50 protein-coding genes, 1 tRNA gene, 1 other RNA gene and 1 pseudogene are annotated in these 53,799 nt (G+C 71.4%); 23 read left to right on the forward strand and 30 right to left on the reverse strand.

The window, feature by feature from the left end:
- From C2L59_RS04250 to C2L59_RS04260, 3 genes and pseudogenes are all read left to right on the forward strand, one after another.
- Positions 1-717 (forward strand): annotated as a pseudogene (locus C2L59_RS04250) (hypothetical protein); the annotation flags it as partial.
- A gap of 133 nt (positions 718-850) precedes the next feature.
- Positions 851-2,902 carry a type IIA DNA topoisomerase subunit B gene (locus C2L59_RS04255; RefSeq protein ID WP_103348198.1) on the forward strand — a complete coding sequence of 684 codons (2,052 nt, stop codon included), beginning with the start codon at positions 851-853 and terminating at the stop codon, positions 2,900-2,902.
- Positions 2,903-2,931: 29 nt separating this feature from the next.
- Entirely contained in the window at positions 2,932-6,720 is a 3,789-nt protein-coding gene (locus C2L59_RS04260) for a DNA topoisomerase (ATP-hydrolyzing) (RefSeq protein WP_103348199.1), read from the forward strand.
- Positions 6,721-6,771: 51 nt separating this feature from the next.
- Here C2L59_RS04260 and C2L59_RS04265 read toward each other — a convergent pair whose 3' ends face one another.
- Together C2L59_RS04265 and C2L59_RS04270 are read right to left on the reverse strand one after the other, a co-directional pair.
- Positions 6,772-8,040, reverse strand: coding sequence for a ThuA domain-containing protein (locus C2L59_RS04265; protein WP_103348200.1), 1,269 nt, complete (start codon positions 8,038-8,040; stop codon positions 6,772-6,774).
- Between the two features lie 28 nt (positions 8,041-8,068).
- Entirely contained in the window at positions 8,069-9,895 is a 1,827-nt protein-coding gene (locus C2L59_RS04270; protein ID WP_103348201.1) for a glycoside hydrolase family 3 protein, read from the reverse strand.
- A gap of 206 nt (positions 9,896-10,101) precedes the next feature.
- On the opposite strand from C2L59_RS04270, the gene C2L59_RS04275 reads away from it, so the two are divergent.
- Positions 10,102-10,539 (forward strand): DUF664 domain-containing protein, encoded by a 438-nt coding sequence (locus C2L59_RS04275; protein ID WP_233223269.1) that lies wholly within the window; start codon positions 10,102-10,104, stop codon positions 10,537-10,539.
- Positions 10,540-10,542: 3 nt separating this feature from the next.
- Here the strand turns inward: C2L59_RS04275 and C2L59_RS04280 are convergent, their stop codons facing one another.
- Positions 10,543-11,100: an ABATE domain-containing protein gene (locus C2L59_RS04280; protein WP_103348202.1), complete on the reverse strand. Its 558-nt coding sequence runs from the start codon at positions 11,098-11,100 to the stop codon at positions 10,543-10,545.
- Positions 11,101-11,183: 83 nt separating this feature from the next.
- On the opposite strand from C2L59_RS04280, the gene C2L59_RS04285 reads away from it, so the two are divergent.
- Positions 11,184-12,320: an epoxide hydrolase family protein gene (locus tag C2L59_RS04285; protein ID WP_103348203.1), complete on the forward strand. Its 1,137-nt coding sequence runs from the start codon at positions 11,184-11,186 to the stop codon at positions 12,318-12,320.
- 1 nt (position 12,321) lies between these two features.
- On the opposite strand, the gene C2L59_RS04290 is transcribed toward C2L59_RS04285, so the two are convergent.
- The 6 genes from C2L59_RS04290 to C2L59_RS04315 all read right to left on the reverse strand — a co-directional run bounded on the left by C2L59_RS04290 (position 12,322) and on the right by C2L59_RS04315 (position 16,075).
- The gene (locus C2L59_RS04290; protein WP_103348249.1) at positions 12,322-12,813 is read right to left on the reverse strand and encodes a YbaB/EbfC family nucleoid-associated protein; all 492 of its coding nucleotides are present in this window, start codon (positions 12,811-12,813) and stop codon (positions 12,322-12,324) included.
- A 5-nt stretch (positions 12,814-12,818) separates the two neighbouring features.
- The gene (locus tag C2L59_RS04295; RefSeq protein WP_103348204.1) at positions 12,819-13,193 is read right to left on the reverse strand and encodes a hypothetical protein; all 375 of its coding nucleotides are present in this window, start codon (positions 13,191-13,193) and stop codon (positions 12,819-12,821) included.
- Between the two features lie 3 nt (positions 13,194-13,196).
- A complete protein-coding gene (locus tag C2L59_RS04300; RefSeq protein ID WP_103348205.1) occupies positions 13,197-14,318 on the reverse strand; it encodes a C40 family peptidase in 1,122 nt (373 codons plus the stop codon).
- Positions 14,315-14,644 carry a hypothetical protein gene (locus tag C2L59_RS04305; protein WP_103348206.1) on the reverse strand — a complete coding sequence of 110 codons (330 nt, stop codon included), beginning with the start codon at positions 14,642-14,644 and terminating at the stop codon, positions 14,315-14,317. Before C2L59_RS04305 ends, C2L59_RS04300 begins: the two co-directional genes overlap by 4 nt.
- Positions 14,645-14,755: 111 nt before the next feature.
- Positions 14,756-15,502 carry a thioredoxin domain-containing protein gene (locus C2L59_RS04310; RefSeq protein ID WP_103348207.1) on the reverse strand — a complete coding sequence of 249 codons (747 nt, stop codon included), beginning with the start codon at positions 15,500-15,502 and terminating at the stop codon, positions 14,756-14,758.
- Between the two features lie 66 nt (positions 15,503-15,568).
- Positions 15,569-16,075 carry a MauE/DoxX family redox-associated membrane protein gene (locus C2L59_RS04315; protein WP_103348208.1) on the reverse strand — a complete coding sequence of 169 codons (507 nt, stop codon included), beginning with the start codon at positions 16,073-16,075 and terminating at the stop codon, positions 15,569-15,571.
- A gap of 76 nt (positions 16,076-16,151) precedes the next feature.
- Between C2L59_RS04315 and C2L59_RS04320 the strand changes: the two genes are divergently transcribed.
- The 4 genes from C2L59_RS04320 to C2L59_RS04335 all read left to right on the forward strand — a co-directional run bounded on the left by C2L59_RS04320 (position 16,152) and on the right by C2L59_RS04335 (position 21,199).
- Complete coding sequence (locus C2L59_RS04320) at positions 16,152-16,982, forward strand: glutamate ABC transporter substrate-binding protein (RefSeq protein ID WP_103348209.1); 831 nt, start codon at positions 16,152-16,154, stop codon at positions 16,980-16,982.
- A complete protein-coding gene (gene hrpB, locus C2L59_RS04325) occupies positions 16,979-19,441 on the forward strand; it encodes an ATP-dependent helicase HrpB (protein WP_103348210.1) in 2,463 nt (820 codons plus the stop codon). The genes C2L59_RS04320 and hrpB overlap by 4 nt, the downstream gene beginning before the upstream one ends.
- A gap of 70 nt (positions 19,442-19,511) precedes the next feature.
- Positions 19,512-20,426, forward strand: a complete 915-nt coding sequence (locus tag C2L59_RS04330; protein ID WP_103348211.1) for an ATP-binding cassette domain-containing protein — start codon at positions 19,512-19,514, stop codon at positions 20,424-20,426.
- Positions 20,423-21,199 carry an ABC transporter permease gene (locus tag C2L59_RS04335; protein ID WP_103348212.1) on the forward strand — a complete coding sequence of 259 codons (777 nt, stop codon included), beginning with the start codon at positions 20,423-20,425 and terminating at the stop codon, positions 21,197-21,199. Before C2L59_RS04330 ends, C2L59_RS04335 begins: the two co-directional genes overlap by 4 nt.
- Before the next feature lie 25 nt (positions 21,200-21,224).
- Here C2L59_RS04335 and C2L59_RS04340 read toward each other — a convergent pair whose 3' ends face one another.
- Positions 21,225-21,875, reverse strand: coding sequence for a TetR/AcrR family transcriptional regulator (locus tag C2L59_RS04340; RefSeq protein ID WP_103348213.1), 651 nt, complete (start codon positions 21,873-21,875; stop codon positions 21,225-21,227).
- Here C2L59_RS04340 and C2L59_RS04345 point away from each other — a divergent pair.
- Positions 21,816-22,925: an FAD-dependent monooxygenase gene (locus C2L59_RS04345; RefSeq protein WP_199198909.1), complete on the forward strand. Its 1,110-nt coding sequence runs from the start codon at positions 21,816-21,818 to the stop codon at positions 22,923-22,925. The two genes, C2L59_RS04340 and C2L59_RS04345, sit on opposite strands and share 60 nt — an antisense overlap.
- Here C2L59_RS04345 and C2L59_RS04350 read toward each other — a convergent pair.
- The gene (locus C2L59_RS04350; RefSeq protein ID WP_103348215.1) at positions 22,885-23,544 is read right to left on the reverse strand and encodes a response regulator; all 660 of its coding nucleotides are present in this window, start codon (positions 23,542-23,544) and stop codon (positions 22,885-22,887) included. The genes C2L59_RS04345 and C2L59_RS04350 overlap by 41 nt on opposite strands.
- The gene (locus tag C2L59_RS04355) at positions 23,541-25,109 is read right to left on the reverse strand and encodes a sensor histidine kinase (RefSeq protein WP_103348216.1); all 1,569 of its coding nucleotides are present in this window, start codon (positions 25,107-25,109) and stop codon (positions 23,541-23,543) included. The genes C2L59_RS04350 and C2L59_RS04355 overlap by 4 nt, the downstream gene beginning before the upstream one ends.
- A gap of 218 nt (positions 25,110-25,327) precedes the next feature.
- On the opposite strand from C2L59_RS04355, the gene C2L59_RS04360 reads away from it, so the two are divergent.
- On the forward strand, positions 25,328-25,537 hold the full coding sequence (locus tag C2L59_RS04360) for a hypothetical protein (protein ID WP_003082038.1): 210 nt from the start codon (positions 25,328-25,330) through the stop codon (positions 25,535-25,537).
- Entirely contained in the window at positions 25,534-26,283 is a 750-nt protein-coding gene (locus C2L59_RS04365) for a hypothetical protein (RefSeq protein ID WP_103348217.1), read from the forward strand. Before C2L59_RS04360 ends, C2L59_RS04365 begins: the two co-directional genes overlap by 4 nt.
- On the opposite strand, the gene C2L59_RS04370 is transcribed toward C2L59_RS04365, so the two are convergent.
- Both C2L59_RS04370 and C2L59_RS04375 read right to left on the reverse strand, forming a co-directional pair.
- Positions 26,265-26,486 carry a hypothetical protein gene (locus tag C2L59_RS04370; RefSeq protein ID WP_103348218.1) on the reverse strand — a complete coding sequence of 74 codons (222 nt, stop codon included), beginning with the start codon at positions 26,484-26,486 and terminating at the stop codon, positions 26,265-26,267. The genes C2L59_RS04365 and C2L59_RS04370 overlap by 19 nt on opposite strands.
- Positions 26,487-26,494: 8 nt before the next feature.
- Positions 26,495-27,622, reverse strand: a complete 1,128-nt coding sequence (locus tag C2L59_RS04375; RefSeq protein ID WP_103348219.1) for an inorganic phosphate transporter — start codon at positions 27,620-27,622, stop codon at positions 26,495-26,497.
- 196 nt (positions 27,623-27,818) lie between these two features.
- On the opposite strand from C2L59_RS04375, the gene C2L59_RS04380 reads away from it, so the two are divergent.
- Positions 27,819-29,225: an acyltransferase gene (locus tag C2L59_RS04380; RefSeq protein WP_103348220.1), complete on the forward strand. Its 1,407-nt coding sequence runs from the start codon at positions 27,819-27,821 to the stop codon at positions 29,223-29,225.
- An 81-nt stretch (positions 29,226-29,306) separates the two neighbouring features.
- Positions 29,307-30,173, forward strand: a complete 867-nt coding sequence (locus C2L59_RS04385; protein WP_103348221.1) for an alpha/beta fold hydrolase — start codon at positions 29,307-29,309, stop codon at positions 30,171-30,173.
- Here C2L59_RS04385 and C2L59_RS04390 read toward each other — a convergent pair.
- The 6 genes from C2L59_RS04390 to hutH all read right to left on the reverse strand — a co-directional run bounded on the left by C2L59_RS04390 (position 30,157) and on the right by hutH (position 37,507).
- Positions 30,157-30,660 (reverse strand): 2'-5' RNA ligase family protein, encoded by a 504-nt coding sequence (locus C2L59_RS04390; protein ID WP_103348222.1) that lies wholly within the window; start codon positions 30,658-30,660, stop codon positions 30,157-30,159. The genes C2L59_RS04385 and C2L59_RS04390 overlap by 17 nt on opposite strands.
- Before the next feature lie 5 nt (positions 30,661-30,665).
- Positions 30,666-31,811, reverse strand: coding sequence for an imidazolonepropionase (gene hutI / locus C2L59_RS04395; protein WP_103348223.1), 1,146 nt, complete (start codon positions 31,809-31,811; stop codon positions 30,666-30,668).
- Positions 31,799-33,031, reverse strand: a complete 1,233-nt coding sequence (locus C2L59_RS04400; protein WP_233223270.1) for a formimidoylglutamate deiminase — start codon at positions 33,029-33,031, stop codon at positions 31,799-31,801. The genes hutI and C2L59_RS04400 overlap by 13 nt, the downstream gene beginning before the upstream one ends.
- Positions 33,032-33,132: 101 nt before the next feature.
- Complete coding sequence (locus C2L59_RS04405; protein WP_103348225.1) at positions 33,133-34,329, reverse strand: allantoate amidohydrolase; 1,197 nt, start codon at positions 34,327-34,329, stop codon at positions 33,133-33,135.
- A complete protein-coding gene (hutU, locus tag C2L59_RS04410; protein ID WP_103348226.1) occupies positions 34,326-35,978 on the reverse strand; it encodes a urocanate hydratase in 1,653 nt (550 codons plus the stop codon). The genes C2L59_RS04405 and hutU overlap by 4 nt, the downstream gene beginning before the upstream one ends.
- 2 nt (positions 35,979-35,980) lie before the next feature.
- Positions 35,981-37,507, reverse strand: coding sequence for a histidine ammonia-lyase (gene hutH, locus C2L59_RS04415; protein WP_103348227.1), 1,527 nt, complete (start codon positions 37,505-37,507; stop codon positions 35,981-35,983).
- A gap of 83 nt (positions 37,508-37,590) precedes the next feature.
- Between hutH and C2L59_RS04420 the strand changes: the two genes are divergently transcribed.
- The 3 genes from C2L59_RS04420 (at position 37,591) to C2L59_RS04430 (ending at position 41,066) form a co-directional block, all read left to right on the forward strand.
- Positions 37,591-38,373: an IclR family transcriptional regulator gene (locus C2L59_RS04420; protein ID WP_103348228.1), complete on the forward strand. Its 783-nt coding sequence runs from the start codon at positions 37,591-37,593 to the stop codon at positions 38,371-38,373.
- Positions 38,374-38,470: 97 nt separating this feature from the next.
- Positions 38,471-39,688 (forward strand): MFS transporter, encoded by a 1,218-nt coding sequence (locus tag C2L59_RS04425; RefSeq protein ID WP_199198910.1) that lies wholly within the window; start codon positions 38,471-38,473, stop codon positions 39,686-39,688.
- A 139-nt stretch (positions 39,689-39,827) separates the two neighbouring features.
- Entirely contained in the window at positions 39,828-41,066 is a 1,239-nt protein-coding gene (locus C2L59_RS04430) for a diguanylate cyclase (protein WP_103348230.1), read from the forward strand.
- A gap of 1 nt (position 41,067) precedes the next feature.
- On the opposite strand, the gene C2L59_RS46930 is transcribed toward C2L59_RS04430, so the two are convergent.
- Both C2L59_RS46930 and ssrA read right to left on the reverse strand, forming a co-directional pair.
- Positions 41,068-41,277: a hypothetical protein gene (locus C2L59_RS46930; RefSeq protein WP_146060267.1), complete on the reverse strand. Its 210-nt coding sequence runs from the start codon at positions 41,275-41,277 to the stop codon at positions 41,068-41,070.
- 378 nt (positions 41,278-41,655) lie between these two features.
- Positions 41,656-42,023: a transfer-messenger RNA gene (gene ssrA, locus C2L59_RS04435) on the reverse strand.
- Positions 42,024-42,171: 148 nt separating this feature from the next.
- On the opposite strand from ssrA, the gene C2L59_RS04440 reads away from it, so the two are divergent.
- From C2L59_RS04440 to C2L59_RS04460, 5 genes are all read left to right on the forward strand, one after another.
- Positions 42,172-42,846, forward strand: a complete 675-nt coding sequence (locus C2L59_RS04440) for a sensor domain-containing protein (protein WP_103348231.1) — start codon at positions 42,172-42,174, stop codon at positions 42,844-42,846.
- Entirely contained in the window at positions 42,843-43,973 is a 1,131-nt protein-coding gene (locus C2L59_RS04445; protein WP_103348232.1) for a sensor histidine kinase, read from the forward strand. The genes C2L59_RS04440 and C2L59_RS04445 overlap by 4 nt, the downstream gene beginning before the upstream one ends.
- Before the next feature lie 39 nt (positions 43,974-44,012).
- The gene (locus C2L59_RS04450; RefSeq protein ID WP_003082082.1) at positions 44,013-44,654 is read left to right on the forward strand and encodes a response regulator transcription factor; all 642 of its coding nucleotides are present in this window, start codon (positions 44,013-44,015) and stop codon (positions 44,652-44,654) included.
- Positions 44,655-44,772: 118 nt separating this feature from the next.
- Positions 44,773-44,997, forward strand: a complete 225-nt coding sequence (locus C2L59_RS04455) for a hypothetical protein (protein ID WP_103348233.1) — start codon at positions 44,773-44,775, stop codon at positions 44,995-44,997.
- Between the two features lie 124 nt (positions 44,998-45,121).
- Positions 45,122-46,438 carry an acyltransferase gene (locus C2L59_RS04460; RefSeq protein WP_103348234.1) on the forward strand — a complete coding sequence of 439 codons (1,317 nt, stop codon included), beginning with the start codon at positions 45,122-45,124 and terminating at the stop codon, positions 46,436-46,438.
- Positions 46,439-46,459: 21 nt separating this feature from the next.
- Here the strand turns inward: C2L59_RS04460 and C2L59_RS04465 are convergent, their stop codons facing one another.
- The 8 genes from C2L59_RS04465 to C2L59_RS04500 all read right to left on the reverse strand — a co-directional run bounded on the left by C2L59_RS04465 (position 46,460) and on the right by C2L59_RS04500 (position 52,424).
- Entirely contained in the window at positions 46,460-47,359 is a 900-nt protein-coding gene (locus tag C2L59_RS04465) for an amidohydrolase family protein (protein ID WP_103348235.1), read from the reverse strand.
- Positions 47,356-47,838 (reverse strand): SsrA-binding protein SmpB, encoded by a 483-nt coding sequence (gene smpB, locus C2L59_RS04470; RefSeq protein ID WP_103348236.1) that lies wholly within the window; start codon positions 47,836-47,838, stop codon positions 47,356-47,358. The genes C2L59_RS04465 and smpB overlap by 4 nt, the downstream gene beginning before the upstream one ends.
- A gap of 61 nt (positions 47,839-47,899) precedes the next feature.
- Positions 47,900-48,793, reverse strand: a complete 894-nt coding sequence (gene ftsX / locus C2L59_RS04475) for a permease-like cell division protein FtsX (RefSeq protein ID WP_103348237.1) — start codon at positions 48,791-48,793, stop codon at positions 47,900-47,902.
- 48 nt (positions 48,794-48,841) lie between these two features.
- Positions 48,842-49,531, reverse strand: coding sequence for a cell division ATP-binding protein FtsE (gene ftsE, locus C2L59_RS04480; RefSeq protein WP_003082104.1), 690 nt, complete (start codon positions 49,529-49,531; stop codon positions 48,842-48,844).
- 112 nt (positions 49,532-49,643) lie between these two features.
- Positions 49,644-50,741: a peptide chain release factor 2 gene (gene prfB / locus C2L59_RS04485; RefSeq protein WP_103348238.1), complete on the reverse strand. Its 1,098-nt coding sequence runs from the start codon at positions 50,739-50,741 to the stop codon at positions 49,644-49,646.
- 63 nt (positions 50,742-50,804) lie between these two features.
- Positions 50,805-51,305: a PadR family transcriptional regulator gene (locus C2L59_RS04490; protein WP_103348239.1), complete on the reverse strand. Its 501-nt coding sequence runs from the start codon at positions 51,303-51,305 to the stop codon at positions 50,805-50,807.
- 380 nt (positions 51,306-51,685) lie between these two features.
- Positions 51,686-51,762: transfer RNA gene (locus C2L59_RS04495), tRNA-Met, on the reverse strand.
- A gap of 77 nt (positions 51,763-51,839) precedes the next feature.
- Positions 51,840-52,424 carry a TetR/AcrR family transcriptional regulator C-terminal domain-containing protein gene (locus C2L59_RS04500; RefSeq protein WP_103348240.1) on the reverse strand — a complete coding sequence of 195 codons (585 nt, stop codon included), beginning with the start codon at positions 52,422-52,424 and terminating at the stop codon, positions 51,840-51,842.
- Between the two features lie 94 nt (positions 52,425-52,518).
- On the opposite strand from C2L59_RS04500, the gene C2L59_RS04505 reads away from it, so the two are divergent.
- The coding region (locus tag C2L59_RS04505) for an FAD-dependent monooxygenase (protein ID WP_233223271.1) at positions 52,519-53,799 on the forward strand (1,281 nt) is incomplete at its 3' end.

A 53,799-nucleotide genomic window follows, 5' to 3' on the forward strand; every position in this document is an offset into this window, starting at 1 on the left:
CCGGTCCGCCCGGCGCCCACGCCGCCGCCGTCCCCCGTCCGCCCGGCCGTCCCGGCCGCGGACGTTCCGGCGGAACCTGCTCCGGAGCAGCCCGCCACCCCGGAGCGGCCCGAAGCCACGGAGACGACCACCACGGAAACCGCCGCCACCACGGAACCGGTTGCGGCCGAGCCGGAAGCCACGGAGACCCCCGAGGCCCCCGAAGCCACCGACGTGCCCCGGCCGTCCTGGCCCCGCCCGGCCGAGCTGTACCTGGTCAGCCTCGTCGAAGGCGGCGAACCGAACGCCGAGGCCGCGTACCGGCTCGAAGAGCTGCAGCGCGAGTACACCCACCCCGGCGAGAACGGCGAATCGCCGTTCCGCGTCGAGCTGCTCTGGGCCGACGACGGCCAGGGCCAGGACCCGCCGCGCACGCTGCGCACGGGCGTGCACGTGATCCCCGTCTACAGCCAGAAACAGGGCCGGCCCCTCGTCGGTTCGCGGATCGAGGCCCCCGGGCTCGTGCTGCAGGCGTACATCGACGAGTTCGCGTACCCCCGTCGTACGTACTGCTACGTGCTGACCCGGCAGTCGGCCGCCAAACCGGCCTTCGGCGACCTCCGCAAGGCCCTCGCCGCGATCGGCGAGAAGCCGAACTTCCGGAACAGCTTCCAGGTCCCGCGGAAGATCGAAGCCCTGCTGGGCCTGTGGCCCGACCTGGGCTACGACCCCCGCTAGCGGGCGGCGCACGCACTCCGGGGACGGGAGCGCGCGAAAACTGTCGGGGCGGGCGGATATCCTGCAGTACGGTGCAGGCCAGTCCGCACCGCCACCAGCACTTTCGCGAGCCACGATCCGGGAGAACGACCCTGTGACTGCCGAGACCTTGTACGGGGCCGACGACCTGACGCATCTCGAGGGTCTCGAAGCCGTCCGCAAACGCCCCGGGATGTACATCGGTTCCACCGACAGCCGGGGCATCAACCACCTCTTCTCCGAAGTGGTGGACAACTCCACGGACGAGGGTGTCGCGGGCTACGCGACGAAGATCGTCGTCACGCTGCACGCCGACGGCAGCGTCCAGGTGGACGACGACGGCCGCGGCATCCCGACCGGCACCCACGCCAAGTCCGGTTTGTCCGGCGTCGAGCTGGTGCTGACCCGCCTGCACGCCGGCGGCAAGTTCGGCGGCTCCGGCTACAAGACCTCCGGCGGCCTGCACGGCGTCGGCGCTTCTGCGGTCAACGCGCTGTCGCACCGCTTCGACGTCACGGTGAAGCAAGAGGGCAAAGTCCACCAGATGTCGTTCAAGCACGGCATCCCCGGCACCTTCGACGCGCCAGGGCCGAAAGCGAAGTTCACCCGCCGGTCCGGGCTGAACGTCACCGGCAAGATGAAGCGCGGCGAGCGCAGCGGCACGTCGATCCGCTACTGGTACGACGCGCGCTACTTCGAGTCCGGCGCGGCGCTCGACGTCGAAGGCGTGCGGGCGAAGCTGCGCAACACCGCGTTCCTCGTCCCGGGCGTCACGTACGTGCTGCGCACGGCGATCGAAGACACGATCAACGAAGAGACGTTCCACTTCCCGCACGGCCTGGCCGACATGGTCGACTTCCTGACGCCGTCGGGCGACAAGCCGGTCTGCGGCACGCTGCTGATCACCGGCGAAGGCACGTACAAGGAGAACGCGGCCGACGCCGCCGGGGTCATGCAGTCCAATGTGGAGCGCCACGCCGAGGTCGAGGTGGCGCTGCGCTGGGGCACCGGCTACGAGCGCACGGTCGAATGCTTCACCAACACGATCCGCAACGTCCACGGCGGCACCCACCGCCGCGGGTTCGACCGCGCGGTGACGAAGGCGTTGCAGGAGGCCATCTCCAAGACCCGCGGGCTGCTCAAGCCCAAGGAGGACATGCCGACGATCGAGGACGTGCTCGAGGGCATGACGGCTGTGGTGCACGTCCGGCTGCCGGAGCCGCAGTTCACCTCGCAGACCAAGGACGAGCTGTCCACCGCCGGGATCACCCGCGTGCTGCAGGGCATCGTCGACAAGCACGTCAAGGCGTGGACCGAGGACCGCAAGACCAAGTCCGAGGCCAAGGTCGTGCTGCAGAAGGTGGTCGACGCCTCCCGCGTCCGGCTCACCCAGAAGCAGCAGAAGGACGCGGCCCGGCGCAAGACCGCGCTGGAGGGCGCGGCGATGCCGCCGAAGCTGGTCGACTGCCGCACCACCGGCGTCGCCCGCAGCGAGCTGTTCCTGGTCGAGGGCGACAGCGCGCTGGGATCGGCGCGGATGGCGCGCGTGTCGGAGTACCAGGCGCTGCTACCGCTGCGCGGCAAGATCCTGAACGTCCAGAAGGCGTCACTGGGCGACACGCTGAAGAACGCCGAAATCGCGTCGATCGTGCAGGTCCTGGGCGCGGGCACCGGCCGCACGTTCGACCTGACGACCATGCGCTACGGCCGGGTGATCCTGATGGCCGACGCGGACGTCGACGGCTCGCACATCCGCACGCTCCTGATCACGCTGTTCGCGAAGTACATGCGCCCGGTGATCGAGGACGGCCGGCTGTACGCGGCGATGCCGCCGCTGCACAAGCTCGTCACGAAGGGCCGCAACCCGGAGACGCACTTCACGTACACGCAGCAGGAGATGGAGACGAAGTTCGCCGAGCTGGAGCGGGCCGGCAAGAGCATCGTCACCCCGGTACCGCGGTTCAAGGGTCTCGGCGAGATGGATGCCGACGAGCTGTGGGAGACCACGATGAACCCGGCCACCCGCTCGGTCCGCCGCATCACCATGGACGACGTCGAAGCCGCCGAAGGCGCGCTGGAACTGCTGATGGGCGAGAAGGTCGAGCCCCGGCGGAACTGGCTGGTCGCCTCTTCGGACCGGATCGACCGCGAAGCCATCGACGCCTGAGTTTTTCGTAGCTACCAAGGAGTTCTACCGTGGCACGCCGCAAGGGCCCCACCACCAAGGTCGATCCCAGCGCGTTCGACTCCCCCGGTGCGCACGTCTTCGACAACTCGCTGAAGACCGAGATCGAAGACAGCTACCTGGAGTACGCGTACTCGGTCATCCACTCACGCGCCCTCCCGGACGCACGTGACGGGCTGAAGCCGGTGCACCGCCGGATTCTCTTCTCCATGCACGAGCAGGGTTACCGGCCCACGCACGCGTATGTGAAGTCGTCCCGCGTGGTCGGGGACTGCTTCGTGCGCGGCGCGCTGGTGTCGACCCCGGCCGGCTTGCGGCCGATCGAAGAGATCGAGATCGGCGACCGGGTCCTTGACGGTCGAGGGCAATCCGTTCCCGTCACCGAGGTCTACGAGAACCCGGCCTCCGACCTGGTGCGTGTCACCTGGTCGAACGGGCACACAATGCTCGTCACCCCGGGGCAGCGGTTCCGGACCGTGGCCGAAGACTCGAGCCTGACGTGGACGGACGCCCGCGATCTCACCGGACGGCGCACCGTGGCCTACGGGCGGGCTCGCGCCGAGAACCGGCCTGTGGGTGGCGATCGCTACGCCTACCTCCTCGGCCTGATCACGGCCGAGGGATTCGCGGTCGACCGCAACCGTGCCGCGGACGGCCGCGTCCGGATCCACCTGTGCGACGTCGAGCCGCTCGACGCCGTGTACGAATGGGCAACGACCCACGGACTCGGTGTCTCGCGGGGAATCCGCGCCGCGGCCGAGCCGGAATGGCGCGACCAGCACATCCTCACCTTCGCCCGCCACGATGGCCTCCTCGCGGCGGGAAGCCCGCTCAGCGACGCGAAAACTGTCCCGGCGGACGTTCTCGCGGACCGTTCGAGCTGGGCGCCGTTCCTCGCGGGTCTCTTCGACGGCGACGGTTACATCCGCAAGAACCACCGCGAGCTGGTCTACGTCAGCACGAGCGAGACCCTCGTCCGGCAGGTCTACGCGATGCTCGCGGACCTGGGGATCCACGGTCACCACTGGACCAGTCCGAAGCCCGAAGGTCACAAGACGTTGCTGGGCCTTTCGGTCAGCGGATCCGACGCCGCGGCACTCGCCGGTTTCCTGGCGCCGTGGCTCACGATCGGCTACAAGCAGCAAGACCTGGAAAAGCTCACGGAGATCACCTACGGCTACGGCGGCAAGCAGGGCAACGACCGGCTGCCCGCCAAGGGCGTCATGGCCGAGTTCTCGGCCGCCCACATCGGCGGCGGCTGGTTCCGCGACACCGAGGGAGCCGCCTTCCGGGCTTCGTTGTCCGCGGTGAGCGGGGCCAAGGCCCGCTACGGCAAGGACAGGCCCGGCACCGCGCTCGCCGACCGCTCGTTCCCCCTCGCGCGGGCGCACCAGGACGGCTGGATCACCAAGCTCCGCCGCATCGGCTCTCCGCTCGCCGAGCGGCTGGACGCGCTCAAGGGGTTCTCGTTCCTCGAAGTGGTGTCGGTCGAGCCCGTCGAGCCGGACGTCACCTACGACATCCAGGTGGGTACCGAAGCACACGAATTCGTGGTCGAGGGATTCGCCGTCCACAACTGCATGGGCAAGTACCACCCGCACGGCGATACCGCGATCTACGACGCGATGGTGCGCCTCGCTCAGGACTTTTCCCTGAACGCGCCGCTGATCGACGGCCACGGCAACTTCGGCAGTCCGGACGACGGCCCGGCTGCTTCGCGGTACACCGAAGCCCGCATGTCCCCCGAAGCCATGCAGCTGGTCGGCGAGCTCGGCGAGGACACCGTCGACTTCCGCTTCAACTACGACGGCTCGCTCGAAGAGCCCTCCGTGCTCCCCGCGGCCTTCCCGAACCTGCTGGTCAACGGCACATCCGGGATCGCGGTCGGGATGGCGACCAACATGATCCCGCACAACCTCGGCGAGGTCATCGCCGCCGCGCGGTGGCTGATCACGCATCCGTCCGCGACGCTCGACAAGCTGATGGAGTTCGTGCCCGGCCCCGACCTGCCGACCGGTGGCAGCCTGCTCGGCCTGGACGAGGTCCGCCGCGCGTACGAGACCGGCCGCGGCGTGGTCCGGATGCGCGCGAACTGCGAGACCGGGCCCCTCGAAGGCAGCCGCGGGCGGCAGGCGATCACCGTCACCGAACTGCCCTACGGCGTCGGGCCGGAGAAGGTGATCGAGAAGATCACCGACGAGGTCAACAAGTCCAAGCGGCTCACCGGCATCGCCGACGTCAAGGACCTCACCGACCGCGAGAACGGCACGCGGCTGGTCGTCGAGTGCAAGGTCGGCGTCAACCCGCAGGCCCTGCTGGCCGACCTCTACCGGCTGACGCCGCTGGAGCAGTCGTTCGGCATCAACAACCTGGTCCTCGTCGACGGCCAGCCGCAGACCCTGGGCCTCAAGGAACTCCTCGAGGTCTTCCTCCGCCACCGCTACGACGTCGTCACGCGGCGCACGAAGTACCGGCGCCGCAAGCGCGAAGAGCGCCTGCACCTGGTCGACGGCCTGCTGATCGCGCTGCTGAACATCGACAAGGTGATCAAGCTCATCCGCGAGAGCGAAAACGCGCAGGCCGCGAAGGACGGCTTGATGACGCGCTTCAAGCTCTCGGAGATCCAAGCGACCTACATCCTGGACACGCCCCTACGCCGCCTGACCAAGTACGACCGCCTCGAGCTGGAGGCGGAGCAGGAGCGGCTGCGCGAGGAGATCGCCGAGCTGTCCAAGATCCTCGACGACGAGTCGGTGCTGAAGAAGCTCGTCTCGGCGGAGCTGGCGAAGATCGCGAAGGACTTCCCGACCGAGCGCCGCACCGCGCTGATCGACGGCGACCTGAAGGAGGTCCTGGCCGCGTCGAAGCCTTCGGGTCCGCTCGAAGTCGCGGACGACCCGTGCCAGGTGATCCTCTCGGCGACCGGGCTGGTGGCCCGCACCGCGGCCGAGTCCGAAGAAGCGACCGAGACGCGTCGCCGCAACGGCCGCGTGAAGCACGACGCGGTGGCGGCCCTGGTCCACACGACCGCCCGCGGCCAGGTGCTGCTGGTGACCAGCCGGGGCCGGGCGTTCAAGACGGACGTGTTGCCGCTGCCGGTGCTGCCCGAGCAGGCCGGCACGGTCTCGCTGCGCGGCGGCATGGCGGCGAAGGAACTGGTGCCGCTGGAGAAGGGCGAGACGGTCGTCGGGATCGCGCCGCTGGGCGAGCAGGCAGCCGGCTCACCGGGTCTGGCCCTGGGCACGAAGGCCGGCGTGGTGAAGATCTGTTCGCCGGAGTGGCCGGTCCGCTCGGACGAGTTCGAGGTGATTTCCCTCAAGGACGGCGACGAGGTCGTCGGCGCGTCCTGGCTGACGGACGGTTCGGAGACGCTGGCGTTCGTGTCGTCCGAGGCGTCCCTGCTGAAGTACGCGGCCTCCCTGGTCCGCCCGCAGGGCCTCAAGGGCGGCGGCATGGCGGGCATCAACGTGGGCTCGGGCTCGGTGGTGTTCTTCGGGGCGATCCGCACGGACGACGACGAGCACGGCGAGCCGATGGTGATCACCGCGACGGGCCAGAGCGTGAAGGTGACGCCGTTCAGCGAGTACCCGGCGAAGGGCCGCGCCACGGGCGGCGTCCGCGCCCAGCGGTTCCTCAAGGGCGAGACGGAGCTGCGGGTGGCGTGGATCGGCCCGCGTCCGGCGGGTGCGGCGCGCAACGGCGACCCGGTGGAACTGCCGGAGATCGACGTCCGCCGCGACGGTTCGGGCCACGCCCACCCGGGCCCGGACGTGGTGGGCCACCTCATCGAACGCGGCTGACGGTCGTGGGTGTTCAGGCGGGTCAGCACCCGCCTGAACACCCACGACCCGCTAGGCGACCTTGAACGACTGAGCGGCGCTGCCGCTGCAGGCCGCCTGGACCAGCTGGACGCTGTCCGCCGTCGACGAGCCCGGCACGGTCAGGCACTTGCCGCTGTGGCGGGCGACGAAGTGGTAGTACCCGCCGCCCTCGGACACCGGCTGCCACTGCTGGTTGCCGCCGCCGCTGTAGGACCACAGCTGCAGGCCCGCGTTGTCCGCCGTCGACACGTCCGTGACGTCGATGACTTCCGCCGCGTTCGTGCGGTTGTTGATCCGGTCGTAGCCGCCGCTGGTCGGGGCGAACTGGTACTGCTGGGCCGTGGTGCCGTTGCACGTGTACTGCTGGATTACCGTGCCGTTGGCGCTGCCCGCCGCGCGGGCGTCGATGCACTTGCCGGACGCCTTGTTCGTCACGGCGTACCAGGCCGCCGGGTCGATCGTGCCCGGGTCGGTCGGGCCGGTCGAGCCGCCGCCGAGCCACTTCAAGCCGTCGAGCACGAACCGGTTCTGGTCGGCGCTTTCGAACGTCGACGACAGCGCCGTGTTCGTGTCGTAGTTCATCGCGTTGTGGCCGAAGTTGGCGTACAGCATCTTGTAGTTCTTGTTCGTCCACGCGATCGGGTAGTAACCGCTGTTCCAGGTCTGGTTCGGGTCGGTGCCGATCGGGAAGGTGGAGGAGTCCATCGAGGCCAGGATGGTGATGTTGCCGTTCTGCCGCAGGTCGTTCTGCCACGCGTACCACTCGGACGTCGACGACCGGATCGTCGCCGGCAGGTTCACCGTCGAGGGGTGGGTGCGGTTCTCGATCTTCAGCGTCTCCGGCGTCGGGCCCCACGTGTTCGACGTGAACCGGCCGGTGCCGAGGAAGTCGTTGTGGAACCAGTTCGCGTACGACGGCGTCGAGCTGTCGTTGTACGCCGTGACGTGGAAGCCGAAGAACCCGCCCCCGTTCTGCATGTAGGTCTGGAAGCCCTGGAACTGCGCGGCCGACTGCGGCTGGTCGTCGAGGAACAGCACGACGTCAGCGGTGGCCTTGGTCAGGCTGGTAAGCCGGTTCCAGTCGGTCGTCGCGGTGTAGGTGAAGCCGTTGGCCGCCGCCTGCTGCGGGAACCAGACGTTGGCTTCCTTCTCGAAACTGATGTGCGCAGCGTCGTAGCTGCCGCTGTAGAAGGCCAGCACCTTGAACGGCGTGGCGGCCTGGACCGCCGGCGCACCCAGCGAAAGGCCTAGGCAGGCGGCGAAGAAGGCCAGGATTCTGAGCAGGGGACGGCGTGGCATGCGATGTTCCTTCCGGTGGGGACGGGGATCACCAGTGGCGCGGGTAGTGCAGGCCGTAGCCGAAGGGGAAGAGCGCGGGCTTGCCGTCGCCGACGTTGATCGGCTGCTGGTCGGCGCTGCGCATCCAGGTCACCGGCAGCTTGCCGGTCGGGTTGTAGTCGCCGAAGAGGACGTCGGCCACGCCCTGTCCTTCGCTGCCCGGCAGCCAGGATTCGACGAGCCCGGCCCAGTCCGGCAGCTGCCCCGCGATGTCCAGGGGGCGCCCGGACACCAGCACGACGACGGTCGGCACGCCGGAGTCCTTCAGCTTCTGCAGCGTGGCGAGATCGGTGGCGTCCAGCCCCATCCCCTGCGGCCGGTCGCCCTTGCCCTCGGCGTACGGCGTCTCCCCCACAACCGCGACGGCGACGTCGTAGCTCTTGTCGATCCCGGTGGCGTCCTTGGCGTAGGTCACCGCGGCGGCCTTCTGCTCGATGCCCTGCAGGATGGTGGTGCCCGGGATGACCGGGCCGCTGGTGCCCTGCCAGCCGACCGTCCAGCCGCCGGACTGGTTGCCGAGGTCGTCGGCGTTCTTGCCGGCCACGAAGATCTTGCCGCGCTTCGGAAGCGGCAGGACGTGGTGGTCGTTCTTCAGCAGCACCTGCGATTCCCGCACGGCCTGGCGCGCGAGGTCGCGGTGCGGCTTGCTGCCGATGGTGTTCAGGAACCGCCGGTCGGTCAACGGGTGCTCGAACAGGCCGAGCTCGAACTTCTTGGTCAGGATGCGGCGGTTGGCGTCGTCGATCCGGGACATCGGCACGCGGCCCTGCTCCACCAGCGTCCGCAGCGTGTCGATGAACTTCTGCCACTCGTAGGGCACCATCACCATGTCGATGCCGGCGTTGATGGCGGCCTCGACCTCTTCGGGGGTGAACCCGCTCTTGCCGTCGATCTTGTCGACGCCGTTGTAGTCCGAAACGACGATCCCGGTGAAGCCGAGTTCCTTCTTGAGGACGTCGTTGATCAGGTACGAGCCGGCGTGCATCTTGACGCCGTTCCAGCTGCTGTAGGAGATCATCACCGAGCCGACCCCGCGCTGGACGGCGGCCTTGAACGGCGGCAGGTGGATCGCGCGCAGTTCCTGCTCACTGATTTCGGTGTTGCCTTCGTTGACCCCGCCGGTGGTGCCGCCGTCGCCGACGTAGTGTTTGGCGGTGGCCATGACCGAACCCGGCTGGTTCAGCCGGCGCCCCTGCAGGCCGGTGATGATCGACGTCATCTCGGTGGCCAGCTGCGGGACCTCGCCGAAGGACTCGTAGGTGCGGCCCCAGCGGTCGTTGCGGGCGACGCACAGGCAGGGCGCGAAGTCCCAGTCGATTCCGGTGCCGGAGACCTCCTCCGCGGTGGCGCGGCCGATCTTCTCGACCAGCCGCGGGTCGCGCGTCGCGCCGAGGCCGATGTTGTGCGGGAAGACCGTGGCGCCGTAGAGGCCGTTGTGGCCGTGCACGGCGTCGACGCCGTAGACGAGCGGGATGCCCAGCGGCGTGGCGAGGGCCGCCTTCTGGAAGCCGTCGTACATGTCGGCCCAGGTGACGGGCGTGTTCGGGGTCGGCTGCGAGCTGCCGCCGGAGAGCAGCGACCCGAGCCGCCCGGTCGTGACGTCCGCCGGGCTCTTCACCCCGAGCCGTTCGGCCTGCATCATCTGGCCGAGCTTGTCGTCGAGGCTCATCCGGGAGAGCAGATCGGCGACCCGGACCTTGACCGGTCGCCGGGAATCCTTGTAGGCCGGGCCGTTCCCGGCGAGCGCGGGCGTCTCCGACGCCAGCAGCAAGCTCACGGCCAGCGCGCCGATGCCCAGCCTGCGTCCGAAGCGCATCCGGGTCCTCCTCGTCGAGAGACCAAAATTCACGCCTTGAATTAATGCATAGCCGTTCGCGTTGGTCCAGACCTCTGACCGAACTCGGGTGCCGGTCAGCGGGACGGACCGTTCCGGCCGGAGACTGACCTGATTCGTCCCTACGGTGTCCGTATGACCCGCGAACACGACGACCTCCTCGGCCTGCTGGCCGAAGTCCGCAAGGCTTGCTGATCCCGGCGCGCGACGTTTCGGACGCCGATGCGGCCCGCCGCACGACGGTCAGCGAGCTGACCCTCGGCGGCCTGATCCGCCACCTGGCCACCGGCGAGCGCCTGTGGCTGCAGATCCTCCGCACCGCCGACGGTTCCCTGCCGGAGGGCATGCTCGACACGGACCAGTACGCGATGAGCGAGACGCTCTCGCACTGGCTCGCGGCTTACGCGGAGGCCGCCGCGGCGACGGACGAGTACGTGGCTTCGCTGCCGTCCCTGGACATCGAGGTCCGGCTGCCGACGACCCCGTGGTCGCCCCCGGAGCCGCAGTTCTGGTCGGCCCGCCGGATCGTGCTGCACCTGATCCACGAGACGGCCCAGCACGCCGGCCACGCGGACATCATCCGGGAGTCCTTGGACGGCGCGAACTCCACGGCCCAGCCGGCCTGACGCTCACCCGACGTTCTTGGCGTGGAAGCGCGCCTTCTTCTGCCGGTTCCCGCACGTGTTCATGTCGCACCACCGGCGGGTGCGGCTCTGGCTGGTGTCGAAGAAGGCGGCCCGGCAGGTCGGCGAGGCGCACAGGGCCAGCTTCCCGTCCCGTTCGCCGGAGATGATGCCGATCGCGTCGGCGGCGATCACCCCGAGGGCGTCTTCGACGCCGGAAGCCGAGCCGAGCCGCCAGCGCCGCTCGCCTTCCGGCGTCAGGACGGCCGCGGCCCGGCCCTGGGCGCTGCGGTCGTTGATGACCCGGACCGCCGGCGCCGGGAGGGCAGCCTGGGTCGCGGCCGCGGTCGCGGCGGCGTGGATCGACTCCCGCAGTTCCCGGGCGAGTTCGAGCTGCTCGCCGGTGCACGACTCCACGGCGAGGCCGCTGACGGCCAGCCAGTCGACGAGCCGCTGCGGCGTCGGGATGCGCTCCACCGCGTCGCCGCAACGCTCGGTCAGGGTCGCCGTGAAGCTCGTGGCCAGCACGCTACCGAGGCGGAAGTCGGGGAACCCAGCAGGCATGGAACCACCTTAGCCGGTTGCAAGCCGGCGCGGAGCCGTGTTAGAACCGTCTTAGCCGGTTCCGACGATGGCCAGGAGGTCTCATGCCCACCGACGTGCACCCGTTCGAAGCCCACGCCCCCGACGCCGACCTCGCCGACCTGCGCGTCCGGCTGGCCGCGGCGCGGCTGCCGGAGCGCGAGCCGGTCCGCGGCTGGCACCAGGGCGTCCCGCTCGCCGACCTCGCCGACGTCGTGGCCTACTGGCGCACCGGCTACGACTGGCGGGCGTTCGAAGCGCGCCTCGACCGGATCGGCCAGTTCCGCACGACGATCGACGGGCTGGGCATCCACTTCCTGCACCGCCGGTCCCCGCGCGCGGACGCCACACCGCTGCTGCTGACGCACGGCTGGCCGGGCAGCATCGCCGAGTTCGTCGACGTCGTGGACGAGCTGGCCGACCCGGAAGCCGCGACCGCGCCGGCGTTCCACGTCGTCGTTCCGTCGCTGCCCGGCTTCGGGTACAGCGACAAGCCGGCCACCACCGGGTGGGGCACCGAAAGGATCGCGGCCGCCTGGGTGGAGCTGATGGGCCGGCTCGGCTACGACCGGTTCGCCGCCCACGGGGGCGACTGGGGCGGCAACATCACCACGGTCCTCGGCGGCCGCTTCCCGGAGCAGGTCCTGGGCATCCACACGACGTTCGCCGAGGGACCGCCGGGAGCCTCGACGGACGGGCTGACGGCGGCGGAACGCCGGTGGGCCGAGGAAACCCGCCACTTCTGGCGCCACCGCGCGGCGTACGCGAAGCAGCAGGCGACCCGGCCGCAGACGATCGGCTACTCGCTGGTCGACTCACCGGTCGGGCTGCTCGCCTGGATCCTCGACAAGTTCGCCGAGTGGTCGGACACCGAAGACAGCCCGTTCGAGACGATCTCCCGGGACCGCGTCCTCGACGACGTCACGCTGTACTGGCTGACGCGGTCCGGCGCCTCGGCGGCGCGCATCTACTACGAGAGCCACGACTCGCTCGATCCCGAGCTGCGGGTCGACGTCCCCGCGGCGATCACCATGTACCCCCGCGACATCGAGAAGTACCCGCGTCCCTGGGCGCAGGAGCGGTACCGGCGGATCGTCCGCTGGCGGTCGCCCGAACGGGGCGGGCACTTCCCGTCGCTGGAGGTCCCCGGGTACTTCGTCGAAGACCTGCGAGCGGGCCTGACGGCCGTGCTGGCCGCCTGAACTACCGGTCCGAGCGCAGCGAAGCCGGGTCGAAGGACTCCCAGTACGCGTCCTCGTCCTCGACGCTCGAAGGCGCCGCCGGCGCCGGAGCGGACCCCAGCCGCTCCTCTCGCAGCCGCTGGAACTCCTCGACCGTCATCCCCGGGTCGTCGTCCTCCGCGCGGGCCGGGGCCGGCACCCCGGTCAGCTGCTCGATCATCGCGGTCATGTCCTCGCCGAGCAGCAGGGCGACCTTGTTGTAGCCGTCCTGGGTCGCCTCGCGCATGGCCGCCTGGGCGATCTCGACGACCAGCGGCCCCAAGCGTTCGCCCAGGTCGACCGCCGTCGGCGCGAGCCACAGCCGCAGGAGCTTGCCGCGCGCGTCGACCGTGACCTCGACCTGGCCGTCGAGGTCGTGCGCCGTGCCGGACGCCGACGCGAGCAGCTCCTCCACCCGGGCCATCGCCTCTTCGCGGGCGCGGGCCTGGGCGATGAGCTGGCGGGTCGTGATCACCGCGGTCACCTTCCGTAGGTGTAGGTGTCGGCGTCCGGGTCGTCGTCCGGGATCGGTTCGTAGCCCAGGGTTTCGAGCTGCTCGCGGTCGACGACCGGCGCCAGCGCGTGGTACATCCGGTCGCCCGCGCGGCGGGTCGCGCGCTGCGCCAGCTCGAAGATCCGGTCGGCGAGCACCGCGGACCCGTGCCGCAACGCCGACCGGTGGATCGTCACGCCGGTCAGCAGCCCGCCCGGCGCCACCTGGACCTCGATGCCGTCGGACTCCGCCTTGCCCACCACCGGACCCGAGCGGGCCAGCCGCGCGGAAACCTCCGCGCCCGCCCGCGCTGCCTGCTCGGCCACGCGGGCCGCGGCCAGGTCGACGTCGAATTCAGCCATCGCTCACCCCGTGGGCCGGTAGAAGCCGATGAACGACTGCCCGGCGTTCGTGGTGCGGATCTTGCTGATCTGCACCGGGTCGCCGGCCTCGATCATCTGGCCGTCGCCGATCACCATCGCCACGTGCCCGGACCAGACGACCAGGTCGCCGGGCAGCAGCTGGTCGATCGAGGGCACTTCGGCCCCGACCGTCTGCTGCGCCGCCGTGCGCGGCAGCTGCAGGCCCGCGTCCTGGTACGACGTCATGGTCAGCCCGCTGCAGTCGAGGCCGACCCCGCGCGCGGTGCCGCCCCAGACGTACGGCACGCCGAGCTGCGAAAGCGCGTTGCGCACCGCCTTGGCGGCGGTCTCGTTCGGCGCCATGACCTGCTTGCCGCCGGGCAGGTTGATCGCGACGCCGGTGCCGGGCTGCGGCGGGATCGCCACCGGCAGGCGCGGCTTGTGCACAGCGCCGCCTCCGCCGCCACCGCCTCCCCCACCGCCGCCTCCGCCGCCGTCGGAGCCGCCGGAGTAGCCGCTGTTGCTGTTGAAGGACGACCCGACCTTCGTCGACGCGGAGGAGGCCGACGTCGACTGGTCTTCGCCGCCGAGGCGGGTGCCGATCGCGGTGAGGTCGGTGATCGTCTGCTCGCTGAAGGTCGCCGCCTGGCCGGTCAGCTGGCTGATCTTGGTCTGCAGCTTCAGCAGGATGTCGCGCGACGCGGCGCCGCGGCTCTCCGGCGGCTGGATGGTCTTCACCGCCTCGAGCGCCTTCATCGACGCCGAAATCTCCTTGATGATCCGGTCGCGCACCTGGTCGTTCTTGATCTCGCCGACGTGCAGCGTCTCGGCCGCTTCGGCGACGGCCTTCTCGATCTCGGCGCTCTCGTCGAGGAGGTCCTGGACCTCCTTCTCCAGGCTCTGCGACGTCGCCGTGGCGCGGTCGGCCGTGGCGCCGGAACTGGCGGAGGCCAGCGAAACGCGCTGATCCGACGCGACATCGCGGGTGCGGCCCACCGACGTCCGGAGCGCGACGTGGGCGTCCCGGGCGCCGCCGATGGCCGCCGGGTCGTGGCGCAGCTTCTGCGCGAACTGGTTGGTCGTGTCCAGGCCGTGCCGGACGAGCAGGTCGGCGTGCTCGGTCATGCGTCGCCGCCCAGCCGCCGCAGGACGTCGCCGTGGTCGGCCTCGACCGCCGTGTAGTTGCGGTCGGTCTGCCGGGCGGCGGCGCCGACCTGCTGCCAGCCGCCGCCGACGCGGTGCAGGCGTTCCTGCAGCGCCCGCATCCGGCCGCTGTAAGCCCCGGAAAAGCCGGACTCGCCGCCCATCTCCGAAAAACCGTGGCCGCCGAGCGTCACGTGCGGGCCGACGTGCTCCTCGGCCGCGCCCTTGACGTCGTCACCGAGCGGGTCGACTTCGCGCGCGTACCGCGTGTACGCGCCGTCGTCGACGTGAAATCCCGAACCTTCCACTGGCCCTCCCTGTCACCGACAGGTGCGACGTGCGCGCGCCACCCCCGGTTCCCCTGGTGCGGCCGTCAGCCTAGTCGACGTTCCGTGCCCGGGTGGGCGAATTGCCCCGGGTCAGCCGGTGACCTTCGCGAGCCAGCCGGAGTCCTGCCAGGAGACGATCGCGCCGTTCGCGGTGACCGTCGGCGTGCCGAACCCGCGCTGGCCGCCGCCGAAGTCCTGCACCAGCTTCGGGTCGTTCCCGATCTGCTGGAACGCCGCGTTGAGCTGCTCGTCGTAGGTGCCCGCGTTGATCGTCTGGGCGAACGCGGGGTCGGTGATCCCGACGTTCCGGCCGAGCTCGATCAGCTGCGCCTTGTCGTAGCCGCGCTTGCCTTCTTCGGGCTGGTTCGCGAACAACGCGTCGTGGTACTCGACGAACTTGCCGGCGTCGGCCGCGGCCAGCGCCGCGTTCGCCGAGTCCAGCGAGTACCCCGGCGGGCTCGAGCGGTCGTTGAGCAGGGGCACCATGTGGTAGCGGACCTGCAGCTTGCCGTCGTTGACGGCCTGCTCGATCTCGCTCTTGTACTCCTTCTCGAACTGGCCGCAGATCGGGCAGAGGAAGTCCGCGTAGACGTCGATCGAGGCCTTGGCGCCGGTCTTGCCGACGGTGACGACCACGCCGTCACGCTTCTGGGTGACATCGCCCGCCAGCGCGCTCGTCTTCTGGCCCGGATCGATCACCTGGCCCTCGGTCTTGTTCCGGTCCGCGATCGTCCAGATCACCCCGCCGATCACGAGCGCGGCCACGACGACCACGGCTCCGATCCCGATGATCCACTTCCGCCGGTCACCCGAGGTCCCCCGGGCCTGCGCGACCACATTCGGACCGGCCTGCGCCGCCTGACGACGCTTCCGAGCGGTCCGCTCAGCTCCACCCACCGTGTATCAGTTCCCTTCCGCGATACCCGAGTAGTCGTGCCCGGGTTCGCCCGAGTTCCCGCGACCTCGCGCGAGCCAGCCGTCGATCGACAGCCAGGTGCGGGGGCGCGCCAGCAACCAGGCGGCGAGCAGCGCGAACCCTGTGTCGCGGAGGATTTCCTGCGGGTACTCCGTCTGCCCCGCCGCCACCTGGCCGCCGCCGCCGAAGCACCCGCAGTCGATGCTCAGCCCGCGGGCCCACGACTGGGCGATGCCGGCGATGAGCACGACGAGCAGCCCCAGCGCGACCCCGGCGGCCCAGCGGGTCGCCAGGCCGGCGAGCAGGAACAGCCCGAGCACGAGTTCGACGAGCGGCAGCGCGATGGCCACCACGTTTTCGAGTGCGTCCGGCAGCACGTCGTACGCCTGCACGGCGATCAGCGTCTGGCCGGGGTCCGCCAGCTTCAGCGCACCGGAAACGAGCCAGACGGCCGCCAGCCCGAGCCGGGCGAGCGTGCCGACGGTGTTCAGCACGGGTTGGGACGGTCGCACCACGCACTTAGGCTATCGGGGGGACCTGAGAACCACGTGAGGCGGAGGGAGCGGCCGGATGCGGTGGCGTGCGCTCCTCGGCTCGGCGTTGCTCCTGGTCACGGTGGCGGCCTGCGGCCCCGGCCGGGTCTCGCCCACCGACTCGCTCGTCACCCGGGCGAGTGCCACGGATCACCTGACCATCGGCATCCGGTTCGACGCGCCGGGCCTTTCCGAGCACACGATCGACGGCCGGTTCGTCGGGTTCGACGTCGATGTCGCGACTTTCGTCGCTTCGGAGCTGGGTGTCGCCGCGAAGGACATCACCTGGCACGAGACGACGCCGGCGACGCGCGAGACGGACCTCACCTCGGGCGCGGTCGACCTGGTCGTGGCGACCTATTCGATCACCGGCAAGCGCAAGCAGCTCGTCTCGTTCGCCGGCCCGTACTTCACCACCGGCCAGGACCTGCTGGTGCGCCGGACCTCGGCCGACATCGCCGGGCCGGAGGCGCTCAACGGGCGCCGGCTGTGCTCGGTCACCGGCTCGACGCCGGCGCAGCAGGTCAAGGACAAGTTCGCCCAGGCCGTCCAGCTGGTCGAGTACCCGCGGTACTCCGACTGCGTGACCGCGCTGCTCGCCGGCCAGATCGACGCGGTGACCACGGACGGGGTGATCCTGGCCGGGTACGTCGCGCGCGACCCGGAGCTGCTGAAGCTCGTCGGCAAGCCGTTCTCGAAGGAGGACTACGGCATCGGCCTGCGCAAGGACGACACGCAGGGGGTGGCCGCGGTCGACGACGCGATCCGGAAGATGATCTCCTCCGGCGAATGGCTGCGCTCGCTCAACGCGAACATCGGCCCGTCCGGCTACCAGCTGCCCCCACCCCCCGAGGTCACGTCGAAGTGAAGCTGCCCGACCTGCCGGTCCGGTCCGTGCTGCCCGACGTCGTCGCCGCGCTGGCCGCGCACGGCACGGCGGTGCTGGTGGCCCCACCGGGCACGGGCAAGACGACGCTGGTCCCGCTCGCCCTCGCCGAAGCCGGTTCCGGTCGCGTGGTGGTGGCCGAGCCGCGGCGGCTGGCGGCCCGCGCGGCGGCGGCGCGGATGGCCGCGCTGCTGGGCGAACCGGTCGGCGAGACGGTGGGTTACGCGGTGCGCGGCGACCGGAAGGTTTCGGCCCGCACGCGGATCGAGGTCGTGACGTCGGGGCTCCTGGTGCGCCGCGTGCAGGGCGACCCGGAGCTGCCGGGCGTCTCGACGGTGCTGCTCGACGAGTGCCACGAGCGGCACCTGGACGCGGACCTGCTGCTGGCGCTCCTCCTGGACGTCCGCGCCGGCCTGCGCGACGACCTGCGCCTCCTGGCGACGTCGGCCACGGTGGCGGCGGGCCGGCTGGCGGCGTTGCTCGGCGACGCCCCGGTGGTCACGGCCACGGCCCGCACGTATCCCGTGGAGTTTTCGTACGTCCCACCGGCACGCGGGGAGCGCGTCGAGGCGTGCGTCGCGCGGGCGGTGCGGACGGCGTTGTCATCGGGAGACGGCGACGTGCTCGCTTTCCTGCCCGGGGCCGGGGAAATCGCGCGCACGTCGGGATTGCTGCGACTGTCCGATGTGGACGTTCTTCCCCTGCACGGCCGGCTGTCGGCGGCGCACCAGGACGACGCGCTGCGGCCGCGGTCCCGGCGCCGGGTGGTGCTGGCGACGGCGGTGGCGGAGTCGAGCCTGACGGTCCCGGGCGTGCGCGCGGTGGTGGACTCGGGCCTGGCGCGCGTCCCGCGGGTCGACCACCGCCGCGGCCTGCCGGGCCTGGCGACGGTCCGGGTGTCGGCGGCGGTGGCGGCCCAGCGGTCCGGCCGCGCGGGCCGCGAGGCACCGGGGCGGGCGTACCGCTGCTGGGCCGAGCACGAGCAGGCGACGCTGCCGGCGTACCCGGAGCCGGAGATCCGCACGGCCGAGCTGGCCCGCCTGGCGTTGGAGCTGGCGTGCTGGTCGACGCCCGACGGAAGCGGGCTGGCGTGGTGGGACCCGCCGGGCGAGGGAGCGCTGGCGGCGGGCCGGGCGCTGCTGGTGACGTTGGGCGCGACGTCGCCGGACGGAACGGTGACCCCCCGCGGACGGCGGATGGCCGAGCTGGGGCTGCACCCGAGGTTGGCCCGCGCGTTGCTGGACGGAGCTGCGGCCGTGGGCCCGCACAACGCGGCGGAGGTGGTGGCGTTGCTCGACGCGGGCGCAACGCTGACGGACGTGGACGCTGAGCTACGCCGCTTGCGCTCGGCGGGCGACGAGGCGTCACGACGCTGGAAGCGCGAGGTCCGCCGGCTGGAGGGCTTGGTGCCGGCCCGGGGCGCGGATGAGGGGACCGATCGGTCTCCTTCAGCCACCGGCACCACCCGGAACCGGCCGGGCTCGACCGATCGGTCTCCCACCCCGCGCCCCGATCCCGCGCTGGTCGTGGCCCTCGCGCACCCGGAACGGCTCGCCAAGCGGCGTCCCGGCGGCGCCCCCGTCTACCTGATGGCCGGCGGCACCGCCGCCGAACTGCCACCCGGCAGCGGCCTCGGCTCCGAGTGGCTGGCGATCGCCGAAGCCACCCGCGATCCCGGCCGCGTCCACGGCACCATCCGCCTCGCCGCGGCCGCCGACGAAAGCCTCGCCGTCCGCGCCGGCGAGGTGTCCGAAGTGGACGAAATCACCTGGGACGGCGACGTGGTCGCCCGGCGCGTCCGCAAGCTCGGCGCCATCGTCCTGTCCGAAAAGCCCCTCAAGCACCCCGACGTCCACGACGCCCTCGTCGCCGGCCTCGAAGCCGAAGGGCTCGGCCTCCTCAACTGGAGCCAGGACGCGACCCGCCTGCGCGAACGCCTGGCGTTCCTCCACCGCGTCCTCGGCCCGCCGTGGCCGCCGGTCGACGACACCGCCCTACTGTCCGATGTGGACAGCTGGCTGGACCTCGGCTCGGCCCGCCGCAAGGCCGACCTCGCCAACATCAACGCGGGCACCGCCCTCAAAGCCCTCCTTCCCTGGCCGGAAGCGGCGAAGCTCGACGACCTGGCCCCGGACCGCCTCGAAGTGCCGTCGGGGTCGCACATCCGCGTCGACTACCGCGGTGACCAGCCGGTCCTCGCCGTCAAGCTCCAGGAAACTTTCGGCTGGACCGAAACCCCGGTGATCGCCGGCGTGCCGGTGGTGCTGCACCTGCTCTCCCCCGCCGGCCGCCCCGCGGCGATCACCGCCGACCTCGCGGGCTTCTGGACCGGCGGCTACCCGGCCGTGCGCGCCGACCTGCGTGGCCGCTACCCCAAACACCCGTGGCCGGAGGACCCCGCGACCGCCGTCCCGACCCGCCACACCCGCCGCCGCACCTGACGAAAGTCGGGGGCGGCCCGCGACCGCCGTCCGATGCCCGCGCACCCCCGCGGGCCGCAGACTTCGACGCATGATCACCCTCAGCGGACTCACGAAACGCTACGGCGAGAAAACCGTCGTCGACGCACTGACGTGCGACATCGGCCCGGGCCGGGTGACCGGATTCCTCGGCCCGAACGGCGCGGGCAAGTCGACGACCATGCGGATGACCGTCGGCCTCGACCACCCCCAAGCCGGCGAAGCCCTGGTCAGCGGCCGGCGTTACGCCGAACTGCGGCACCCGTTGCGCGAGGTCGGCGCGTTGCTCGACGCCAAGGCCCTGCACCCGGGCCGCAGCGCGGGGAAGCACCTGCTGGCCATGGCCCGCAGCAACGGCATCGCGACGAGCCGCGTGGAGGAGGTACTGGCGACCGTCGGCCTTTCGGACGTGGCCGGCAAGCGAGCCGGCCAGTTCTCCCTCGGCATGGGCCAGCGGCTCGGCATCGCGGGCGCCCTGCTGGGCGACCCGGCGGTGCTGCTGTTCGACGAGCCGGTCAACGGCCTCGACCCGGACGGCGTCCGCTGGGTCCGCCAGCTGATGCGCTCCCTGGCGGCGGAGGGCCGGACGGTGTTCGTCTCGAGCCACCTGATGAGCGAAATGCAGCTGACGGCGGATCACCTGGTGGTGATCGGCAAGGGCCGCCTCCTGGCCGACGCCCCAGTGGCGGAGTTCATCGCGGGCAATTCCCGCACAACGGTCTCGGTCCACGTCCCAGCCGACGCCGAACGCTCTGCTTTGGACGCGAGGGTGCGCGCCGAAGGCGGCCTGACCCACCCGGGCGAGCCGGGCGAACTGCTGGTGGACGGCATCGACGTAACCCGCGTGGGCGACCTGGTGCACGAGCTGGCCATCCGCATCCACGGCCTCACCGAGCGGCGGGCGTCCCTGGAGCAGGCGTACCTGGAGCTGACGGCTTCTTCGGTGGAATACGGGGTATCGGCATGAGGACGGAAACGCGCGGCGGCCTGTCCGGCGCGGTGGCGGCGGAGTGGACCAAGTTCTGGTCGGTCCGGGCCACCTGGTGGTGCCTGGCGGCGGGAACGGCATTGATGCTGTGCTACGCCACGCTGTCGGCGATAGCGCAGTACTACGAGGACGACCCGCAGAGCGCAGCCACCGTCACCCTGGGCGGCGCGGTGTACCTGACCCAGTTCGCGGCAATAGCCCTGGCAACGTTGTTCGTGACGAGCGAATACGCCGGCGGCGGCATCCGATCGACGCTGCTGTGGACCCCGGTACGCGCCCGGGTGGCCCTCGCGAAGGCGGCAGTGCTGCTGCCGGTGCTGTTCGCGTACGGAGTGCTGTCGTCGTGCGCGGGCATGGCCCTGGCCGAGGCGGTGAAGAACGGCCACGGCCTGCCGACCACCCTCGAGGAGGGTTTCACCACGGCCTCGGGCACGGGAGGTTACTTCGCCCTCTTGGGCGTGCTGTGCACGGGAATCGGCTGGGCCCTGCGAAGCGCGGCCGGGACGCTGGTGTCGGTGATCGTGCTGCTGGTGCCGTTGCCCATGATCGTGGCATCGCTCGGGTTGCCGGAGGCCATGCCGTACTTCCCGGGAATCGCGGGAATCAACGCAATGGTGGCGGCGGGCAAGCCCAACCCGCTGACGATGACGGTGGCCCCGTACGCACCATGGGTCGGCCTGGTGATCTGCGCGGCCTGGGCAGCGGCCGCGCTGCTCGCGGGCACGGCGGTGTTGCGCCGCCGAGACGCCTGAGGCGCGCGGCGGGGATCTGCGCGGGTCACCCCACGCCGATCCCCGCCAGGATCTCCCGCGCGCTCGCCACCAGCGACTCGCGTGTCGGCGGCGCCAGCGACCCCGTTCCCGCCAACGCGCCGAAGATCGTGCCCTCCATCCAGTCCACCACCACCCGAGCGTGCCGGACCGGGTCCGCGGAACCCGCCGCCTCCAGCACCTCGGCGGCGTGCCGGCGGATCAGCAGGCCGCCCTCGTCGTAGACCGCCCGCAGCTCCGGGCGCCGCGTTGCCTCCAACGCGAACTCGTACCGCGCCAGCATCCGCGTCCGGCCCGATGTAATCGCTTCGAACGCATACCCCGCGATGAACTCCGGCAACGACCCGGAGGCCGGCATGACCTGGTCCAGGAAGACGATCCGCGCGATCGCCAGCTCCAAGAGCGCCGCCCGCGTACGCGCGTAGTACGACGTCGACCCCACCGGCAGCCCCGCCGCCCGGTCGACCGCCCGGTGCGTCAGCCCGCGCATCCCCTCCGCCGCGATCACCTCGATCGCTGCGTCGCCGATCACATCCACTCGCTCCACAACCCGGCACTCTACAGGTGTAGAGTCCTCTACATCTGTAGAGGAGGGCACATGCACGCAGTAGTGGTGGGCGGTGGCATCGGCGGACTGGCGGCGGCCGCCGGGCTGCACCGGGTCGGCTGGGAGGTCACCGTCCTCGAACGAGCGGGGGAGTTCGGCGACGTCGGCGCCGGGATCTCGCTCTGGCCGAACGCCCAGAGGTGCCTGCAGGAACTCGGCGTCGACCTCGGCGACCGCCTGGCCGTCCAGCGCGAAGGCGGCCTTCGCGACCCTCGCGGCCGGCGGATCACCCGCTTTGACGCCGCGGAGTTCGAACGCCGCCACGGGGGTCCGCTCGCCGCGGTTCACCGCCGTGACCTCATCGCCGCCCTTCGCGACGCCATCCCCGCCGAAAGCCTCATCACCGACGCCGAAGTCACCGACGTCCGCGAAGACGGCTTGGTCCGCTTCGCCGGCGGAGAACTGCACGCCGACCTCGTCGTCGCCGCCGACGGCATCCGCAGCCGGATCCGCCGCACGCTCTTCCCGCACCACCCCGAGCCGGTGCACTCCGGCAGCTCGGCGTTCCGCGGCGTCGCCCGGCTCCCCTACACGCGCCTCAGCACCAGCTTCGGCCGCGGCACCGAGGTCGGCGTCCTGCCGCTCACCGGCGACGACGTCTACTGGTGGATCTGCTACCGCGGCGAGCCCGGCCACCGGCCGGAGAAACCCCCGGCAACCGGCTGGCACGACCCGATCCCGGCCCTCATCGACGCCACCCCGCCGGAAAACGTTCTGCACCACGACCTCTACCACCTCGGCACGCCCCTGCCGAGCTACACCCGCGGCCGCATCGCCCTGCTCGGCGACGCCGCCCACGCGATGCCGCCGTTCCTCGGCCAGGGCGGCTGCCAGGCCCTCGAAGACGCGGTCGTCCTCGCGCACACCATGTCCGCAAAGGACGTAGAACACCTCGCACGCTATGACCGGCAACGGCGGCCGCGCAGCCAGCAGGTCGCCCGCGCTTCCGTCCGGATGGGCAAGCTCGGCCCTCAGCTGACCAACCCGGTCGCGGCGAAACTGCGCACGGCCGTCCTGAAAACCCTTCCGGCCAAGCAAGCCGTCCGCGCCGGCGCGGGCATCACGAGCTGGCGGCCACCAGCCCTGCCTCGTACGCCGTGATCGCCGCCTGCACCCGGTTCTTGACGCCGAGCCGGGTCAGGATCGTGCTCACGTGCGCCTTCACCGTGCCCTCCACGACGAACATCTTCGCGGCGATGTCCGCATTGGACAGTCCGGAACCCAGCAGCGTCAGCACTTCCCGCTCACGCGGCGTCAGTGCAGCAATCTTTTCCCGGGCGGCGGCCGCGCGCGCCAGCTGGCCACCGGACAGGCGGGCGATCACGCGCTGCGCCACCTTCGGCGAGAGGAACGCGGCCCCGCCGGCGACCGCGTGGATGCCGGCGAGGAGCTCGCGCGGGTCGCCCGACTTCAGCAGGAACCCGCCCGCGCCGAGCCCCAGCGCGCGCTCGATGTAGTCGTCCTCGCCGAACGTCGTCAGCATGATCACGCCGGTGGCGGGCAGCAGGCGCCGGATCTCGGCGGCGGCGCCGAGGCCGTCCAGGCCGGGCATCCGGATGTCCAGCAGGACCACGTCCGGGTGCGTGGCCAGCACCTGGGAGACCGCTTCCCGGCCGTCGGCGGCCTCGGCGACGACCTCGATGCCCGGGTCCGCCCCGAGGATCGCCGCCACCCCCGCCCGCATCAACGCTTCGTCGTCGGCCAGCACGACCCTGATCACAATGCCCCCTCGGCGAATCTGTCCTTGGCGACCAGCTTCCCATCGGCGAAGCACAACCGGTAGGCGGCGTAGTCGTTGTCGAGCCACGACCGGCCCGTGCCGTAGTACTCGCACGCGACACCGGGCACCGCGGGCCTCGGCGGCTCGCCCCGCACCGGCCGGGCCGACCGCTGGTGCGCGGGCAGCTCCGGGGCCACCTCGGCCCGGGACTGCCCGACCCGCAACCCGTCGTAGACCGGCCCGGGCAGCTCCGAGGAGTTCCACTGGTAGAGGAAAACGACGCCGCTGACCGCCAGCATCACGCCGAACAACCCGCACGGCACGGCGATCGCCTGCACCAGGCTGCGCCGCACGTCCCGGCGGGCCAGCTCCAGCGCCCGGGCGGACGTCGGCTCCCCGAGCTCGTCGTCGTCGGCCTCCCGCAGCTCGGCCGGCGCGGCGCCGTGCGGCAGCGTCGCGGTGACGGCGAAGCCGCCCTCGTGCGGGCCGGCCCGCAGGGCGCCGCCGACGAGCCGCGCACGCTCGCGCAGGCCGATCAGCCCGAGGTGCCCGGACGCCGCCCCGGGCAACGGCCCGGCGGGCGGCCGCGCGTTGACGACGCTGACGTCGGTCTGCGCGCCGGCGCTGGTCACCCGGACCGTCACCGCAGCGCCCGGCGCGTGCTTCGCCACGTTCGTCAACGCCTCCTGAACCACCCGATAGGCGGCCCGGGCGACCATCGGCGGCGCGGCCTCGACGTCCACTGTGGACTCGATGGCCAGCCCCGACGCCCGCGCCCGGGCGATCAGCTCGCCGAGGTCGCCCTGCACCGGCTCGACCGGGGCGGCGTCCTCGCGCAGCACGCCGATGATCTCGCGCAGCCGCTCGGTCGCCGCCGCGGCACTGGTGCGCAACTGGCCGGCCGCGTCGCGCTGGGTCTCGCCGAGCCCGCCCGCGACCTCCAGCGCGGCAGCCCGGACGGCGATCAGGCTCAGTTCGTGCCCCAGCGAGTCGTGCATGTCACTGGCGATCCGCGCGCGCTCGCGCAGCCGCGCCTGCTCGGCGATCAGCCGCTGCCGGCTCTCCATTTCCTCGGCGCGACGCCAGCCGGTGCGGGCGAGCTCGCCGCGGACCCGGACGTACCGCCCGAGCAGCCACGGCGAGAGCCCGGCGAACACGAGGATCGCCACCATCGCCGCCCAGTCGCCGAGGCCGTCGGGCCCGAGGACCAGCGCGAGCGGCAGCCCGATCACCATGACGGCGACGCCGATCAGCACGCCCGGCCGGGCCCGTTCCATCCGCAGCCCGGCCTGATAGGCCATCGCGACCAGCACGAACACCACCCACACGGGCAGGTGGTCGCCGAACGGGAAGGTCACCGCGAGCGCCCCGGCCAGCGCGATGCCGAGCGAGACGACGGGGTACCGCCGAGCCGTGGCCACCGAACCCACCACGACGGCGAGCCCGCCGACGGTCTCCCACGGCGACCGGATGTCGACCGTGTCGGTCACGATGCCGAACGCGAGGAACAACCCGAGCAGCACGTCGAACACCACGCGCCACCGGCGCTTCGCCACCTCCCGCACGGTTCGAAGCTACAAGCCGGCCCCGGCCGCCGACCACGGCCGAAAGTCAAGGGTTCAGCGTGGCTTCGTGAGCACTGCTCTCGAAGAGGAGCACCGCCCACCGTCGAGCGAGAGCACTGCTCACAACAGCGAGCACCGCTTCCCCAAGACACGGACGGCACACCTCTCAACCCCCACCTCCGCACGCCGGCGCCCGCGGTGTTGCATGATGATCCACCATGGCCGAGCGCACACTCGCCGACCAGTTGGGCGGCTACCTCCCCGAAGGCATCGAGGCCCTCGAAGAGCACGAGCGGCAGGACCTCGCCGACGCCCTGCGTGACGCGCGCAGGCGGCAAGCGAAAGCGCTCGCCGAAGCCGGCGAGGAGGGCCTCCGGTACGTGCCCGCCCTGCTGCGCGGCGCCGTCCGGAAGGCGGTCGGCCTGTGACCGCGGAAAACTACGCCGCCGAGGCGGAGATCCTCAAGCTCGCCCGCGTCCTCGACGTCGAACCGGCCCGGCTCGCCTACCTCGCGCGCGTCGATGCCGATGACCTGCGGGCCTTCCGCGATCAGGTCACCGACACGCTGTTCGACGCCAACGCCGCCGCCCTGCAGCGGATGGCCCTGGCGGCGCGGGTGGTGCCGGTCGGGGTGCTCGCCAAGATCGCCGAGAAGGTGTTCGGCCCGCTGCTGTGCGCCCGGATCGCCGGGCTGGTCGACGTCTCGCGGGGCGTTGACGTCGCCAAGCGGCTCAGCCCGCGGTTCCTCGCGGAGGTGGCGGCCGAACTCGACCCGCGGCGGGCGAGCGCCATCATCAGCCGCATTCCCCTCGACACCGTCCTGGCCGTCGCCGCCGAGCTGGCGCGCAAGGCGGACTGGATCACCCTCGGCCGGTTCGTCGGTCACCTGCCCGACCCGATCGTGCGACGGGCCCTCGAGCAGATCGACGACCCGGCGCTGCTGCGGATCGCCTTCGTGCTCGACGACAAGCACCGCATCGACCACGTCGTCGGCCTGCTCCCGGCCCACCGGCTCGGCCGGCTGGTCACCGCGGCGGGCGCCGACGAGGACCTCTGGCCCCCGGCCCTCGACCTGCTGACCCACCTGTCCGACGCCCGCCGGGCCACCCTGGTGCCGATGCTCGGCGGGCTGCCCGGCGGGTTCCGGGAACGCGTTCAGGCGACGATCAGGTAGATCCCGTAGCCGACGATCGCCGCGCACAGGGCGAAGCAGATCACCGCGCCGGCCAGCGGGCCGGTGCCCGAACCGCCCGTCGCACGCGCCGAGTCGCGCTGCGAAAGCCCGACCACGCCGAACGAAAACAGGCCGGTCAGCACGACGACCGAAGCCAGCGCGACGACGAAGACCAGACCGAGCGAACTCCAGTTGATGTGCACGGCACTCCTCAGGCGTTGGCCGGCTGCGCGACGGCAGGCTCGGGCTCGTGGATGGAGCCGGCGTTGACCGGGTTGCGCTTCGACGCGAGGTAGATGCCCAGCGCGACGACGACCCCGGCCAGGCCGACCAGGACCGTGCCCCAGGTGCCGAGCGTCGACACCTCGGCGGCGACCGCCCCGACGATCGCGGCGGCGGGCAGCGTCAGCGCCCAGGCGAGCACCATCCGGCCCGCGACGCCCCAGCGGACTTCGGCGAGCCGCCGGCCGAGGCCGGAGCCGATGATGCCGCCGGAGCAGACGTGCGTGGTGGACAGGGCGAACCCGAGGTGCGCCGACGTCAGGATGACGGCCGCGGCACTCGTTTCCGCCGCGAACCCCTGCGGCGTCTGGATTTCCGTGAGCTTCTTGCCCATCGTCTGGATGATCCGCCAGCCGCCGAGGTAGGTGCCGAGCGCGATGGCGGTGCCGGCGGTCAGGATCACCCACAGCGGCGGCCCCGAGTTCGGCGCGAGCGAGCCGGACGCGATCAGCGTCAGCGTGATGACACCCATGGTCTTCTGCGCGTCGTTCGTGCCGTGCGCCAGGGAAACCAGGGACGCCGAGGCGATCTGGCCGGCCTTGAACGTCCGGCCGACCGTGTCCTGCTTCGCGCGGGCGGTGATCCGGTAGACGAGGAAGGTGCCGAGCGTCGCGACGATCCCGGCGACCAGCGGCGAGGCGAGCGCGGGGATCAGGACCTTCTCGACGACCTTCCCGAAGTGGACGGCGTCCGAGCCGGACGCGATCCAGGTGGCGCCGATCAGCCCGCCGAACAGCGCGTGCGACGAGCTCGACGGCAGCCCGATCAGCCAGGTCAGCAGGTTCCAGACGATGGCGCCGACGAGCCCGGCGAAGATGATCACGGGCGTCACCTTCGTGTCGTCGACGATCCCGCCGGAGATCGTCTTCGCCACTTCGACCGAGAGGAAAGCGCCGACCAGGTTCAGCACGGCGGACACGCCGACCGCGACCTTCGGCTTGAGCGCCCCGGTGGCGATGGACGTGGCCATCGCGTTGGCGGTGTCGTGGAAGCCGTTGGTGAAGTCGAAGGCGAGCGCCGCGACGATCACCACCAGCACGATGAGGGAGAAGTCCATGGCGGCTCTCTTCCGTTGCTGTTCTTCAGCAACGCTACTGATCAACAGGACGGCCTCCGATCCCTGTCGTGTGACGGCTCCCTGAACTCTCGATGAACCGGGGTGGGGACAACCCCACCCCGGAACCGGTGGTCTGGCCCAGTGCCACCGCCGCGCCCGCCTGGAACCCTTCGTAACCGGGCGAAAGGGGGCACCGGTGAAGGCGATCGTGGCGACACTGGCGTCGGCGTTGTTGTTCTTCTTCGGCACGGGCCTGGACCCGCTGCCCGAGCTCGCGTGGCTGGCGCCGCTGCCGGTCTTGCTGCTGGCACCCCGCGTCCACGGCGGGATCGCGCTGCTGTGCGCGTTCACCGCGTACCTCGCGGGCAGTGTCGGCAGCTGGAGCTACTTCTGGCACTCCCAGTCGATCCCGCGGCCGGCCGCGCTCGGGATCCTCGGCGGCAGCGCGGTCCTGTTCGCGCTGTCGGCCACCCTGTTCCGGCTGCTCGTCCGGTGCGGCCACGGCTTGCCGGCCGCGCTCGCCGCGCCCGCGTTGTGGACCGGGGCGCTCTACGTCGTCTCGCTGCTCAACCCGACCGGCGTCATGGGCACGTTGATGACCACGCAGGCCGACCGGCCGCCGGTGCTGCGGATCGCCGCCGTCACCGGGGGCTGGGGTGTGGAGTTCCTCGTGCTGTTCGTCCCGGCCGCCGTCGCCGCCGCGCTCGCACCCGGCCTGCGCGGCCGCACCCGGGTCGCCCCCGTCGTCGCACTGGCCGCGATCGCCGGCGGGCTGGTGTTCTGGACCACTCCGCCGCTGCCCGGGCCGTCGACCCGGATCGCGCTGATCGCGCCGGGCCAGCACCGCTGGGCCGCCGACGTCGCCGCCCCGGACGGGCAGGCCCTGATCCAGTCCTATATGGACGAAATCCGCCGGCTGCCGGACGGTGTGAAAGCCGTCGTGCTGCCCGAAGCCACGTTCGCGGTGGACCAGACCACGCGGGCACGGCTCGTCGGGAGCTTCACCCAGGTCGCCGGCGCGAAGAACCTCGACGTCGTCACCGGCGTCATCGACACCACGCCGAGCGGCCGGGCCAACGCCGCGCTCGTCGTACCGCCGTCGGGCGCGCCGCTCGAATACCGCAAGTGGCACAACGGGGATTCGCCGAACCTCGTCTCCGGCACCGAACTCACCCGGTTCGCCGCGACCGGCCTGATGGTGTGCATGGACGTGAACTTCGCCGACCCCAGCGGCGAATACGGCGAAGCCGGCACGGGCCTGGTCCTCATCCCGGCGTCCGACGAAGACGCCGACGGCTGGGCCCACAGCCGCACGGCGCTGATCCGCGGCGTCGAAAACGGCTTCTCGGTGGCGTGGAGCGCCGCCCGCGGCACGCCGATGCTGGCCGACGCGCAGGGACACGTCCTGGCCGAGACCCGCACCGGCGACCGGCCGTTCTCGGTGGTCGTCGCCGACGTCCCGGCCGGCGCCGGAAAGACCCCGTACGCCCGCTTCGGCGACTGGTTCGCCTGGCTCTGCGGCCTGGTCGCCCTGGTCGGCATCGTGATGGCCGCCCGCAAGCCGTCGTTGTCACCTGTCACAACGAACACCGCCCAAGTCTGAGCGTTGTCCCAGGTCGACCCACCCGGTCTGTGACCGATCATGAGCTGCGTCACTTACTGACGGGTAATCGGAGGCAACCAGATGCAGGTCACCAACGGCGGTGCCAAGCGGATCCTGACCGCCCTCGTCGCGGCGCTCACCCTGGGGGTCGCCGCTCCGGCGGTCGCCGAGGCGGCGCCGAGCAGCGGCTGGAACGACTGGGACTGCCGGCCCACGGCGACGCACCCCCAGCCGGTCGTGCTGGTGCACGGCCTGGGCGCGAACGACTCGGTCAACTGGTTCTTCCACGCGCCGAAGCTCGCCGCCCAGGGCTACTGCGTGTTCTCGCTGACCTACGGCACCGGCGTCCTCGGCCCGGGTGTCGGCGGCCTCGCCTCGATGCGCGACAGCGCGGCCCAGCTCGGCCGGTTCGTGGACAAGGTCCGGACCACGACGGGCGCGGCGAAGGTCGACATCGTCGGCCACTCCGAAGGCAGCACGATGCCCGCGTACTACCTGAAGTACGGCGGTGGCGCGGCGAAGGTGGCGCACTTCGTCGGCTTCGGCGCGAACTACCGCGGGACGACCCTCGGCGGCCTCGACGCCCTCGCCAAAGCCCTCCTCACCACGGTGCCGGGCCTCGGCGCGATCCTGAGGACGGCCTGCGGCGCCTGCACGGAGTACCTCGCCCCCTCGGCGTTCCTGGACGACCTCGCCCGCGGCGGCGTCCACGTGCCCGGCCCGGCGTACACCAGCATCGTGAGCAAGTACGACGAGGTGGTGACGCCGTACACGAGCGGCATCCTGAACGAGCCGGGCGCGACGGACATCGTGCTGCAGGACTTCTGCCCGTCCGACGCCTCGGGCCACCTGAGCCAGGCGATCGACCCGAACGTCACGGGCCTGATCCTGCACGCGTTGGACGCGAGCTACGCGCCGGCGTGCACGCCGTTCACCCTGCCGTTGTGAACGGCACCGCGGCGAGGTGCTCCCACGGGCCACCGCGGTAGCGCCAGACGTCGAGCCCGGTCGCGGTCGCCGTACCGGGGCCGGGCTCGCCGCGCACGGCCTCGAGCGTCACGGCCGCCACCTCCGGGCTCACCTTGTTCTGGACCGTCACGTGCGGCTTGAACGGCTGCGCGTCCTGGCGGGTGAGCCACGGCGACCAGCGGGCCCGCAACGCCGCGTGCAGCCGGAGCAACGCGGCGGATTCGATGTCCAGCGCGACCCCGCGGCCGAGCGACCGGACACGCGAGACCCTCAGCTCGAACGGCTCACCCGCCACCTCGGCGCTGTCGGCGAGCACGGCCGCCAGGTGCTCTCCCGGCAGCGCGTGGAACAGGGTGAGGTGGGCGTCGACGAGCAGCCGCTCCGGTGGGAACCACCTGCGGCGCAGGGCATTCCACGCCGTCTGCGCGTGCTCGTCGACGGCGAGGGTCACGACCAGCGGCAGCACGGGGATCAGCGTACGCGTTCTCCGGCACGCCACACGGCGTGCGTCAGCGGCACGCCCGGGCGATAAGCCAGGTGTGTCACGGAAGGTGCGTCGAGGACGTGGACGTCCGCCCGGGCACCCGGGCGCAGGACGCCGACGTCGTCGCGCCGCAACGCCTGCGCGCCGCCCGCCGTGGCGGCCCAGACCGCCTCCTCGATCGTCATCCGCATCTGCAGCACCGCCGTCGCGACGCAGAACGCCATCGACGTCGTGTACGAGCTGCCCGGGTTGGCGTTGCTGGCCAGCGCCACCGTCGCGCCCGCGTCGAGCAGCCGCCGCGCCGGCGCCAGGGGCTGCCGGGTCGACAAATCGCACGCCGGCAGCAGGGTCGCCACCGTCTCGGACGCCGCCAGCGCTTCGACGTCCGCGTCCGACAGGTACGTGCAGTGGTCGACGCTCGCCGCGCCCAGCTCGACCGCCAGCCGCACGCCGGGGCCTTCGCCGAGCTGGTTGCCGTGCACCCGCAGACCCAGCCCGCGCTCGGCCGCGGCCTTCAGCACCCGCGCCGACTGGGCCTCGTCGAACGCCCCCGTCTCGCAGAAGACGTCGGCCCAGCGCACGCTTCCCGCCACGGCGTCGAGCATCTCGCCGCACACCAGGTCCACATAGGACTCGGCGTCGGCACCCGGCGGGACCAGGTGCGCGCCGAGGAACGTGACCTCGTCGGCCACCTCGCCGGCGATGCGGGCGCTGCGAGCCTCGTCCGCGACGGTCAGCCCGTAGCCCGTTTTCGTCTCCAGGCAGGTCGTCCCCTGCCGGGCTGCCTCGTCCACGTGACGGCGCAGGTTCGCGGCCAGCTGCTCGTCGGACGCCTCGCGCGTCGCGCCGACCGTGATGGCGATTCCACCCGCGGTGTAGGGCTTTCCGGCCATCCGCGCCTCGAACTCGGCGGTGCGGTCGCCGGCGAAGACGAGGTGCGTGTGGCTGTCGACCCAGCCGGGCAGCACCGCGCGGCCGCCGACGTCGATGCGCTCGTCGGCGTCGGGTGCGCTCGCCGCCGGCCCCGCCCAGGCGACCTCCGGGCCGTCCAGCACCAAGGCCGCGCCGGACAGGCGGCCCAGCGACGGGTCGTTGGTGGTGAGCTCGCCGATGCCCGTGATCAGGATGGCCACAATGCCTCGATCTCCTTCGCCAGTACGGTTTCCGGTCGGTCGACGAGCAGGTGCGCGCCGTCCCGCACGACCTCGCGGCCCGCGACGACGACGTGCCGGACGTCGGCCCCGGACGCGGCGAACACGACTCCCGGCGGCTCGATCCCGGCCGTCCGCACGGTGTCCAGGGCCACCGTGACGAAGTCCGCGCCCGCCCTCTCGGCGAGCGCGCCGACCTCGCCCCACCCGATCGCCGCGTGGTCGGTGCCCGCTTCGAGAAGCTCCTCGGCGCTGAACCGGCCGCGTTCCTCGCTGGCCAGCCGGTCGTCCAGCTCCAGCGCACGGGTCTCTTCGAAGGCGTCGACGACGGCGTTGCTGTCGCTGCCGATGCTCAGCCGCACCCCGGCGTCCCGCAGCGCGCGGGCCGGGCCGATGCCGTCGCCGAGATCGCGTTCGGTGGTCGGGCAGAAGCACACCCGCGCGCCGCGCAGCCGGTCGATGTCCGACGCGGTCAGGTGGGTGGCGTGCACGGCGACCAGCCGCTCGGTCAGCACCCCGTGCTCGGCCAGCAGCTCGGTGGGCGTGCGGCCGTAGGCGGCCTGGCACTGCTCGTTCTCGGCCCGTTGCTCCGACAGGTGGACGTGCACGACCCGCGCACTGTCCACAAGTGACAGCTGTTCCGCCGGAACCGCTCGCACGGAGTGGATCGCGGCGCCGACCCGGAACAGCTCGCCTTCCGCCAGCTCGCCCACCCGCGAGGCCCACGCCGAAGCCGAGCCGTCGGAGAACCGCCGCTGCACCTCGTCCGGCTCGACGCCGATGCCGCCCGCGAGGTAGCACGTGTCCAGGAGCGTCAGCCGGATCCCGGCGTCCGCCGCGGCCTGCCGCAGCGCCGCCCCCATCGCGTTCGGGTCGGCGTACGGTTTGCCGCCGGGCGCGTGGTGCAGGTAGTGGAACTCGCCGACGCTCGTGTACCCGCCGAGCACCATCTCCGCGTACACCCCGCGGGCCAGCCGGTAGTAGGAATCGGGGTCGAGCCGGGCCGCCAGCGCGTACATCCGCGCGCGCCACGTCCAGAACGTGCCGCGCTCGTGGTGCGTCCGGCCGCGCAAGGCCCGGTGGAAGGCGTGCGAGTGCCCGTTCGCGAACCCCGGCAGGGTGAGTCCGGCGAGCACGGTGCCGGACCGCGGCGAGCCCGGGGTCACGCCGGTGATCCGCCCGTCAGCGACGTCGATGCGCACCGCGGACGCGATCCCGCCGGGCAGCCAGGCCTGCTCGCACCAGAAAACTGTCGGTGCCGCGCGATAGGCTGGAAACGGGGGGCGCCCCCGCGGGCCGGAGGTCATCGCGCCAGCCGCTCCAGGACCGTGGCCAGCGCCGCGGCACCGGCTTCGACGTCGCCGGCCTCGGCGAACTCCTCCGGCGAGTGGCTGATCCCGGTCGGGTTGCGCACGTACAGCATCCCGGCCGGGACGAACCCGGCGAGGATGGCCGCGTCGTGCCCGGCGCCGGTCGGCAGCTCCGGCGGCGCGCCGAGCCACCCGCCGAGGTCACGCCGGAGAGCGTCGTCGAACACGACGTCGTCCGAATAGGACTCCCGGCTGACGGTCACCCGGCAACCCTCCTCCGCGGCGGCGCTTTCGGCGGCCCGCACGATTTCGGAGACCAGCGCCGGAGTCGCGGTTCCGGGTACCCGCGCATCGAGCCACATGTCCACAGTGGACGCGATGACGTTCGTCCCGCCCGGCGTCGGCACCAGCCGGCCGACGGTCGCCCGCGCGTCCGGGACGCCCGACGCCAGCCGCCGGACGGCGGTGACCGTCGCGGCGGCGGGCAGCATCGGGTCGGCCCGGTCGGCCAGCAGCGTCGCCCCGGCGTGGTTCCCCTGCCCCGCGAAGGAAAACCGCCAGCGCCCGTGGGCGATCACCGTGCTGCCGACGGCCACCGGCGAGCCGAGGTCGATCAGCCCGCGTCCCTGCTCGACGTGCAGCTCGAGGAACTTCCCGATCAGCCCGAGCCGGGCCGGGTCCGGCCCCACCCGCTCCGGGTCGAAGCCGGACTTGGCGGCCGCCTGGGCGAACGTCACGCCGTCGGCGTCCCGCAGCCCGCGTGCCTTGTCCGCGTCGATCGTGCCGGTGAGCAGCCGGGAGCCCAGGCACGGGACACCGAACCGGCCGCCCTCCTCCTCGGCGAACACGACGACGGCGAACGGCTTGCCCGGCCGGAAGCCCCGTTCCTGCAACGACTCCACCGCGGCCAATGCGCTTGCGACGCCGAGCGGGCCGTCGAAGGCGCCACCGCCGGGCACCGAATCGAGGTGGCTGCCGGTGACGACGGCGTCCGGTCCCGGCGGCCCCCACCACGCCCAGATGTTGCCGTTGTGGTCGGTGTCGACGTCGAGCCCGAGGCCCAGCGCGCGCTCGCCGAACCACGCCCGCAGGTCCTGCTCGGGCGCGTCGAAGGCGTGCCGCGAGTAGCCGCCGCGCTTCGGGTCGCGCCCGACGTCGGCGATCTCGCCGAGAAGGCCCGAGGCGCTCACCCGTCCTCCCGCATCGGGACGCGGACACCCCGCTCGCCGGCGACGTCCGTCGCGCGGTCGTAACCGGCGTCCACGTGCCGGATGACACCCATGCCCGGGTCGTTCGTGAGCACCCGCTCCAGCTTCTGCGCGGCCAGCGGCGTCCCGTCGGCCACGCTGACCTGCCCGGCGTGGATGGACCGGCCCATACCGACACCGCCGCCGTGGTGGATCGACACCCAGCTGGCCCCCGACGACGTGTTGACCAGGGCGTTCAGCAGCGGCCAGTCCGCGATCGCGTCGGAGCCGTCGGCCATGCCTTCGGTCTCGCGGTACGGCGAGGCGACGCTGCCGGAGTCGAGGTGGTCACGGCCGATGACGACCGGCGCCTTCAGTTCGCCGCCGGCCACCATTTCGTTGAACCGCAGGCCGGCCAGGTGGCGTTCGCCGTAGCCGAGCCAGCAGATCCGGGCGGGCAGGCCCTGGAACGCCACGCGCTCGCCGGCCAGCTTGATCCAGCGGGCGAGGGATTCGTTCTCCGGGAACAGTTCCAGCATCGCGCGGTCGGTCGCGGCGATGTCCTCGGGGTCGCCGGAAAGGGCGGCCCAGCGGAACGGGCCGTTGCCCTCGCAGAACAGCGGGCGGATGTAGGCCGGCACGAAACCGGGGAAGTCGAACGCGCGCTCGCAGCCGCCCAGCTTGGCCTCGCCGCGCAGCGAGTTGCCGTAGTCGAACACCTCGGCGCCCTTGTCCAGGAAGCCGAGCATGGCGTCGACGTGCTCGGCCATCGACTCGCGCGAGCGATCGGTGAACTCGTCCGGTTTCTTGGCCGCGTAGTCGTGCCAGTCGTCGACGCTGACGCCCTTGGGCAGGTAGGAAAGCGGGTCGTGCGCCGACGTCTGGTCGGTGACGATGTCGACCTCGACCCCGCGGCGCAGCAGCTCCGGCAGCACCTCGGCGGCGTTGCCGACGACGCCGACGGACAACGCGCGCTTCTCCCGCTTGGCCAAGGTGGCGCGGGCGATGGCGTCGTCGAGGTCGTCGGCCACCTCGTCGAGGTAACGGGTTTCGACGCGGCGGTGCGCGCGCTGCGGGTCGCACTCGATGACCAGCGCGACACCGTCGTTCATGGTCACGGCGAGGGGCTGCGCGCCACCCATGCCGCCGAGGCCCGCGGTGACGGTGAGCGTCCCCTTGAGACTCCCGCCGAACTTCTTCTTCGCGACCGCAGCGAAAGTCTCGTACGTGCCCTGGAGGATGCCTTGGGTGCCGATGTAGATCCAGGAACCCGCGGTCATCTGCCCGTACATCGTCAGGCCCTGCTGTTCCAGGCGGCGGAACTCGGGCCAGGTCGCCCAGTCGCCGACCAGGTTCGAGTTCGCGATCAGCACGCGCGGCGCCCACTCGTGCGTGCGGAACACGCCGACCGGCTTGCCCGACTGCACCAGCAGCGTCTCGTCGACGTCCAAAGCGGTCAGTTCGCGGGTGATGGCGTCGAAGCTGGCCCAGTTGCGGGCGGCCTTGCCGGTGCCGCCGTAGACGACCAGGTCTTCGGGCCGCTCGGCGACGTCCGGGTCGAGGTTGTTGTGGAACATCCGCAGCGCGGCTTCGGTCTGCCACGACTTGGCGGTGAGCTGGGTGCCGCGGGCGGCACGGACGACGCGGGACATTCTCAGACCTCCAGACGGGCGGCGTCGAGGACGGCGCCGGAGCGGACGAGTTCTTCGGCGGCCGCGATTTCGGGCGCCAGGTGCCGGTCCGGGCCGGGGCCCGGGACCTTCGTGCGGAGCAGGTCACGGACCGCGCCGGTGACCGGCGACGGTTCCAGCGGCGCCCGGAAGTCCAGCGCCCGGGCCGCCGTCAGCAGCTCGATGGCCAGGACGGTCGTGAGCCCGTCGACGGCCTTGCGCAGCTTGCGCGCGGCCGACCAGCCCATGGAGACGTGGTCCTCCTGCATGGCGCTGCTCGGGATGGAGTCGACGGACGCCGGGACGGCGAGCCGCTTGAGCTCGCTGACCACGGCGGCCTGGGTGTACTGGGCGATCATGTGGCCGGAGTCGACGCCGGGGTCGTCGGCGAGGAACGGCGGCAGGCCGTGCGAACGCGCCTTGTCGAGCATCCGGTCGGTGCGGCGCTCGGCGATGCTGGCGACGTCGGCGATCGGGATGGCCAGGAAGTCGAGCACGTAGGCGACGGGCGCGCCGTGGAAGTTGCCGTTGGACTCGACGCGGCCGTCGGCGAGGACGACCGGATTGTCCACAGCGGACATGAGCTCGCGGTCCCCGACCAGCTCGGCGTGCGCGAGGCTGTCACGCGCGGCGCCGTGGACCTGCGGGGCACAACGCAGCGAGTAGGCGTCCTGGACGCGGTTGCAGTCCGGGCCGCGGTGGCTTTCGACGATCTTCGAGCCCTGCAGCGCCTGCCACATCCGCGCCGCGGACGTCGCCTGGCCGGGGTGCGGCCGGAGGGCCTGGAGGTCGGCGGCGAAGGCGCGGTCGGTGCCGAGGAGGGCTTCGACGCTCATCGCGGCGGTGAGGTCGGCGATGTCGAAGAGCCGGTGCAGGTCGGCGGCGGCGAGCAGGAGCATGCCGAGCATGCCGTCGGTGCCGTTGGTGAGGGCGAGCCCCTCCTTCTCGGCGAGCACGACCGGCTCGACGCCGGCGTGCTTCAGCGCTTCGGCCGCCTTCATCACTTCGCCGCGGTACGTCACTTCGCCTTCGCCCATGAGCGCGAGCGCGACGGCGGCGAGGGGTGCGAGGTCGCCGGAGCAGCCGAGCGAGCCGTACTCGTGGACGACCGGCGTGATGCCGGCGTTGAGCAGGTCCGCAAGCGTTTGCGCGGTGCCGGGCCGGACGCCGGTGTACCCGCTGGCGAGGGTCCGCAGGCGCAGCAGCATCAGCGCGCGGACGACTTCGGCCTCGACGGCCGGCCCGGCTCCGGCGGCGTGAGAGCGGATCAGGCTGCGCTGCAGCGCGGTCCGGCTCTCGACGGGGATGTGCCGGGTGGCGAGCGCACCGAAGCCGGTCGAGACACCGTAGGTCGGCGTGACGGCGTGGGCGAGGTTTTCGATGTGCTGACGGGTCGCGGCGAGGTTCTTCTCGGCGGCGTCCGTGAGCCCGACGCCCGCGTGGCCGCGGACGACGTCGACGACCTGGGCGGCGGTCAGCGGTTCCGGGCCCAGAAGCACTTTTTCCGGCATGGGCTCATTGGACAACGTCTGCATCGCTGGTGGGATGCCCCACGGAGTGGTTTCGTCTGAGATCCCAGACGTAGGGTGGGCGCATGGGCGACAGCAGCGAGGTGCCGGCGCTGCGCCGCGGGCTCGCGGTGCTGCGCCTGCTGGCCACCCGCCCCGGCCCGGTCACCGCGGCCGCGATCGCCCGCGAAGCCGGACTCCCCCGCTCGACGACGTACCACCTGCTCAACGAGCTCGAAGCGGCCGGTTTCGTCGTCCACCTGCCCGCGGAACGCCGCTACGGCCTGGGCATCGCGGCCTTCGAGCTGGGCTCGGCCTACCTGCGCCACGACCCCCTGGAACGGCTGGCCGGGCCGCTGCTGCGCAAGCTCGTCGACCGCGTCGGGCACACGGCCCACCTGGGCGTGCTGCACGGCAACGAGTCCCTGTACCTGATCAAGGAGCGCCCGGCCCGCCCCGAGACGCTGGTGACGGAGGTCGGCGTCCGGCTGCCGGGCCAGCTGACCGCGTCGGGCCGGGCGATCCTGCGCCACCTCCCGGCCCCGCACGTCCGCGCCCTGTTCCCGTCGCCGGCGGCGTTCGTGCTCCGCACCGGCCGCGGCCCGCGCACGCTGGCCGAGCTGCGCCGCACCCTCACGGCGGAACGCCGCCTCGGCTGGTCGATCGAGGACGGCCACGTCACGGCCGGCTTCGCCTCGGTGGCCACCCCGGTCTTCGACCACGGCGCCCGCCCCCTGGCGGCGATCAGCGTGACGGTGCGCCACCACTGCCCGGCCGAGCCGTGCCCGGAGACCTGGCCCGACTTGGCGGCAGAGGTGGCGGCCACGGCAGCCGAGCTGACCACCCGCATCGGCGGCCACCCGGGTTGACGTGCTGCGGCGATCGGGGCAACTGTCACCTAACGGCTCGATTCCACTTCGCTCGGTGATTACCGTGGCTGGACAGCGGTCTCGAGGGGCGCCGGCGATGGATGACGCACGCGTGACGAGGGTGGGTTTCGGCGCGGTGCTCGCCGTCCCCGAGTTCCGGGCGATGTGGACCGCCGAGCTGCTGTCCGTCTGCGGTGACCAGCTCGCCCGGGTCGCGCTCGCCGTCCTGATCTTCCAGCGCACGTCGTCGGCGGCGCTCACCGGGCTGACCTACGCGCTGACCTACGTGCCGTCGCTGCTCGGCGGCGTCCTGCTGGCCGGCGCCGGCGACCGGTGGCCGCGGCGGGACGTCATGATCGCCGCCGACCTCGCCCGGGCCGCTCTGGTCGCCGCCATCGCGATCCCCGGCGTCCCCCTGTGGGTGCTGTGCGCGCTGGTCGCGGTGCTGACCGCGCTCGGCGGGCCGTTCAAGGCCGCGCAGCAGGCGCTGCTGCCCACGGTCCTCGAAGGCGAGCGGTACCTCGTCGGGATGGCCCTGCGGAACGTGACGATCCAGGGCGCGCAGCTGGCCGGGTTCGCCGGCGGCGGGGCGCTGATCGCCGCGCTCACGCCGTCGGCGGCCTTGGCGCTGGACGCCGTGACGTTCGTGCTGTCAGCGTTGTTCCTGGTCACCGGCGTCCGGCGGCGGGCGGCGATCGCGCAGGCCGTCCGCCCGGCGTGGCTGTCGGCGACCGGCGCGGGTATCCGGCTGATCTGGCGCGATCCGGCGCTGCGGACGCTGGTGGCGCTCAACTGGCTGGCCGGGTTCTACATCGTCCCGGAGGCGCTGGCGGCGCCGTACGCGGCCGCCCTTGGCACCGGCGCGACGCTGGTCGGGCTGCTGATGGCGGCGGATCCGGCGGGCAGCGTGCTCGGCGGGTTCGTGTTCGGCAAGGCGGTCCCGGAGCACGTCCAGGTGCGGGTGCTCGGGCTGCTCGGGATCGCGGCGGGGCTGCCGCTGGTGGCGTTCGCGTTCCGGCCGGGGCTGGTCGTGTCGGTGCTGCTGCTGGCGACGTCCGGGCTGCTGGCCACCGGCTACAACATCCAGGGCACGGTGTCGTTCATGCGCCGCGTGCCGGACGAGCACCGCGCGCAGTGCGCCGGCGTGAACTCGGCGGGATTGCTGACGGTGCAGGGAATCGGCGCGGCCGTGGCGGGCGCGCTGGCCGAAGTGTGGGACCCGGCGCACACCATCGCCGTGGCCGGAGCGGCGGGTGCCGCGATGGCCGTGCCGATCGCGAGGGCGTGGCGCCGGGCCGGGCGGGAGGAACGATGACCTCAGTTGTCGCGTCCGCACATGGTGCGCCTCCCTTCACCGCTCCGGGCCGAACCGGCTCCGTCACCGGCCGGACACCATGAGTATGCGGAACGGCGCCGGAATCCCGCGCTCTGGGCCACGTTTTCGTGATGTCCTCGTGGCACCGCGCCGCTGGGCCCTGTGGCGCCAGGGCCCCCGGGTGATCGCCTACTGCCTGGTCAGCGAGGCCGTGGCGGCGGTGCTGACGCTGCGCCCGTCCCCGATCGCGGTAGACCGCCGCACCTGGCTGATCCTCGCGGTCCTCCTCGTCTTCGGAGTGGCGCAGTCGGAGACGGGCCGGCGCGTGGAACGCATCCGCCGTCGCGTGTCGGGCACCCCGCACATCAACATGACGTCCGTCTGGACGTTCGCCGGCGTCCTGCTTCTCCCCCCGGTGTTGCTGGCCCTGCTGGTGGGCGGGTTGTACGCGCACCTGGCGATCCGCAGCTGGTACCGCCTCCAGCGGGTCCCGGCATCGCGGACGGTCAGCAACGCGGCGATCATCCTGCTGTCCTGTTACGCGGCCCAGGCGGTGCTGCGCCGGGCCGGCGTGGACGACATCCGCGCGGCCACCGCCCACGGCTGGGGCGGGACGCTGGCGACAGCGGGGGCGGGAGTGACGTTCTTCGCGGTGAACGCCCTGTTGGTCCTCCCGGCCCGCCGCGAAGTCGGCCGAACGCCGGAGGCGCTGTTCGGCACGTGGTCGGACAACGGCCTGGAAGTGGCCACCCTCTGCCTGGGCGCGTTGAACGCGCTGGCCCTGGCGACGTTGCCGGGCCTGGTGGTCTTGGTGTTCCCGCCGTTGCTGCTGTTGCACCGGACAGTCCTGGTGAAGCAGCTGGAGGTGGCGGCCCACCGCGACGAGAAGACGGGCCTGTACAACACGAGCGGCTGGCACGCGCTGGCGGAGCGAACCCTGGCCGCGGCGGCGCGCCAGCGAGCCGCGTTCGGTCTCCTGATGCTGGACCTGGACCACTTCAAGCAGGTGAACGACACCTACGGCCACCTGGCGGGCGACGCGGTGCTGAAGGCGGTGGCCCAGTCGATCATCTCGGCGGTCCGCGGCCGCGGCGACGCGGTGGGCCGGTTCGGCGGCGAGGAGTTCGTGGTGCTGCTGCCCGGCATCACCCAGCAGGACATCGGCCCGGTGGCGGAGCGGATCCGCCGGGCGATCAGCGCCCTGCAGGTCCCGGCGGGCCAGCTGACGATCACGGGCTTGTCGGCATCGATCGGCATCGCGGTCTACCCGACAGCGGGCACGTCCCTGCAGCGTCTACTGGACGCGGCGGACACGGCGCTGTACCACGCGAAGGCCACGGGCCGGAACAAGGTGGTCCACGTGGCGGACCTGGTGTAGCTCAGGCGGTCTTGTGCCGCCGCCCGGCGTCGAGCCCGAGCATGGCGAGCAGTTCGGCGCATTCCCGCACGTCGGAGGAGTGCCCGGCCACGGTGATGACGGCCCGGTCGTTCTGTTCACCAAGCCGGACGGCCTCTTCAGCCCGGATAACCCCCATCCGGCTGTCTTCGTCATTGGCAAGCGAACTGCCGCTGCGTCGGGCCCAGGTCATCTGGCCACCTACTTCCGGCCCCACGGGTGCGGAGCCATGGTCGGACCACCAGCATGACACTCACAAGAATTTCACCCGCAAGTGGCCCCCACCACAGAGAGGGGTTGCGGTCAGTAGCGGGAGGGTTTGAGAGCGAGGTGGGCTGTGTGCCCCGGCTCTTGGAGGCGAGGCCCGTTGCGTCTTCCGGCACCCCGAAGCTGTCATTGTGACTACGGCTTCGGATCGGGGTGCCCGGGGCGGTCTGGGTTCTCGTCGGCGCCAGGTTCCCTGACCCCTCGCGTGCGGAGGGGGGCCGGGCGAGCCGGGAGAGGGCGGGGCCCCGGAAAACACGCACGAAACGAAGAGAAGGCCCTCGCTCCTTCAGAGCGAGGGCCTTCTTGGTGGAGGTGCCGGGAATTGAACCCGGGTCCTCTGGCGTCTCGACAGGACTTCTCCGTGCGCAGTCCGCTACGTCTCTGCTTGGCTCCCTCAGTCACGCGAACAAGCCGAGGTGACGAGCCCAGCCACTGTTTGCTTCACGACTGTTCCCCGTGGCCGGGACAGTCGCTGAGCCTCCTAGCTGATGCCGGTACCCGGGCCGGAGGCGAACCCGGGCCGACAGAGTCGCACTCGCTCAGGCGGCGAGGGCGAACTCGCGCTGACTGGAGTCGGCGCTTATTTGGTTGCGATGACGCTTACGGTGGTCTCTCGCCTGCACCGGCACGCTTCTCCTGACTCAACGTCCAAAGTCGAAACCGTTCACCCCCTTGTCGGGACAACTACCTGTTCAGCATACCCGCCACCGCCACCGCATTAACCGGGGTGGGGCCAGCCCTACCGCGGGGATGCCCGCCCGCACCATGTCGCGCGGAGCACCGGGCCGCGATGCTGGGAGCCGTGGAAAGGAGCGCGGTCATGGTGAGCGAGAGGCGGGATCCGCCGTTCGGTGGTTCGGTGGTGTTCCTGCTGATGAACCTGCCGCTGGGGGTGCTGGCGTTCGGGGTGCTGACGTCGTTCACCGCCGCCGGGGTGGGGTCCGCGGTGGTGTGGGTGGGGGTCGGCCTGCTCGCCGTGCTCGTGCTGGCCGTGCGGGGAGCCGCGCGGCTGGAGCGGGCGCGGGTCTACGCGCTGCTGGACCGCTACATCGACCTGCCCTACCTGCCGCTGCCCGCCGGCAAGCAGGCCGCGCGGTGGAAGGGGCGGCTGAAGGACCCGTCGACCTGGCGGGACTTCACCTACTTCGCGCTGCTCTTCCCCCTCGGCCTGGTCGAGTTCGTGCTGGTGACGACGTTCTGGGCGACGAGCCTGGCGCTCGTGGGCCTGCCGGTGTACTTCCGCTGGCTGCCGGGCGGCGAGTACCGGTTCCCGAACTCCGAGGTGCCGTGGCTGACCGTGGACTCCACCGTCGAGGCGCTACCGTGGGCGGCACTGGGGGTGTTGTTCGTCGCCTTGTCCGTGGCCCTGACGAAGGCGCTGGCGGGGACGCACGCCCGGCTGGCGAACGCGCTGCTCGGGCCGACCGTGGCGCAGCGTCACCGGATGGAGCGCTGGTGGGAAGACGCGGAAGAGAAGAACCTGGTGGCGGGATGAGCGAGACGCAACAGCTGGACCACCCGCGGCCGCACCCGGCTCGCACGATCCTCTACATGATCATCAGCTTCGTCTTCCGGCTCCTGCAGTTCGTGCTGATCGTGACCGGCATCGCGGTGGGTGTCTCCACGGCGGTGATCTGGATCGGCTTCCCGATCCTGCTCGCGACGACGAGCTTCGTCCGCTGGTCCGGCGACCGCGAGCGCGGCTGGGCGGGCCGGATGCTCAGCGTGCCGCTGCCGCGGGTGGAGCGCCGCCCGGTCGAGGAGCAGACGCTGCTGCGGCGGTGGGTCACCCGGCTGAGCGACCCGACGACGTGGCGTGACCTGGCCTACCTGATGGCGGCGTTCCCGCTGGCCTGCCTGGAGGTCGGGATCGCGCTCGCGTCGATCGTGCTGCTGCCGATGGCGATCTGGGTGACGCCGTGGCTGGGGTACCTGCACGGTGAGCTGGCCCTGGCTCTCCTGGGCCCGGACCGCACCAAGCGGCTGGAGCAGAAGGCCGAACGGCTGCAGGCGTCGCGGGCCCGCGGGGTCGACGCGGCCGAAGCCGAACGCCGGCGCATCGAGCGTGACCTGCACGACGGCGCGCAGCAGCGGCTGGTGGCGGTCGCGATGAGCCTCGGGCGGGCGAAGTCGAAGTTCGACCAGGACCCGGAGTCGGTCCGGGAGCTGATCGACGAGGCCCACGCGGACGCGAAGCTCGCCGTGTCGGAGCTGCGGGACCTCGCGCGCGGCATCTACCCGGCCGTCCTCGGCGACCGGGGGCTGGACGCGGCGCTGTCGGCGCAGGCGGCGAAGTCGCCGATCCCGGTCGACGTGCGGGTGGACGTCGAGCCGCGGCCGCCGGCGGCCGTCGAGACGACGGCGTACTTCATCGTCGGCGAGACCCTGACGAACATCGCGAAGCACTCCGGAGCGTCCGAAGCGGGCGTGAAGGTGTGGCGGACCGACGACCACGTCGTCGTCGAGATCACCGACAACGGCCACGGCGGCGCCGAGGTGCGGCCCGGCGGCGGGCTGGCCGGCCTGGCCGACCGCGCGGCGACGATCGACGGCGTGATCACCGTGGTCAGCCCGGTGGGCGGGCCGACCGTGATCCGGGCTGACCTGCCCTGCCAGTGGTGAATAGGCTGGACCCCGTTCATCCACGAACCTGGGGGCCGGATGCGGGTAGTCATCGCCGAGGACGCCGTCCTGCTGCGGGCCGGGGTCACGCGCCTGCTCGCCGATGAGGGGATCGAGACGGTCGCGGCCGTCGACAACGGGGACGACCTGCTCGGCGCGGTCACCGAACACCGTCCCGACCTGGCGATCGTCGACGTGCGGATGCCGCCGACGTTCACCGACGAGGGACTGCGCGCCGCGCTGGCGGCGCGCAAGGAGGTGCCGGGGCTGCCGGTGCTCGTGCTCTCGCAGTACGTCGAGGAGTCCTACGCCGTGGAGCTGCTCTCCGGCGGCGCCGGCGGGGTCGGCTACCTGCTGAAGGAGCGCGTGGCCGACGTCGGGGACTTCCTGGACGCGGTCCGCCGGGTGGCCGGCGGCGGCACGGCGATCGACCCGGACGTGATCGCCCAGCTGATGGCCCGCGGCCGCCGCAACCCGCTGGACGCGCTGACCGCCCGCGAGTCCGAGGTCCTCGGCCTGATGGCCCAGGGCCTGTCCAACACCGCGATCGCGAACTCCCTGGTCGTCTCGCACGGCGCGGTGGAGAAGCACATCGGCAACATCTTCTCGAAACTCGGCCTCGAAGCCAGCGCGGAGGAACACCGTCGCGTTCGTGCGGTGTTGACGTACCTGGGCCGCTGAGCGACGGAGGGTGACCGGAGCTCCCGTAAGGTGGACTCCGGGTCACCCGTTCCGCGGGCGGCACCCGGGTGAGCGCTCACCTACCATGAGCGGACCCGCCGGCGAGAGGAGCGCGCAGATGTCCGAAGAGATCCGCTGCGTCCGCTTCTTCGGCGGCCCGCTCGACGGCCGCGTCCAGGAGCTCGGGGACGCCGAGCCGGTGCCCGGCACCGTCATCCGGCACATCCACCTGCACGGCGGCCCGAAGATCGAGACCCGCTACGAGCTCGGCCTGACCGGGACCGGCTGGGAGTACCGGGTCACCGCGACGCAGCACGAACCCGAGCCGGACGGCTCGAGGTAGGGACAACCCCCGCCTCCGCAGAGGTGGTAGGGGTAACCCCCGTATTCACCGGGGGTGAACAGGACCCCGGAAACGCCGGTCAGCACCGCTGTTTCGGCAGGTCGCAACGGCCAGGCTGAACGGCATGCAGACAAGCCAGCCAGGTGCGGGCCGGGACCGGTTCCTCGACGTCGTCCGGGCGGGGGCCATCCTCGCCGTCATCGCGCAGCACTGGACCATGCCGGTGCTGTCCTACTCCGACGGGCACCTCGCCACCGGCAACGCACTGGCCACGCCCGGCTGGTGGGTTGTCACCTGGCTCAGCCAGGTCATGCCGCTGGTCTTCTTCGCCGGCGGCGCGGCGAACCTGATCTCGTTCCGCCGCGCGGCGTCGACGCGCCAGTGGCTCGGCGCGCGCCTGAAGCGCCTGATGGTGCCGGTGCTGCCGCTGATGGCCGTCTGGCTCGTCATGCCGGACTTCCTGCGCGGGCTCGGCGTGCCGCCACAGCCGTTGCAGGTCGCCAGCGCGATCGCCGCGCAGCTGCTGTGGTTCCTCGCCGTGTACGTGCTCGTCGTGCTGCTGACGCCGGTCATGGTCGCCGCGCACCGGCGCTGGGGGCTGAAGGTTCCGCTGGTCATGGGCGTCGCCGGGGTCCTCGTCGACGTCGCCCGCTTCAACGACTTCGGGTACGTCGGGTACGCCAACGCGGTCTTCGTCTGGGTCGCGGTGCACCAGCTGGGCTTCCACTACGTCGAAGGCCGCCTCGGGGCGCTGACCCGCCGCGCCGCGCTGACGCTGTCGGCCGCCGGCTTCGGCGTCACCGCGCTGCTGGTCGCGTTCGGGCCGTACCCGGCCAGCATGATCGGCATGCCGGGCGCGCCGGTGTCGAACATGAGCCCGCCGACCGTGCTGCTCGCCTTCCTCGCCGTCGGCCAGATCGGGCTGCTGCTCGCCTTCCGCCCGCAGCTCAACGCGCTCGCCGCCCGCCCCGGTGTCGGGCCCGCCCTCGGCTGGCTCGGCGCGCGGTTCATGAGCGTCTACCTCTGGCACATGCCGGCGCTGATCGTCGTCGCGGGCGTGACGGTCTACGGCCTCGGCTACGAGACCCCGGCGCCGGGCACGGTGTTCTGGCTGGTCATGGCGCCCGCGTGGTTCGCGGTGTGCGGCCTGGTGCTGCTCGGCCTGCTGCGGCTGTTCGCGCACTTCGAGATGCAGCGCGACACCGGCGGGAGCACCGCCCGGACGCCGCAGCTGGTCGTCGCGGGGCTGATGATCTCCGGCGGCCTGCTCGGCCTGGCCGCCCGCGGGTTCGCCCCGCTGTCCGACGGCATCGCGCACGGCCCGGTGCCGTGGATCGTCCTCGCGGTGGCGGGGTTCCTGCTGGCGGGCAAGCCGATCCCGGTGGTCGAGCTGCTGGGCCGCGCGGCCGTGGTGAGCGAGCGGGCCGCACTCAAGCGCTGAGCGGAAAACCCGCTTCACCACTCACGAGGTGCGGAGCAGGCGCAGCGGGGTGTCGTGCAGGACGGCCCGCAGGAACGGCTCACCCAGGCGATCGTCGGCGGCCCAGCCGGCGATCGCCCGCAGCTGCGTCGCGTAGGAGTACGGGATGTTCGGGAAGTCCGTGCCGAGCACGACGCGGTCGGCGAAGCCGGCCAGCCGCGCCGTCCAGTCGGGGGGCAGCGGCGACATCGCCTCGGCGAACGGCACCCCGACCATCGTGGTGTCCAGGTGCACCCGCGGGTACTTCGCCATGAGCTCGAAGGCCGTCCCGAACTCCGGCATCGCCGCGTGCGCGAGCACCGCCGTCAGGTTGGGGTGGCGCGCCAGCACCTCGTCGAAGACCGCCAACCCGGTGAAGTCGCCACGCAACGGACCGTGTCCACAGTGGACGACGACGGGGACGCCGGCGTCGGCCAAGGCACCCCACACCGGCTTCAGCAGGTCGTCACGCGGGTCGTACGCGCCCACCTGCACGTGCGCCTTGAACACCCGGGCGCCGGCCCGCAGCGCACCGTCCACAGCGGACCCGGCGCCGGGCTCGGGGTAGAACGTCCCGGTCGGCACCGCGTCCGGCACCCGCGCGGCGAAGTCGAGCGCCCACGACGTCAGCCACTCCGCCATCCCCGGCTTGTGCGGGTAGACCAGCGGCGCGAAGCGGGTCACGCCGAGCGAGCGCAGCGTGGCCAGCCTGTCCTCTTCGGACGTCCGGTAGAACACCGGCCATTCGGTGCCGTAGTGCGTGGCGGCCCGGTCGAAGTACGCCCAGACCTTGTCCATCACCGGCTTCGGCAGGAAGTGGACGTGCAGGTCGACCAGGCCGGGCAGGCCCAGCGACGCCGTCCAGCGCGCGACGTCCGCATCGGTTGCCGGGCCGGGCGTCACTCCGTGAACCGGCCCTTCAGCGCCCGGCCCATGGCCCGCCTGATGTCGCGGTCCGCGTCCCGCTTGGCGAGCGTCTGCCGCTTGTCGTAGGCCTTCTTGCCCTGGGCCAGCGCGATCTCGACCTTGACCTTGCCGTCCTTGAAGTACATCGACAGCGGCACCAAGGAGAGCCCGCTCTCCTTGGTCTTGCCGATGAGCTTCTCGATCTCCCGCCGGTGCAGCAGCAGCTTCCGGGTGCGCCGCGGCGTGTGGTTGGTCCACGTGCCCTGCGTGTACTCCGGGATGTGCACGTTGCGCAGCCACACTTCGCCGTCGTCGACCGTCGCGAACGCGTCCGCCAGCGACGCCTTGCCCTCGCGCAGGCTCTTGACCTCGGTGCCGACGAGCACGAGACCGCACTCGTAGGTGTCGAGGATGGAGTAGTCGTGCCGAGCCTTGCGGTTCGACACGATCACCTTCTGGCCACGTTCCTTGGGCATACGACCACTCTACGTGATTCCGGAAACGACGAGCAGCCGGTTTTGAACAGGCACAGCAAAGCTAGTGCCGGACGTACAGGCGCAGCGTGACGTAACCGGTGATGGCGGAGATCACCACGGACACCGCCAGCAGGATCGGCGCGACCGGGAACAGCAGTTCCAGCATGGTGATCTTCGGGAACACGTCCCCGGTGAACACCGAATCCAGGAAGCCTGCCTTCGTGATGATCAGCATGATGATCCCGAGGATCGCACCGACCGCGCCGGCGACCACCGCCTCCAGCAGGAACGGCAGCTGCGTGTACCACCGCGTCGCGCCGACCAGCCGCATGATGCCGACCTCGGTGCGGCGGGTGAACGCGGACACCTGGATCGTGTTGGCGATCAGCAGCAGCGCGGCGATGGCCATGATGAGCGCGGCACCGAACGCCATGTTGCGGACACCGTTGAAGGCGTTGAACACGCGGTCGAGGAACTTCTTCTGGTCGTCGACCTTCCGCACGCCCGGCTTGCTCGCGTACTCCTGCACGATCGCGTCACTGCGGTCCGGGTCCTTCAGCTTCACGTGCAGCGACGCGGGCAGCGACTCGGGTCCGGTGAGCGCGATCAGCTCCGGCTGGCTCTCGAAGATCTTCTTGAACCGGTCGAAGGCCTGGTCGCGGTTCTCGAACACGACCGACTCGACACCGTTGTTGCTCTGCAACGACGTCCGCAGCGACTGGCACAGCGCCTGCGTGCAGTTCTTGTCGCCCGAGCTGATGTCGTCGGTGAGGTAGACCGAAACCTCGACGTCGGCGAGGAAGTTGGACTTCATCTTGTCGATCGTCCGCACGGCGAGGAGGCCGCCGCCGAGCATGGCGAGCGACACGGCCGTGGTCAGCATCATCGCGATGGTCATCGTGACGTTCCGGCGCAGGCCGGTGACTACCTCACTGAAGACGAAACTGGCGCGCATGGCGGGTGCAGGTCCTTGGGGTCGGGGTCGGTGCGGGGTGGGCGGGTCTCAGCGACCGATGCCGTAGACGCCGCGGGCGTCGTCGCGGATCACCCGGCCGAGCTGCAGCTCGACCACTCGGCGCCGCATGGAGTCCACGATGGAGTGATCGTGGGTCGCCATCAGGACGGTCGTGCCGGTGCGGTTGATCCGCTCCAGCAGCAGCATGATGTCCTGGCTGGTGTCGGGGTCCAGGTTGCCCGTCGGTTCGTCGGCGAGCAGCACCAGCGGCCGGTTCACGAACGCGCGCGCGATCGCGACGCGCTGCTGCTCACCACCGGAGAGCTCGTTGGGGAGCCGGTCGGCCTTGCCGTCGAGGCCGACGAGCTCCAGCACCTCGGGGACGACCTTCTTGATGGTCGGGCCGGGCTTGCCGATGACCTCGAGGGCGAAGGCCACGTTCTCGGCGACGGTCTTGTTCGCCAGCAGGCGGAAGTCCTGGAAGACGCAGCCGATGGTCTGCCGCAGGCGCGGGACCCTGCGGCGCGCCAGCTTGGCGACGTCGAAGTTGGACACCATCACGCGGCCCTTGCTGGGCGTCTCTTCGCGCAGCAGCAGCCGGAGGAAGGTCGACTTCCCCGATCCCGAGGGACCGATGAGGAAGACGAACTCACCCTTTTCGATGTCGACGGACACCCGCTCGAGCGCGGGCCGCGTCGAGGTCTTGTAGACCTTGGAAACCTCTTCGAGCCGGATCACGATTCGGCATACTACCCACCGGTCTCGTGAAGCCCCGGTTGCCCGGTCCACCCGGGTGGAGCAGCGGGTGTTTGCGTACGGTGAGCGGTCACCCGAACACCCCCCGCGCCGATCAGGCGGTCTGCTTCCGCCAGCGGATGCCGGCGTCGAGGAAACCGTCGATGTCGCCGTCGAGCATCGCGGACGGGTTGCCGACCTCGAACTCGGTCCGCAGGTCCTTGACCATCTGGTACGGGTGCAGCACGTAGGAGCGCATCTGGTTGCCCCAGCTGGAGCCGCCGTCCTTGAGCGCGTCCATCTGCTTGCGCTCTTCTTCCTTTTTCCGCTGCAGCAGGCGGGCCTGGAGGACCTTCATCGCGGCCGCCTTGTTCTGCAGCTGCGACTTCTCGTTCTGGCAGGAGACGACGATGTTCGTCGGGATGTGCGTGATGCGCACCGCGGAGTCGGTCGTGTTGACGCTCTGCCCGCCGGGGCCCGACGAGCGGTAGACGTCGACCCGGATGTCCTTTTCCGGGATGTCGACGTGGTCGACCTCTTCGACCTCCGGCAGCACCTCGACGTGCGCGAACGACGTCTGGCGGCGGCCCTGGTTGTCGAACGGCGAGATCCGGACGAGCCGGTGGGTGCCCTGCTCGACCGAGAGGGTGCCGTAGACGTAGGGGGCGCTCACCTTGAACGTCGCCGACTTGATGCCCGCCTCTTCGGCGTAGGAGGTGTCGTAGACGTCGGTCGGGTAGCCGTGGCGCTCGGCCCAGCGCAGGTACATGCGCAGCAGCATCTCGGCGAAGTCGGCCGCGTCGACGCCACCGGCTTCGGAGCGGATGGTGACGACGGCGTTGCGGTCGTCGTACTCACCCGAGAGCAGGGTGCGGACCTCGAGGCCGTCGATGGCCTTGCCGAGGTCGGCGAGCTCGGTCTCGGCCTCGCCCATGCTGCCGGCGTCGCCCTCGGCCTCGGCGAGCTCGTACAGCACGCCCAGGTCGTCGAGCCGCTGGCGCAGCTCGGAGACCCGGCGCAGCTCGCCCTGCCGGTGGGACAGCTGGCTGGTGACCTTCTGGGCCGCCTCCGGGTCGTCCCAGAGGGTGGGGCTCGAGGCCTGCTGCTCCAGGTCGGCCACCTGGGCACGCAGCGCAGCCAGGTCCATCACCGACTCGATCTGGGTCAGCTTGCCGGACAGGTCCTTCAGTGTCGCGTCGAACTCATCACTCACGTTTGTCAAGGTTACGGCAAAACCCACGACCGGTTGCGAGGACCGGTCGTGGGCGCGCGAACCTCAGGCCGCGGGGATGGCGTCGAGCAGCTTCAGAGCGGCCTTGGCCTGGGCCTGGGCGAACTCGGCGACGGCCTTCTCGTACGGCCCTTCGGCCGACTTGGTGGCCGCCCTCGCGTCGTCGAGCTGCTGGCTGTAGCTGGTCCGGGCCGAGTCGAGCAGCGACTGGCGCTGCTTCGCCGTGAGCGACCCCGCGTGCACGAGCCGCAGGATGAGCGGGCTGCGCAGGTGGTCGGGGCCGGCCTCGGACGTCAGCCAGGCCTTGAAGGCCTTCTTGCCGGCGGCGGTGATCAGGTACTGCTGGCTGGAGCGCGGGCCCTGCTTGCCGAGCCGGACGAGGCCTTCCTTGGACAGCGCCGGGAGCTCCCGGTACACCTGGCTGCGGGTGACGCTGAAGAAGGCACCGAACCGCTCACCGGCCCCCGCGACGAGCTGCCCGCCGGTGGCGGGACCGTCGTGGAGCAGACCGAGCAGGGCGGCGGCTGTTGCATTCAATTCGGACACGCCCCCTAGATTCCCACTTATCGGCCGCTGTGTCCACAGTGGTCAGCGGTTCTGTCCATTGTGGCTAGTGAGATCCCCTCGTTCGGCCCAATGCGAGGCGGTCCACTGTGGACGTGAACACGCTCTGCAACCGCTCCCAGGGTTCTTTGGTCCAACCAGACGCACGAGAACCGCCCCGGCAACCTCCAGGCAGGTGAGTTCGCCGGGCGGCACTCCCCGGCTTGGCGGACCGTGGCCACGCACCGCAACCGTCCCGAGGGTGCGTCCACATCGTGGGATCCGCAGTTTTCGGCGGGTTTCACGGAAAAGTCGGCAGTGAAAGCCGGGTGGGCATGAAAAAAGAGGCACGTTCCCGGATTTCCCGAGAACGTGCCTCTTGGTGGTAGCGGGGACAGGATTTGAACCTGCGACCTCTGGGTTATGAGCCCAGCGAGCTACCGAGCTGCTCCACCCCGCGCCGTTGTGGTACTTGACTAGATTACACGGGATGGCCAGGGCGTTTTCACCGGGGTCCCGAAACGCTCTGACCTGCCCTTACGACGTTCCCAGCCACTGCCGGGCTCCACTGAGGACCATCGCCAGCCCGTCCTCGAACCGCGCGTCGGCGTCGCCGAGCACGGCCTCGCCCGCCGACTCCCGGTACCGCTCGTCGAACTCCCCGGGCATGGGCCGCACGGCCTGCTCCTCGATGACGTACCCGATGACGAAGCAGTAGACGGTGAACGTGGCCCGGCTCGCGCGTCCCTCGTCCAATCCGGCCTCGATGCTCCGGCGCAGCGGGTGCGGGCCGACCAGGCTGGTGTCGGCGAGGTACGTACCAGCGAAAACCTTGCCACCGTCCCGATAGGCCAGCATCATCCGCCGCAGCGCGCGGGCGCCGTGCGCGACGCCGTCCCACTCCCCCAGCGATGCCGGCGGCTTCCGGTCGGCCGCGGAATCCCGGTACATCTGCGTGGCCATCTCGTCGAGCAGTTCCTGTTTGTTCTTCATGTGCCAGTACAGCGCGGGCGCCTTGACTCCGAGATCACCGGCGATCAGCCGCAGTGTGAGCCCGTTGAGCCCGACGTCGTTGAGCAGCTTCAGTCCGGATCGCGCAATGTCCTGCCTGGTCAGCGCCATGTCCGACGGTCTCCTCAAGCTCCGGGGTTGACACCTTAACGAGGTTAAGGGCATCCTCGGAACCGGTCAATTTAACGTTGTTAAGGAGCTGGGGATGCGAGAGCTGATCGCGGAGGTGGTGGTCGCCGGCGCGGGCCCGACGGGCCTGATGCTGGCGAACGAGCTGGCACTGGCCGGAGTGGACGTCCAGGTGCTCGAGCGGATGCACGAGCGAACGGGCTTGTCGAAGGCCTTGAACCTGCAACCGCGCACGGCGGAAGTCCTGGATCTGCGGGGATTGCTGCCCCGCGCGAAGGCGCGCTCGTTCGCGACTGTCCCTGACGGACACTTCGCGGTGATCCCGGTGAGTTACGCGGGCTGGGACACCCGCCACCCGTATCAGCTGGGCATTCCGCAGGCCGAGGTGGAAGCGGCGTTGGAAGAGCGTCTGGCGGAGCAGGGCGTGCAGGTGCGCCGAGGCCACGAGCTGACGGCTTTCGGCCAGGACGCGGACGGGGTCACGGTGACGGCGGGCGAGCTGTGCATCCGGGCGAAGTACCTGGTGGGCTGCGACGGTGGCCGGAGCACGGTGCGCAAGGCCCTCAAGATGCGGTTCGAAGGCATCGAGGGTCAGGGTCACGGCGTGGCCGCGGACGTCCTGTTCGCCAGTACTCCCCCGGGAGCTCCGACGCAGTGGCGCTCGATGGGCAACATGGTGACGTCCCGCAGCCCGGGCAAGTTCGTCGGCGTGATTCCCCTGGCGGAGCCGGGGCTGTACCGCATCACGTTCGGAGACCGCCTGAACCGCCCGGCGAACCTCCGGGCCGAGGTGTCAAGGCAAGAGGTCGAAGAAGCGGTGACCGAACGTTTCGGCCCGGAAGCGCAGATAGCGGAGATCCGCTGGGCATCCCGTTTCTCGGACGACAGCCGCCTCGCCGAAACCTACCGGGTGGGGAGGGTCTTCCTGGCCGGAGACGCGGCCCACACCCACTTCCCGGCCGGAGGCCAGGGCCTGAACCTAGGCATCCAGGACGCAATGAACCTGGGCTGGAAACTGGCAGCAGTAACCCAAAACCAAGCCCCGGAGACCCTCCTCGCCACCTACGAAGAAGAGCGCCGCGAAGTAGCCGAGAAGGTCCTGGCCAACATAGCGGCCCAAAACGCCCTGATCCCCACAACCCCGAACCAACTGGCCCTACGTTCCCTCTTCCGGGACCTGACAGCCCTCCCAGAAGTCCAGCACCACCTGTCAGGCATGGTCTCAGGCCTCAACATCACCTACAAGACAGCGGAACCCCACCCCTCAGGAACCCGCCTCCCCGACTTCCCCCTGCCCAACGGCCACGCAAGCGACTTGTTCCACAACGGAAACTGGGTCCTCCTGACAACAATCCCC

It is taken from the genome of Amycolatopsis sp. CA-128772, assembly GCF_002904295.1.
Lineage (GTDB): Bacteria > Actinomycetota > Actinomycetes > Mycobacteriales > Pseudonocardiaceae > Amycolatopsis.

Coding starts and splice junctions, on each gene's coding strand:
- C2L59_RS04345 (WP_199198909.1), top strand. CDS start 21,816: ATGCACGCAGTAGTGGTGGGCGGTGGCATCGGCGGACTGGCGGCGGCC.
- C2L59_RS04420 (WP_103348228.1), top strand. CDS start 37,591: ATGGGCGACAGCAGCGAGGTGCCGGCGCTGCGCCGCGGGCTCGCGGTG.
- C2L59_RS04320 (WP_103348209.1), top strand. CDS start 16,152: ATGCGGTGGCGTGCGCTCCTCGGCTCGGCGTTGCTCCTGGTCACGGTG.
- C2L59_RS04425 (WP_199198910.1), top strand. CDS start 38,471: ATGGATGACGCACGCGTGACGAGGGTGGGTTTCGGCGCGGTGCTCGCC.
- C2L59_RS04385 (WP_103348221.1), top strand. CDS start 29,307: ATGCAGGTCACCAACGGCGGTGCCAAGCGGATCCTGACCGCCCTCGTC.
- C2L59_RS04360 (WP_003082038.1), top strand. CDS start 25,328: ATGGCCGAGCGCACACTCGCCGACCAGTTGGGCGGCTACCTCCCCGAA.
- hutH (WP_103348227.1), bottom strand. CDS start 37,507: ATGCCGGAAAAAGTGCTTCTGGGCCCGGAACCGCTGACCGCCGCCCAG.
- C2L59_RS04330 (WP_103348211.1), top strand. CDS start 19,512: ATGATCACCCTCAGCGGACTCACGAAACGCTACGGCGAGAAAACCGTC.
- C2L59_RS04300 (WP_103348205.1), bottom strand. CDS start 14,318: ATGACCGAGCACGCCGACCTGCTCGTCCGGCACGGCCTGGACACGACC.
- C2L59_RS04455 (WP_103348233.1), top strand. CDS start 44,773: ATGTCCGAAGAGATCCGCTGCGTCCGCTTCTTCGGCGGCCCGCTCGAC.
- hutU (WP_103348226.1), bottom strand. CDS start 35,978: ATGTCCCGCGTCGTCCGTGCCGCCCGCGGCACCCAGCTCACCGCCAAG.
- C2L59_RS04440 (WP_103348231.1), top strand. CDS start 42,172: ATGGTGAGCGAGAGGCGGGATCCGCCGTTCGGTGGTTCGGTGGTGTTC.
- C2L59_RS04295 (WP_103348204.1), bottom strand. CDS start 13,193: ATGGCTGAATTCGACGTCGACCTGGCCGCGGCCCGCGTGGCCGAGCAG.
- C2L59_RS04285 (WP_103348203.1), top strand. CDS start 11,184: ATGCCCACCGACGTGCACCCGTTCGAAGCCCACGCCCCCGACGCCGAC.
- C2L59_RS04335 (WP_103348212.1), top strand. CDS start 20,423: ATGAGGACGGAAACGCGCGGCGGCCTGTCCGGCGCGGTGGCGGCGGAG.
- C2L59_RS04280 (WP_103348202.1), bottom strand. CDS start 11,100: ATGCCTGCTGGGTTCCCCGACTTCCGCCTCGGTAGCGTGCTGGCCACG.
- C2L59_RS46930 (WP_146060267.1), bottom strand. CDS start 41,277: ATGACCTGGGCCCGACGCAGCGGCAGTTCGCTTGCCAATGACGAAGAC.
- C2L59_RS04375 (WP_103348219.1), bottom strand. CDS start 27,622: ATGGACTTCTCCCTCATCGTGCTGGTGGTGATCGTCGCGGCGCTCGCC.
- smpB (WP_103348236.1), bottom strand. CDS start 47,838: ATGCCCAAGGAACGTGGCCAGAAGGTGATCGTGTCGAACCGCAAGGCT.
- C2L59_RS04445 (WP_103348232.1), top strand. CDS start 42,843: ATGAGCGAGACGCAACAGCTGGACCACCCGCGGCCGCACCCGGCTCGC.
- C2L59_RS04500 (WP_103348240.1), bottom strand. CDS start 52,424: ATGGCGCTGACCAGGCAGGACATTGCGCGATCCGGACTGAAGCTGCTC.
- C2L59_RS04265 (WP_103348200.1), bottom strand. CDS start 8,040: ATGCCACGCCGTCCCCTGCTCAGAATCCTGGCCTTCTTCGCCGCCTGC.
- C2L59_RS04460 (WP_103348234.1), top strand. CDS start 45,122: ATGCAGACAAGCCAGCCAGGTGCGGGCCGGGACCGGTTCCTCGACGTC.
- C2L59_RS04270 (WP_103348201.1), bottom strand. CDS start 9,895: ATGCGCTTCGGACGCAGGCTGGGCATCGGCGCGCTGGCCGTGAGCTTG.
- C2L59_RS04450 (WP_003082082.1), top strand. CDS start 44,013: ATGCGGGTAGTCATCGCCGAGGACGCCGTCCTGCTGCGGGCCGGGGTC.
- ftsX (WP_103348237.1), bottom strand. CDS start 48,793: ATGCGCGCCAGTTTCGTCTTCAGTGAGGTAGTCACCGGCCTGCGCCGG.